Origin of the sequence: Lysobacter sp. CA196 (assembly GCF_052078695.1) — a bacterium.
Classification (GTDB): Bacteria; Pseudomonadota; Gammaproteobacteria; order Xanthomonadales; family Xanthomonadaceae; genus Lysobacter.
In genome coordinates this window covers 170950-220316 of the sequence record NZ_JBQJIN010000007.1, presented here as the reverse complement: position 1 = coordinate 220316, position 49367 = coordinate 170950, and the positions used below count along the sequence as shown (strand labels likewise).

Below are 49367 nucleotides of genomic sequence, written 5' to 3'. Positions count from 1 at the left end.
CAGCTACCGGCGGTGTAACCGGCCACGGTCGCTTCGGTCAGGGTGTAGACGCCGGCGCTGACCGGTGCACTGGTCACCGTCGCCGTGCCGCTCACACCGGTGATCGTGGTCGGGCCGGTCGCGGTCAGCGGGAAGTCGCTGATCGTCGCGGTGCCGCCGTTGTCGTTGGTCACCGTCTTGACCAGGGTCAGCGTCGCCGCCTGGTCGTTATTGTTGATGGTGCAGGTCGCGGTATCGCCGAAAGCAAGCGTCAGGCTGTTGGATACGACCGGTGCGCCGCCGTTGACGACACAGCTATAGGTGCTAGCGGTATAACCGCTCGGGCCGCCCGTCTCGGAGAGGGTGTAGCTGCCCGGGCTGACCGGGGCACTGGTGACGGCCGTGGCGCCGGTGGCGCCGCTGATGTTGGTCGGGCCGGCCGCTTGCAGCGTCCAAGCCGTCGCCACCGCGGTGCCGCCGTTGTCGTTGGTGACCGTCTTGACCAGGGTCAGGGAGGCCAGGATCGAGTCGCTGTCGGTCGCGCTGTTGCACGGGGGATTGGCGACGTTGCAGGTCGGATCGGTCACCCCGGTCGGGGGTGTCACGGTCGCGGTGTTGACCGCCTGGGCATGCGCCGGATCCGCGGACAGCAAGAGGGAGGCCGCGAACGCGACCGGCATGATCATGCGACGGCTGAACGCTGTCGCGATGGCTTGGAATTTGGCGATCACGCTGTTTGCTCCCCGATTGCCGCCGTGCCGAGCTCGTTGGCACGCGACGTGTTGCTAGCTAAGTGCTGGATTGCTTCCCCGACCCCGACCCTTCGTCGCCCGATCTGGCGCGACTGCCGTCTGCGTACGTCACAGGCGGCTAACTGGGCTCACCCTTCATATTCGTGAATGGGTCAGCCCTGGTAGGAAGGAAAAACGGACACGGACATGCTCAGTGCGGCTGCAAAAACTGTGCCAGCCGTCTCACTTTTATGAAATCTGAAGATTTCTAAAAGTGGCCTGGTCTGGATGTGCCCCAAAGCGTCACTTTGTTTACGAGCGGCGCCAGTTGGCGCCAGCAGAGGCAAAGTCGGCAGGACAACTGCCTCTCGCCCACGGATGCAGCAGAGCGGCCGGCCGCGGTTGGGCCGGCCTGCGCCGTAATTTGTTTCAGATGAAACTTTTACCCCGGTGCCGCGTCGAGCCATATCCCCTCTCCCCTCTGAGAGTCGTATCGCTGCAACTCGTTAAGAACCCACCAAAGCCCCTGCGCGAAGACGACGCGGTGTCGCCGAAATCGGCAATCGACAGTTAGTGTGCTTCGTAGCTTGCGTTTAACGATCTACTAACCCCAACACCCATTTATGTGACCATAAACACAGATTGCTCTGGAGTCACTGAGTTTCGGAGACCGTCTGTCGGTTACAGCCCCAATTGGCTGAACAGTTGTCAATAACTGAATGAGACGTCTGAATGGTTCAGCTGAGCGACCGGAAGCACCAACAGGTTCCGGGATTCGGTTGGCGCCTCTCCACCGGCGGCATTGGCGGCTGGGGGCTTGGCCCGCTCGGAGATCCGGGCAGTCCCTGATAAAGAGTTCCGTCCGGCTGCCCGGTCCCAGGTCGGCGGCCTCCCTCCCGACCGCTGCGGTCGCGCCTCAGCAGCCGGCCGTGGGTGCCCGCAAGCAGGCAGGCAGACCGGCCGGCCGAGCCCACGGCCAGGAATCGCCCCCATAAAAGCCGCGCTCACAAAAAAGGGCGGCCCAAGGGCCGCCCTTTCACACAACGCAGGAGATCCTGCACCCCGATAGGCGGTATCAGCCGCCGTTCTTGCCGCCGCCGTTGGATTGGACCTTGGCGACATAGGCCTTGTATTCGTCCGGCGTCAGCGCGCCGTTGGCATCGGAATCGGCCTGTTCGAAGACCTGGCCGAGCGCGGGTACGGCCGCGGCCTCGGTCTTGCTCAGGTTGCCGTCCTTGTTGCCGTCGACGTCGGCCCAGCTCTTCTTCTGCGGAGCCGCGGCGGTCGGCTGGGCAGCCGAAGTCGCTGCCGTGTCCTGCGCACCGGTCGCCGCTGCGGCGGCGTCCTCGGTCGGCGGCGTCTGTGCGGCGGTCGCCGATTGTGCGAACGCGAGCGGCGCGGACAGCGAGGCGACCAGGGCCAAGGTACCGATCAGCGACTTGCGGGAAATCTGGTTCATGAGTGTCTCCTGGAATGAGTTTGCTGTACTGCGCGGTCTCGATTGCCGGTGGGGGCTTACCGCACGAGTCCACCTTGCCGCCGCGCTTCTGAACCGATCGACGTGCGCAAGCGTTAAAGCTACGTTGGCTTAACCACATCCGCGGCCGATGCCGTTAGGCCCTCGGCGAAGTGAGCTGCCGGAACGCGGCAAAACGTGACTCGCAGCGCCAATCGCCGGCCCTGCATCGGCCCGCATTCGCTGAACACAACACAACCTTTACGAACGCGGCGGTCAACGCGATCGATGCGCATGTCGTGCAGCCGCACATTCATCGTCCAGCGTCGGTGTCATCCGCGACGCCAGCGCCAGCCGCGGCGGCGTTATGCGCTCGTGGCGAGGAAACGCAGCTCGCGCCGCGCCTGGCCCGGCGCCGCCACGCTCAAACATTGCTCGGCCTCGCGCTCGAGGGCCTCGCGGTCGGCGGCCTTGAGCCGCTTGAAGGGAACGATGGTCAAGCTCGCGCAGCGGGCGTCGCGCTGCAGCTTCCAGGTCCCGGCGACGAAACCGTCGACCAGGATCGTCGCCGCGACCAGGCCGTTACGAGTGAAGATCGAACCCCGCAAGGATTCATCGAAGATGCGCGAACGCTCGGCATGCGACAACAGGACGTTGTCGAACTCGGGCAGCAATCGCGGCGGCGCCGGGATATCCGCGTCGGGGCGCGGCGCATCGGGCAGGTCGAACAACTCGGTGCCGGCTTCGTCGCGAAACACCCGCAACCCGGGGCGCAGGCGCTCGAGGCGTTCGCGCATCGCGGTCAGGCCGGACCAGGTCGTCGCGTCGCGGGCGCTGGCCGGGCCGAAAGCGCCGAGATAACGCAACGCCATCGCGTCGCTCGCATCCTCGTCGGCGCTGTCGTCTATCGATGCGTCCAGCCAATCGATCGCGGTGGCGAAACAGGCCGGCTTGTGCGAGTCCCACAAGCCCGCGGGCGGCACGTGCACCAGGGGCTCGGCGCCGCGCACCAGCAAGGCGAGCTGGTTGGCGTCGTGGTCGGGCCAGTGCGCACTCAGCGCTTCGCCGAGCGCACTCGCGCTGAGCGGTTGCGCGCGCAAGGCCTCGAAACCGGCACGGCGCACCGCCGCCAGTTCCAAACCCTTCAGCGCACGCGCGTGACCGCTCTGCAGCGACAACCGCTGCAACACCGGCTGCAGCACCGGACGCAGTCTTCGGTAATCCTGTGCGCTGACCAGATGCAAGGTGCCGCGCATCATCGTTGCGCGCACCACCTCGCGGGCCTGCATCGCCCGGGTCAAATCGTCGAGGGCGAAATCGCGCAGCCGCGTCCACAACCCGAGATACGGCGGATTGGGCGCCTGCGCCTGCAAGCCGAGCAGGCGCTCGACCATCGCCGGCACGGATTCGCCGTTGCGTTCGAGCAAGGATTGCCGTGCCAGCAGCGCGCGATTGAGCGCACGCACGCTCAATACCTCGGCAGCGGCCTGCCTGGATAGGCCCGAACTCGCCGCGGCCACGCGTTTCGCGCTCGGCACCGTCGTCAAACCGCGCTCGAACGATGAAGCGAGACGATCGCCCGACGCAACGTCAGCGCCATCACGCCTCGTCTTCCGCGTACACCGCCACGTGCGGCTGGCCGTCCTCGTCGAGACTGACCGCGACCACGATCGGCCGGCAGCAGACCTGGCAGTCCTCGATATAGCGCTGGTCGCCGGCGGAATCGTCGATGACCAGATCGATCGGCTCGCCGCAGTAAGGACATTGGACTTCGACGCTCGGCAACATGGCGATGCCCCGGTGACGGACTGCGCATAGCATGGTGCCGGGGCGATTCCTGCGTCCAGTGATTCCTCGTTCCTGACTGCGACAGCGCATCGCGAGCGACCGTTCGTCGCCTGCGCCCGCGCGCTCACTCTGGACTAACCCGCCGCGGCGGAAGCTGATGACGATACGGCCCGGGCTGGCAGCGGCCGCTTGCCGGGCCGATGCGATCGGCGCCCTCAGGCGCCCCATGACGGCATGCGTCCCATCAAGGCGAACCGTCCGCATCCGGAGATGCGCCATGAAGACCCGCCACGTGTTCAGCACGCCCGACCTCGCCACCGCGCAAGCGGCTATGGATGCCGCGCGCGAAGCCGGCGTGCACGACGACGACATCCTGCTGATCGCGCGTTCCGACATCGAACTCAAGTCGATTCCGAACGATCGCAAGGAAGCCGATACCGACCTGATGTCGGCGGCGCTGCGCGGCGCCGGCTACGGCGGTGCCACCGGTTTGCTGGCCGGCTTGCTCGCGGTCGTGATCAGCCCGATCGGCCTGACCATCGCCGGCGCGGCGGCGGCTACCGTGGCCGGCGCCATGGTCGGCTGCTGGGCCTCAGCACTGATGGGCTCGGCCCTGCCCGACCCGATCCGGCGCAAGTTCGACGCGCATATCCAGCAAGGCCGCATCCTGGTGGTGATCGACGGCGACCGCGACCTGCTGCTGCAAGCCGAGGCGCGCGTGCTGCGCAACGCCGTCGGCGCCGAACTGCTGCCGTTCGATTCGCTCAAGGCGTTCGCCTGAGCCTTGCGCGCCGCCGCGACGGCGGCGCGCTCACGACTTCGTAGCGTCCAGGCCTCATTGCCTGCGTGATCGCGTTTGCGAATCGCGGCGGCGACCGCGCGTGCGCCGCGAACTGCCGATCCGGTCGCAAGACCGGCGCTTCTTCGATGGCACTCTCGGCCGGCCTCAAACCCCACGCCTGCCGGACATCGGAGACCCACCATGAACCGCTCGATGCTCTCCCTCGTTTGCTCCACCGCGCTGCTCGGCGCCTTCGCCGCACCGGCCGCCAGCGCCTACGACCACACCAGCGCGGACCACACCAGCGCGAACAGCGCGCCCGAATCGAACAAGGCGCTGCCGTTCACCGCGACCGAAGTCGCGCGCTTCAACGAACCCTGGGCGATGACCTTCCTGCCCGATGGCCGCCTGCTGGTCACCGAGAAGCGCGGCGTGCTCAAACTGCAAACCATCGGCGGCAGCGCGCGCACGGTCAGCGGCGTGCCCGCGGTGGCCTATGGCGGCCAGGGCGGCTTCGGCGACGTGATCCTGCATCCGCAGTACGCGACCAACAAATACATCTACATCAGCTACGCCGAACGCGGCAGCACCAGCGGTACCGCCGGTGCCACGGTCGCGCGCGCCAAGCTCAACATCAGCTCGACCAGCGCTTCGCTGAGCGAGCTGCGGGTGATCTGGCGCCAGCCGAAAGTCAGCGGCAGCAATCACTACGGCCACCGCCTCGCCTTCGGCCCCGACCGCAAGCTGTGGATCACCTCGAGCGAGCGGCAGAAATTCGATCCGGCCCAGGACCTCAACTCCCCGCTCGGCAAGGTCATCCGCCTCAACGACGACGGCACCGTGCCCACCGACAATCCCTTCTACGGCCGCGGCGGCGTCGCCGCGACGGTGTGGTCGTACGGCCATCGCAACCTGCTCGGCATCGCCTTCGATGCGCAGAGCAAGCTGTGGATCCACGAAATGGGGCCGAAGGGCGGCGACGAACTCAACCTGATCGAACGCGGCTCCAATTACGGTTGGCCGCTGGTGTCGCAAGGCGATCACTACGACGGCACGCCGATCCCGCGCCACAGCACGCGCCCGGACCTCAACGCGCCGGAAGCCTGGTGGACGCCGGTGATCGCACCGGCCGGCTTCATCATCTACTCCGGCACTCGCTTTCCGGCCTGGGCCGGTAACGGCCTGATCGGCGGCCTGGCCTCGCAGGCGCTGATCCGCGTGCGCTTCAGCGGCAACACCGCCGCCGAGGCCGAACGCTATCCGATGGGCAAGCGCATCCGCGAAGTCGAGCAAGGCCCGAACGGCGATGTCTGGCTGCTCGAAGACGGCACCAACGCGCGCTTGCTGCGGTTGACCCCGCTGTAAGCATCGGCGAGGCGCCTGCCACGCTCTCTCCCGACCACGGGAGAGGGCGATGGCCTCACTGCGCGGCTCTCAACACCGGTTTGCGGGTGCCCAGGGCGAGTTGATAGCGCTGGTGCAAGGCCTGCACCTTGGCGATGTATTCCTGGGTTTCTCGGTACGGCGGCACGCCGCCATAGCGGGTCACCGTACCGATGCCGGCGTTGTAGGCCGCCGCGACCAGCATCAGGTCGCCCTTGTAGCGCCGCATCAAAGCCTTGAGATGGCGTGCGCCGGCATTGATGGATTCGCTCGACGAGAACGGGTCGAGCACGCCGTATTCCTTGGCCGTCTCCGGCATCAGCTGCATCACGCCCTGCGCGCCCTTGGACGAAACCGCCTTGGCGTCGAAGCCGCTCTCGGCATGGGCGATCGCGCGCAACCAGGCATCGTCGACGCCGCTGGCCTTGGCCGCGGAACGGAACTGCGCCGGGAATTTGTCGAGCTGGGCCTTGCCGACCTTGCCCAGCCCCGGATGCGCGGGCTCGCCGGGCGGCGTTTCCACGGTGAAGCCCATCACCCTCACCGAACCGGGCAGCTTGCGCGTGCTGTAGACAGTCTTGCCGTCCTGCTGGCGCTCGTAGAGGTTGCCGTTGATCACGCCCATCTCGCCCCACAGATTGGGCAGCTTGGCGACGTTGTCGTCGAACTCTTTGGCGACGCAGCGCGAGCCGGGTTCGGGCGCGGTGGCGAGGCTGACGGTGCCGTCGCGCACGCAACGGTACACGGTGCGCGCCTGCGCGCCCGCGGCCAGCGCCAACAGGACGACGGCAGCGACGACACGCAGGGCGGCGGGTGGACGGGCGTTCATTCGCCGCGATTCTAGGCCCGCCGGCGACCCGCGCCAGCGCCGAAGGTCAGGTCGGCGGCGCTGGGTTCACGATTGCCAAGATCGCGTTCAGCCAAGAACCCCGGCTCACTCGCGCGATCACCCGAGCGACCCAAGCCGGCGCAACAGAAAGGGCGGCCTCGCGGCCGCCCTTCTGCGTTGGCGGGGGACGGCCATCGTTCGCGATGGTCGTCGTCCCGGAATCAGGTGCCCGAACCGTCTCCGCTCGCCGGCGGAGCGGCCGCATCGGCCGGGGCGGCTTCGGCCGCCGGTGCGCTCGATGCCGCCGGCGCGTCGGTGGTCTCGCCCTTGCTGGCGCAAGCGGCCAGGCCGAGCACGCTGATGGCGGCCAGGCCGTACAGTGCGGTGCGAATGGTGGTCTTCATGGATGCGGTTACCTCCGGTGTCGTGTGAATCGAATCGATCGGATCGGTTGAATCGTCGTTGCTGCAACGCGTGCCGTGTTTCGTAGGCACGGACTGCACACTGCCGTCATCGGCATGAACGAAAACGCGGCCCGAAATCCCGCCGCTACGTTTCTTTAACCAGCCCGCCGGCGATACGCGTTAGGCGCGGCCCGATGAACCGGCGAAAACGTGCGTTAGGCCTCATTCGCGGCCTCGGCGATGGCGCGACGGTGACTGAACGCAACAAAACGTTTACGAACACGGCGCGCGTTGGGCACGATCCGGCGCAACTCGACGCATCTCCATCGCAAGGTCGGGCTTGCGCACATCGGCCGGACACCGGCGCGGCCCTGCCCAGCCTGCTTATGCGCTGCGCGCCGGCCGACATGCCGCAGTGCGGATTGAAAGCGGCAGGCCGCAGGCACTAAGGTGCGACGACATCGGCGCCGCATGCGGTCCGCCGCACCGCCACCGAGCGAGGGGAACCACCGTTTGAGCCAGCCGACGCCGCACGCGCCCGTTTCGTCCTCGCCCGCCGCCGCTGCGGCCCTTGCTCCGGACGACGGGCGCCCCGGCACCGTCCGCGCCGTCAGCCGCTGGCAGATCGTCGGCCTGTCCATCAACGACGTGATCGGCAGCGGCATCTATCTGTTGCCGGCCACCGCCGCCGCCCTGCTCGGCCCAGCCAGTCTGTGGGCGGTGTTGCTGGCCGGATTCGCGGTGGCCCTGTTGGTGCTGTGCTACGCCCAGGCGGCGAGCTATTTCGACCAACCCGGCGGCGGCTATCTCTACGCCCGCGAGGCCTTCGGCCCCTTCGCCGGTTTCGAGGTCGGCTGGATGCTGCTGGTCACGCGCATCTCGACCGCGGCCTCGCTGAGCAACGGCCTGGCCGAGGCGGTCGGGCTGTTCTGGCCGGCCGCCAAGGGCGGCGTCGCCCGCGTGGCGGTGGTCGCCGGCTCGCTCGCCCTGCTGGTACTGATCAACGTCATCGGCGTGCGTACCGCGGCGCGGGCCGGCGTCGCCCTGGCGATCGGCAAGCTGCTGCCGCTGCTGTTGTTCGTCGCCATCGGCGCGTTCTACTTCGATGCCTCGCTGTTGTCCTCAGACACGCCGATGCCGATGGACCACCTGGGCGAGGCCGCGTTGTTGCTGCTGTTCGCCTATGCCGGCTTCGAGAACCTGCCCGCGGCCGCCGGCGAGTACCGCAATCCGCGCCGCGACGTGCCGTTCGCGCTGCTGACCATGATCGTTCTGGTCACCATCATCTACTTCACCGTGCAACTGGTCGCTCTGGGCACCTTGCCGGGCATCGCCCAGTCGTCGAGCCCGCTCGCCGAAGCCGCCGCGCATTTCAGCGGCACCGGGCTGGCTCTGGTGCTGACGGTCGGCGCGGCCATCTCGATCCTCGGCACCAACAGCAATACGGTGATGATGGGCCCGCGCTATCTGCTGGCCTTGTCGAAGGACGGCTACGGCCCGCGCGCCCTGTCGGCGATCCATCCGCGCTTCCACACGCCGGCGCGAGCGGTGGTGCTGCTCGGCGTGGTCGCGCTGGCACTGGCCCTGACCGGTTCGTTCCAGCAACTCGCCCTGCTCTCGGTGGTGGCGCGCCTGTGCACCTATATCGGCACCGCGGTGTCGGTGCTGGTGCTGCAGAAGCGCCACGGCAAGAGCGAAGGCGCCTTGCAACTGCCGGGCGGCCCGATCATCCCGATCGCGGCGATCGTGCTGTCGCTCGGCCTGCTCGCCAGCGCCAGCACCGCGAACCTGATCGCCGCGGCGATCGCGCTCGCGGTCGGCGCGGTGATCTACAAGTTCCGGCGCAAGCCGGAGGCCTGAAACACAGGCATTGGCGCAGACGCAAGCACGCCGGCGGTTCGCCGCCGGCGCAGCGAAACAGCCCGGGTGCGAAGCAAGAACCCCGCCGCGACATCGGAAGGGGACAGCGAAAGCAGCGCTTGACCTCGATATTACTTGAGGTTTTAAGCTGCCCGGCATGTTCCCCAACCACCGACCTGCATGTACCCCACCATCAAACTCGCGTTGATCTACGGCAGCGCGCGCGAGGGCCGTTTCTGCGACGTCGTCGCCGAATGGACCCAACGCCATGTCGACCGCCACGGCGGCTTCGAAACCGTCCGCATCGATCCTGCCGATTGGCCGCTGTCCGGCCGCGTGCTGCGCCAGGACGAAGCGCAGCTGCAGCAACTGCGCCAACGCCTGCACGCTGCGGATGCCTTCGTGATCGTTACGCCCGAATACAACCACGGCTACCCGGCGCCGTTGAAGGCGCTCATCGACGCCTGCTACGAACCCTGGCAGGCCAAGCCGGTCGCCTTCGTCAGTTATGGCGCGAGCTCCGGCGGCCTGCGCGCGATCGAGCAACTGCGCCAGGTCTTCGCCGAGCTGCACGCGGTGACCCTGCGCGACAGCGTCAACCTGGTCAGCGCCTGGCGTCAGTTCGGACCCGACGGCGAGCTGCACGAACCGCAAGCCGCGGGCCAGGCGATGACGACCATGCTGTCGCGGCTGAGCTGGTGGTCGCGGGCGCTGCGCGACGCGCGTTCGGCCACGCCGTACGAGGCGGCGGCCTGAGCCCGCTCAACGCAACGGCGGCGCCGGCGGTGGCATGGGCGCGCCGTCCGGCAACTGCATGAGCTGGCGTTGCAGATCGAACAGAATCGCGGCATCGCCCGCTTGCCATTCGCGCGCTTCGTTGGCGCGGAAACGGCGATGGAACGCCGCAAGCGCCGCCCCCGGGTCGCGCAGGTCGTAGCCGACCAGGCGCAGCGCCGCCCAGGCATCGAAGCTCGGCGGCGGTTCGACCAGCGTGGCGCGCGGCCACAGGCCGAAACCGGCCTCGGCCAGGCGCTGCCACGGAAACAACACGCTCGGGTCGGTCTTGCGCGTCGGCGCGAGGTCGCCGTGGGCGACGATGGCATGGCGCGGAATGTTCAAGCGCCGGGTCAGATCGTCGAGCAAGCGCAGCAGACTGTCGATCTGGGCCTGCTCGAACGGCTCGCTGCCGTCGTTGTCGAGTTCGATGCCGATCGAGGCCGAATTGAGGTCGCTGGTTTCGCCCCAACTGCCGGCGCCGGCATGCCAGGCGCGCATGCTGTCCGCGACCAGTTGGTAAATGCGCCCGTCGGCGCCGATCAGGTAATGGGCGCTGACCCGCCCCTGCGAATTACGCGTCTGCAGGGTCACCAAGGCGCGCTCGGCGCTTTCCATCTGGGTGTGATGCAGCACGATCAGCTGCGCACCGCGTTCGTTGTAGTTCGGCGAGCCCTGCCACTGCGCGAGCGGGTTGTGCGGCGGCGTGGTCGCGCAGGCGCTCAAGGCGAGGATCAGCGCTACGGCGCACGAATGCAGCGGACGGCGATAGGGCAAGGGCACGCGGTGGCGCTCGTGAAGCGATCGATGCGTCGATGATCGCGCGAGCCGGCGACCGCGGGCAAATGCGCAGGCCTGTAATCGATGCGATCCATCTCGAGGCGGTCGCCTGTTCATCCGCTGCGGTCCGCGCTTTGGTGACCGGTTCGCCAGAACGCCGGCAGCGCCGCGCCTACAGTGGCCGCCGGCACGGGCACTCGCCCGCGCCACGGGGCGCCGGCCCAGCACGCCGCGCGGCCCGGGAAGATTCGCCACGATAGTTCGCCACAGCAGGAGGATCATGCATGAAGCGCAAAGGTTTCAGACTCGTCGCCGCCTTCGCCCTGGCCGCATTCGGCTTCGGTTTCGGCATCGCCCAGGCGTCCTCGTCGGCGCCTGCCGACCAGGCCCTGTGCAGCTACAAGATTTGCCAGGACCGTTGCGGCGGCATGCCCGGGTGGTACCCAGGCAACGGCCAGCCTTGCCGCTGCTGCGATTGAGCCCGGCATAGCGACTGACGTAAGCGATTGACGCAAGCGCCTGCCGCGCGGGTCGATCCGCGCGGCAGGCGGCCGGTTACATCGTCGGCCGGCCCTGCTGGCGCAACATCTCCACATTCTGGTTACGCGCTTCTTGTTCCGCGCGGCGTTGCGCCGCGGTCTTGCACACACGCTCGACCCGGTTGCTGCCGATCGGCCGTATACGCTCGCAGACCAGCTTCTCCTCACCGCTGCGCGCCGCTTGCGCGATCCAGGCCAGGTCGCCGTGCGCGCCCTCGCGCTCACTCTCGCTGAGGTCCTCGTAACGGCGGCCTTCGAGCAGCTTGAACAAGCGCTCCTGGCGCGTCGCCAGTTCGCGGCGGGCGTTGGCATCGAGCCCGCCATAGGCGCCCTTGCCGGTCTCGACTTCGGTACGGATCTGCTTCTGCTGCTCCAGCACGCCCTGTACTTCGAACGGTGCCCGGTCGGGCGATGCCGTGGCCGCCGCGCAAGCCGCGGCCAGAATCAAGGTCGATAGAATCTTTCGCATGGTCCCTTATGCCTCGTCGATAGCGGCACGAACGCCGCATGGCGGCGAACCGTCCGGTTCGCTCGCCCGTCATGGATGGTCGATGCCGGCGCCGTCGCAGTTCCGACGACCGGCGTCCCGATCCTAATCGGGACGCCGGGCACACTCCATAGACTTTCGACCTAGGCGATTGTCCTAATCGGGCGATTCAATCGGCAATCCGGACCGGCTCAGGGTTTCAGCCAGTTGTTCGACACCGCCAGCATCGACAGCAGCTTGACGCTGTCGCCGTAGTAGTCGCTGGGGCCGCTGGCGACGGTATAGCTCCACAGCTTGTCGAGCCAGGCCTGGCCATCCGGGTCGACGGTCGCGGCGACCGCGAACGGCGCGGTGAAGAACATGCTGTTGTAGTTCTCGACCACCTGGCCGTCGAGGCGATAGCCGCTGCGCACGCGGTTGGGGTCGTTGCCGGCCTTGACCCGGATCCATTGGCTCAGCTTGCGCGCGGCGGTGCGCGAGCGGCTGTCGCCGCTGACCGCCGCGTCGATACCGATCCGCCACGGCACCCGCCCGGCGTTCCAGGAGTAATACCCATCGGTGTCGGCTTCGAGGAAGTTCGCCGGCGCCGGCTTCGCGGTGGTATTGGTGTTGACGATGAAATCCGGCACCAGGCCGGTGTTCGGCGCGTAGCTGCTCTGCATCTTCGACAGCAGGGTCTGGTGCGCGCCGAGCACGCCGGTCCAGTAGCTGTCGCCGAGCTTGCTGGCGAACGAGCGGAAATGGCCGAGCATCCAGTCGGAACTGCGGGTGGCGTAGTAATGCTTCGGCGTATCGGTGCTGACCCAGTCGCCGAGGTTGACCAACTTGGTGGTGGGGTTGACGTTGCTGCGGCGGATCGCGGCGATCACCTTGCGCGCTTCGGCGGCGTAGTTGATCGCGCCGCTCGAACCCCATTGCAGGTCGGCCAGCAGCAAGGCGTAGGCGATATCGAGATCGCCGTCGGTGGCCGAGTCCGGGTCGAGGATGTTGTGGCAACTGGCGTTCTGCGCCCAGGCCAGCAAGTCGCCGTCGTTGGCGCTGGGATGGCCGCGGTTGTAACGGTGCAGGCCGTCGAACAAGGCCTGCGCCTGCGGGTCTTCGCCGGCCATCATCACCGTGATCAGCATGCCGTAACCCTGGCCTTCCGAGACCACGTAGGCGTCGTCGGTATCGGCCTTGACCCGGTACTCGCCGGCCTTGCAGGCCGGGATGAGGTAACGCTGCTTCCAGGTGCGATAGAACGAGGCGGTGGACTGATCCGCGGCGGCGCGGCCGACGCTCGGGCTCAGGGTGCCGCCGACATAAGCCTGGCGATGACTGGCGAAAGGAAAGTTGGGTGCGGCCGCGGCCGAGAGCGCAGTGGTGGTGGCGACGGCGAGGGCGAGCGATTGCAGGCAGCGTCGCAGCGAGGGGCGGCGCGTCGTCTTCGTGTGCACGGACATGGGTGTCTCCGAAGGTGGGGAACGATGGCCTTGCGGGAACCGCGCGCGCTTCGCCATTCGCCGCCCCGATGCGCCGGTGCGGCGTGGTTTTTGTTCGACAAGCGGATCGAATGCGGGCGCGGCGGCGTTGCGCGTCCGCCGATGCGCGATGCACCGCGCCGGACGCAGAACGAGGCTAGCGCGCGGTGCAGCGCAGCATTCGTTCAGACGTGACCGCACGCGTGAATGCGGCGGGCCGGCTTCGCAGATCGACGATGGTCGTAGGCCTACAGATAACTCAGCCAGCGATCGCGACGCCGCGCCTTGACTCCGGCGAACCAGCGCGACAGCGGATACAGCGCCGCCAGCACGCCGAGCCAAAGCCCGAACACCACCGGCAGGCTTACCCCCCAGCCCGATTCGGCGATGCGCCCGGCATTGCCGAGGATGCCGACGAACACCGTCGCGGGAATGCCGCTGGCGACGCCGATCAGCAAGGCCAGGCCGTGCACGAGATAGATATGCAGCAGATAGGTGAACAAGGGCGTGCGGCCGAACGCGAGCAGCACGCGCCGTAGCCAGCCCGAGCCATGCTCCAGCGCCACCATCAGCAACAGCGACAGACCTAGCGTGACCAAGGCATACAACAGCGAAGGCGGATATTTGGAGACATTGACGAAGGCCATCGCATCGAAGAGCGGGTCGGCCTGACGCTGCCACGGCGAGGGATCGCCGAAGCCGGTGCCGGCGCGCAGGATCGCGAACGCCGCCAGCATCGCCAGCGCAACCACGGCAATGACGCGGCGGCGGCGCGGCGCATCGAGCAGGAACAGCGGGCCGAGACCATAGCCCAGGCAGAGGATGCCGACCCAGGGCAGCGCCGGATAGGCGACGAAGCCCTCGATGCCGGGCACCGCGCCGGGCCGCATCGCCAAGGTCCACAACGGCGCCAGCGCGCCCCACCGGCCGGCATCGAAACCCGCGAGCAGCCCGTGCCCGGCGACGACGGCGATGCCGAGCGCGAGCACCGCCGTGCGCGGCAGCCAGATCAAGGCCGCCATCGCCACCATGCCGATGCCGATCGCCCAGATCACCTGCAGGAACAGGAACGGCCAGACGAAGTTGAAGCCGAACACGATCACGGTCAATTCCAGCGCGATCAGCCACAGGCCGCGAGTGAGCAGAAACCACGATTGCGCCGGACGCGGATAAGCGCCGCCGGCCTGTTGCAGGAAGATCGACACGCCGGCAAGCAGGACGAAACTCGGCGCGCACAGATGGGTGACCCAGCGGGTCGCGAACAGCAGCGGCGTGGTCTTGGCGAGGTCGGTTGGGCTGAACACGAACGCCTGCCAATGAAAGTAGTCGCGCACGTGGTCGAGCACCATCAACGCGATCACCAGTCCGCGCAGCGCATCGACCATGTCCAGGCGCGGCATGCCGAGGCGGGTCAGGCCGAGAGCGGACGCGGACGCATCGGCGGCGGGCCGATCCGGTGCGGCGACTGCGGGCAGCGTGCTCGGCATGACGGCGGCTTCCGATGGCCTGGCCGCGAGCATAACGCTTGCGCGGGCTCGCAAGCGGTGCCGCCCAGACCGCTGCCGCCGCCGTGCACGGCGCCATGATGGCGCCGGGACGGCCCAGCTCGCCCCGGGTCGGGCTTATTCCTTGCGGATGGCGTGGCCGCCGAATTCGTTGCGCATCGCCGCCAGCAGTTTGTCGGCGAAGGAGTCCTTGTCGCGCGAGCGCAGGCGTTCGAGCAACGAAGCGGTGATCACCGGCGCCGAAACGTTGAGGTCGATCGCTTCGGCCACGGTCCAGCGGCCTTCGCCGGAGTCCTCGACATAGGGCGCGATGCCGTCGAGCGAGGGGTTCTTGGCCAGTGCGTCCGAACTCAGGTCGAGCAGCCACGAACGCACCACGCTGCCGTGCCGCCAGATCTCGGCGACCTGGTGCAGGTCGAGGCCGAAATCGTCCTTGCGGCCCATGATCGCGAAGCCTTCGGCATAGGCCTGCATCAGGCCGTACTCGATGCCGTTGTGGACCATCTTGGTGAAGTGCCCAGCGCCGCTCGGCCCGACCCGGCCCCAGCCGCGATCCGCCGCGGGCGCCAACGTCTCGAAAATGGGGCGCAGGCGTTCGACCGCGGCCTCGTCGCCGCCGATCATCAGGCTATAGCCTTCCTTGAGGCCCCACACGCCGCCGCTGGTGCCGGAGTCGAGGTAATGCAGACCGTGCTCGGCGAGCTGGGCGGCGCGCCGCATTGTGTCCTTGTAGTTGGAGTTGCCGCCGTCGACGACGCTGTCGCCCGGAGCGAGCAGCGGCAGCAGTTCGGCCAGGGTCGCATCGACCACCGCGCCGGCCGGCACCATCAGCCAGACCGTGCGCGGCGCCGGCAAGGCGGCGATCAGCGCGCGCAAGGATGCGGCCGCTTCGATGCCGCGTGCCGCGGCCTGTTCGCGCGCCGCCGGACCGGGGTCGAAACCGACCACGCGATGTCCGCCGCGTACGAGTCGTTCGGCCATGTTGGCGCCCATGCGCCCCAGACCGACCATGCCCAGATCCATGATGTCTCCTTTGTCTTGTGCGAACCGCCGACGAATACGGCGACCGAGTGGGGGCCGACGCGCGACCGAGGTCGCGCACGGATCGACGCTATTGTCCCCTCTCCGGTGGAGTCGGGTGTGATCGTCCACAAGATGGTCGCAAACCCGCATGCCGCAATCGCAGCCCACGCAACGGATCGATCCAATGCCGGCACCTACGCCGACACCTAAGCCGACACGGACCTATCGCATCGGACCGGCCCGCCTGCTCGGCCGCTAGTCCTTGGTCTTCGCCCGTTCGCGCATCTGCATCGCCTCGAACACCGCGATCGCCGGCGCGGTCGGCTGGTCGATGGGGATATCGTGCGAGCTGTTTTCGATGATGACCCGCTTGCCCAGGCGGGTGGTGCCGATCAGCGCGGTGTGGGTCTGTTCGCGGGCCGCAACCAGCGACTGCTGATCTTTCGGCGAGGCGCCCGGATAGGGCCGGTCGGCGCTCAGCACCAGCACCGGCTTACCGTCGTGGCGCTCGCTCTTCGGCACCGGCCCGTCGTACAGCGCCCCGCGCCGTTCCGAGGCCGAAATCAGCCCGTCCCAGAACGCCTGCTTGGAGCGCCAACCCAGGATCGCCGCGTTCAAGCGCTCGCTGTAGTTCGGATTCGGCCCGCGCAGACAGGACTTGAGTTCGGCCGGCGGCGTCGCGGTCAAACGGCCGTCGCGTGCGCCTTGTTCGCAGACCCGGTACATCGCCAGCATCTTCGGCGCGATCTCGGCCTCGCGCTGGGCATAGCCGGGAGAAAATTCGGCGACGTTCTGCACCGGCGGGTCCACCAGCACCAGCGCCGCTACCTGTTTGGGATAGCGCTCGTCGAAACGGCGCACCACCTGGCTGCCGTAGGAATGGCCGATCAGGATCAGCGGCGTGTCGAGGTCGGCGGCCTCGATCAGGGCATGCAGATCGGCGACGTCGGCGTCGAGGTCGCGCGGCAGCGGTCCAGCATCGCTGTAACCGACACCGGCGCGGTCGTAGGCGCAGACGCGGTTGCGCTCGGCGATCAGCGGCTGCGCCTTGGCCCAGGTCATCGAATCGGCGGCGAAACCGGCTTCCAGCAAGACCGTCGGCTCGCCCTGGCCACTGCAGCGCAGGTTGAGATGGCGGCCCTTGCCGATCTCCACCCGTTGCGCCGGCTCGGCATAAACGTCCAGAGCCGGATCGGGAACCGCTTTCGATGTCGCAACCGGCGGCGGCGCATCGGCCGCGCCGGCCGTGCAGGCCATCGTCAACAACAGTGCCGTCGCCAGCTTGCCGCAGATCTTGTTCGGACTGCTCATTACCGCCCTCGCCTTCGGTCAATGAAGCGGCGATGGTAAGCAGGAGTGCGCTGCAGCGAGAGGGAGGCCGGCGCGACCGAGACAGATGCGATTCAGTTCCGCAGCCCTGCCCGGACCCGCCGACGGCAGCTGCAGAAAATATTTTCGCGAACGTGTCGATCCCGCCGTCGCCGGTTCGTCGTCATTACAAGAGCGCGGTCTTGCGACACACGGTACGGCACCGGACGGCCGCCGCTTTCCCATAACGACATCCCCAGGAGATACCGCCATGCGCTTCATGATGCTGATGATTCCGAAAGGTTACGAAACCGCCGCGGCCGGCACCATGCCGAGCGCCGAAGCGGTCGAGGCGATGATGGCCTACAACCGCGAACTGCAGCAGGCCGGCGTGTTGATCGCGCTCGACGGCCTGCACCCGCCGTCGATGGGCGCGCGGGTCAGCTTCGCCGGCGGCAAGCCCAAGGTCACCGACGGCCCGTTCCCGGAAGCCAAGGAAGTGCTGGGCGGCTACTGGATCATCGACGTCGCCTCGCGCGAGGACGCGATTGCCTGGGCCACCCGCTGTCCCGGCGCGGACCACGAAACCATCGAGGTGCGCCAGGTCATGACGATGGAAGACTTCCCCGCCGACGTGCAGCAAGCCGCCGCAGGCTTCGAGCAACTGCAGAGCGCACTTCCTGAGAGCCGCGCTTCCTGAGAGCCCGCCCTTTCACTCTATCCAGGCCACCTTCATGTTCAAGATCATCCTGCTCGTCATCGCCGCCGTCCTCGTCGTGTTTGCGATCGTGGTCGCCCTGCAACCGTCGAACTTCCGCATCACCCGCAGCATCGTGATCAACGCGCCGCCGGCGGCGGCCTTTACCCAGGTCGAGGATTTCCGCCGCTGGACGGCGTGGTCGCCATACGAGAAGCTCGACCCCAACCTGCAACGCAGCTACCTGGGCCCGGCCGTCGAAGGCGCGATCTACGATTGGGTCGGCGACAACAATGCCGGCGAAGGCTGCGCGACGATTCTGGAAAGCCGGCCCGGCGAACGCGTGCGCATCGAGCTCGCCTTCCGCAAACCGTTCCAGGCCATCAACCTCGCCGAGTTCGCCTTCCGGCCGGTCGGCGACCAGACCGAGGTCACCTGGTCGATGAGCGGCGAGCGCAACTTCCTGTTCAAGGCGTTCGGCTTGTTCATGAACATGGACAAGATCGTCGGCGCTCAGTTCGAGGACGGCCTCAGGCAACTCAAGGCCGTCGCCGAAAGCCAACCGCGCGGGTGAATCGCAACGACCGGGTTGATCAACCGAAAACTTCAGCGAAGGCCGCAGCGATGCGGCCTTCGTCGTTGTGCGAGAGGATCGGATCGAGCCCGGATATCGAGCCCGAACACCGAGTCCAGATCAGGCGACCTCGCGGCCCGCGCCGGCTTGCCAGATCAGATACCAGTCTTCGGCATCGAGTTCGATCGACAGCGCCGCCACCGCATCGCGCAGCCCCTGCACGCGGCCGCTGCCGGTGATCGGCCACGGCCGCGACGGATGCCGCAGCAACCAGGCATAGGCCATCGTCGCCACCGAGACGCCATAGCGCTCGCCGAGCGCGGCCAACACCTCGTGCACGCGCATGGCCTGGGCGTCGCCCTGGCCGAACAAGCGTCCGCCGCCGAGCGGCGACCAGATCATCGGCCGTATCCCGAGGGTCTGGCATTGGTCGAGCGTGCCGTCGTCCAGCGCCGCCAGATGCAGCGGCGAGAGTTCGATCTGGTGGGTCGCCAGCGAATGCCGCGAGTGCAGCAGCGCCAGTTGCGACGGCGAATGGTTGGACACGCCGACCTGCAACACCTTGCCGGCCGCCTTGAGCTCGTCGAAGCAGCGGCCGAGCGCATCGGCGTCCATCAGCAGGTCGGGGCGGTGGATCAACAACAGGTCGAGGTAATCGGTGCGCAGTGCGCGCAATGAATTCTCGACCGAAGCCACCACATGCGCAGGCGAGGTGTCGTAGGACTTGACCCGGTGCGACGGGCGCTGCGCCGAAGTCAGCTTGATCCCGCACTTGCTGACGATCTGGATACGCTCGCGCAATCCGGGACTCGCCGCCAGGGCTTCGCCGAACAAGGCCTCGACGCCGTAGTCGCCGTAGATGTCGGCGTGGTCGAAGCTGGTGATGCCGAGATCCAGGGCCGCGCCGATCCAATGCAGGCGTTGCTGGACATCGAAGTTCCACTCGGCCATGCGCCAGGCGCCGGCGACGATCGGAGACAGGAACGGATCCGGATGGGACATGGGCGGGGGCCGAAGTCGAAAGACCCCAGTCTAGGGTGTCGCCCGCGGCGGCAGAAGCCCGCGTCGCAGCGGCGATCAGGCCGGCTGGCGTTCGCTCAACTCGCCCGCGCGCGCATGGACCGCGTCGAACACCGCCTCCAGGCCCGGATGGACGCCGCGCACACCGGCGACGACCTGCGCCGACCAATCGAAATACGCCTGCTTGCGCTGCGCCGGCCAGTCCGCCGGCGGTTGCGCAAGCAGATCGCGCAGGTTGCAGATCTTGTCGGCCAGCTTGATCAGCCGGGCCTCGCGCGACAAGTGCGGCGCGTGTTCGATCTGCAGGCGCTTGCGCTCGGCCTTGGGCAGGGATTTGTCGTCGCTGACTTCCAGCACGATGGCGGCGACGCGTGCGCCGAACAGCGCTTCGATCTCGGCCGCACTGGTCTCGGTGTCCTCGACCGTGTCGTGCAGCAAGGCCGCGCACAAAACCGTCGTATCGTCGATGCCGCCTTCGTTGGCCAGCACGTCGGCCAGGGCGATGGGATGATTGATGTAAGGCGAAGCCTCGGCATCGCGGCGGCGCTGATGGCGGTGGCGCTCGGCCGCGAAAGCGGCGGCGCGGATCAGTAATCCATGGGTCGTGTGCATGAGCTGCTCCTTGCAAGTCTCCGTGCAGCGCTCCGCGCCACGCAGCATCGGCTGCACGGCAACAAGCGGCGAGAATTGGAGAGGGGGGCGACGGGTCGTTCGCGGGCTGCGAACCGGCACGGCCGCCGCGGCCATTATAGACCGCTGCGGCCGCACCGTTCCCGGTGTCTTTCGCGACGGGGACCTCGGTGCCTCTGCTACGCTTACACCGCGACTGCGGCGAGCGCCTCGATCTCGAACAGCATGCCGTCCAGCGCCAGCCTCGGCACCGGGATCAGGGTGCAGGTCGGGCGATGCTCGCTGCCGAAGGCCGCGGCCAGCTCGGCGCCGAATACGTGCAGCCGGGCCTCGCTGTGATCGACGATCAACACGGTCAGCTTGACCACGTCCGACGACGATGCGCCGGCCGACGCCAGGGCGGTGACCAGGTTGCTCATGGCCTGACGCACTTGTGCCCGGAAATCGTCGGCAAGAGCGCCGTCGGCGGTCTCGCCGCCCTGCCCGGCGACGAACACCCAGCGCACCGCACCGGCGACTTCGGCCACGTGCGAGTAACCGTTGGGAGCGGGATCATAGAGACCGGCCGGGTTGCTGAGTACGAGGGCCGGCTTCGGGTTTGCAGCGTTCATTGCGATTCCTTCGATGTGGGGTTATCGAGCTGAGGCCGGTCGCCGCCATATTCAATGCAACGGCCGATGCGTCGGTTCGACGCGCTCTATATCCATGACGATCCACTGCATCGGGCCTGTGACATCGCAGGCGGGTCGCCACTCGGCTTATCTCGGCAGCGTGATCATCGGCTTGCACCGGCGGTTGACATCAGCGAAGCACGCGCGTTATCCGCCCCCTTTGACAAAGGGGGCTCACGCCCGAGATGCACGAAGCCCGATGAACTGGTGCGATGAGGATTTGCTTTGCACGATGAGATGAAAGCAAGAGCAAGAGCGAATCCCCCTGCCGCCCTTTTTTCAAAGGGGGAGGGAGTGGGGGACGTGGGACTGCGGTCTGCCTCAGCAAGAAGCGTCGCCAACGCAAGCCTGTATCCCGACCGGCAGGCTCAAGGCCTGTCGCCGACAGCTAAGGCGAAGCCTTCGTCGACCCAGCCAGTGACGCCGCCGCTCATCAGCTTCACCGCCAGCCCGAGCTCGGCGAGCCGGACCGCTGCGCGCGCCGCGCCGTTGCAATGCGGGCCGGCGCAATAAACCACGAACAGGGTCGAAGACGGGTACGCGCTCATCTTCGAGGCGATGATCTTGCGGTGCGGCAGGCTGATCGCACCGGGCAGATGGCCCTTGGCGTAAAGCTCGGGGCTGCGCGCGTCGATCAGGACGAAACCCGGCGCGCCCGATTGCAAGGCTTCGTGGGTGTCCCAGCAATCGGTCTCGAAGGCGAACTGTGATTGGAAGTGCTGCAAGGCCAGCTCGGACGCGGCGGCGGGGATCTCGGTGACGGCGTTGCGCATGGCGGGTTCCAGGAAACGAGGGGGGGGGGGAGGTGCAGCCATTGTCGGCGCGGCCGGTGCCGGCCACTATTGGCAGGAATGCCAAGCATCGATCAGATCATGCCGAAGTCGAAACCCCGCTCCGGACCGGCCGATCCGCGCGTCGCTGTGCTCGCCTACGACGGACTGTGCGCGTTCGAATTCTCTTGCGCCGCGGAGGTGTTCGGCTTGGCGCGGCCCGAGCTCGGCGCGGGCTGGTACCGCTTCGAGACCTGCGCCGCGCAACGTCGTCCTTTGCGCGGCCAATACGGGCTGAAGATTTCCGCCGATGCCGGGCTGGATCGACTGGTCCGCGCCGGCACCGTCGTCATTCCCGGCTGGAGTTCGATCGATGCACCGGTGCCGGCGCCGATTGTCGCAGCCCTGCGCGAAGCGCATGCACGCGGCGCGCGCCTGTTGTCGATCTGCTCGGGCGCGTTCGCGCTCGCCGCGACCGGGCTGCTCGACGACCGCCGCGCGACCACGCACTGGCGCTACGTCGACGCGCTGCGCGCACGCTATCCGCGCATCCGTGTCGACCCCAATGCCTTGTACGTCGACGAAGGCACGCTGCTGACCTCGGCCGGCAGCGCCGCCGGCCTGGACCTGTGCCTGCACCTGGTGCGTCGCGACTGGGGGACGAAGATCGCCAATCACGTCGCCCGGCGCCTGGTGATCCCGCCGCATCGCGAGGGCGGCCAGGCGCAGTACATCGACCGCCCGATCGAGCGCGAGGCCGGCAACGCGCTCTCGCCCTTGCTCGAACGCATGCGCAAGCAGCTCGCCGAGCCGCTGCCGGTGGCGGTGCTCGCCGGCATGGCCGCGATGAGCGAGCGCAACTTCATGCGCCGCTTCAAACAGAGCACCGGCATGACCCCAGCCGACTGGCTGATCCAGGCGCGCGTCGACCGCGCGCGCGAACTGCTCGAAACCACCCGCCTGGCGATCGACCGCATCGCCGGCCGCACCGGCTTCGGCAGCGCCATCACCATGCGCCATCACTTCCGCCGCAAACTCGGGCTGAGCCCGCGCGATTACCGCGAACGTTTCGCCCGCGACGCTGCATCGGCGTCGAATCGGTAAGTCGCCCTCGCCCGCCGCGCTAGTCGCGCAAGGCGTCGGCCGCCTCGAGCCAAGAGCGCAAGCCCGCACAGTCGCGGTAGCGCAGGCCGTGGGCGCCGAGCTCCACCGCGGCGGCGACGTTGTCCGCGTCGTCGTCGACGAACAAAGCCTGCCGCGCCTCGACGCCGGCGCGGGCGAAGGCGGCGCGAAAGATCTCCGGCTCCGGCTTGATCATGCCGAGCTCGCTGGAATTGACCACGGCGTCGAAGCGTTCGCTCAGGCCGAGGGTCTGCAGATCGCGCGCCAGTCGCGTGGTCGCATTGCTGACCAGCACCAGACGCAGATCGGGGCGGCAGGCGTCGAGCAAGGCCATGACCTCGGTGTCGAGCTGTCCGCAGGGCTGCGACCACTGCCCGACCGCGGCCTCGGCCGCGCTGCCGGGATAGGTCGCGCGCAAGCGCTCGGCCACCTGTTCGCGCCATTGCTCGTCGGTGATGCGCCCGGCCAAGGCCTGGTCCAACAAGGCAGGGACGAAGGCGATGCGGCGCAGGCTGCCGACCGGCAGGCCGTGGGCGATCTCGATCGCGTCGTCGCAGTCCGGCCACTGCCGCAGCACACCGTCGAAATCGAGCAACAACACCCGATAGCGCGGATTGGGGAGCGTAGCCAGCTCGTCGTGACTCATGCCGCGATCTTGCCCAAGCCCACAACGAAAGTCAGCCACGCCGAAAGTCAGCCGCAACCGAACACAGCCGCGCCGATCAATGGCCCGCCTTGTGCGCCTGGATCTGCCGCGACAATGCCTGCTCGAAGGCGCGCCCCTCGTCCAGGCGGCGGTCGATCTCGGCCATCGGCCACCAACGCCCCTGGGTGAACACGCCGGCGATCTTGGCGACATTGTGGATGTCGGCGAGCGGATCGGCGTCGAGCAAGACGAGGTTGGCGCGTTCGCCCTCGCGCACGGCGCCGCTGCCGGCCTTGGGGTCGAACAGACGGTGCGCGTTGATCGAGGCCGCGCGCAGCACGTCGATCGGGCGCAGGCCGACCTCGCGCAGCTCGATCATCTCCTGCTGCACCGACACGCCGAAGGCCAAGCCCGGCAGGGACGCATCGGTGCCGACCGTCAGCGGCACGCCACGCTTCCACAACTGGCGAGTCAGCACGCGGGCGAAATCGTAGCCGGCCGAGAACGTATCGGCGCCGTCCTGGTCGCGGAAGGCCTGGCTCAGATAACGATTGGCCGGCGGCGCCCAGTCGAGGCGGGTGACCGGATCGACGCGCGTCGCCCAATCGCCCGGCACCGGCGGCACCGCACGCTGCACGTACATGCCGACGATGGTCTTGAGCGTCACCAGGGTCGGTGTGACCGCGATCTTGCGCTCGGCGACCGCATCGGCAAGCGCGTCGAGATCCTGCGGCGACAGATCGCTGCCGATGCGCGCGAAACGGGTCAGCTCTTCGCTGTGAGCGATGTTGTCCATCGGATGGGCGAAAGCGAAGGCGCGGTCGGCGCAGCTCGCGCAGCCCAGCTCGGGCAGATGGCCGGTAGTGACCATGCCCTGGCGCCGGGCTTCGTCGACGACCGCGCGATAGGTCTCGCGATTGAGGAATTGATAGGGCTTGATGAAGTCGTAGCCGCGCTCGCGCGCCTGGCGCACCGCCGCAGCACCGTCGGCCGCGGTGGTCGGCGCCTCCGGCTTCGACGCCGGTACCGTGGAGGCCGGCTGCAGCGCGACCGCGACGCGCGGGCCATTGATGCGCTTGCCGACATACAGCTGCGGGCCGGCGATGCGGCCGGCGGCGATCTCCCCGCGCAGCCACAGCAGGTCTTCGTCGCTGCGCGCGCTGCCGCCGAGGTTGGCCGCACCGGTCACGCCGGCCTTGAGGAAGCCGAGCATCACCTGGCGGTCGTAACCGTGTGCCTGGCCCAGCTCGAGCGTGGAGATCACCGGGTCCTTGCTGTCGCGGATCGCGCCCTCGGTGGCGATGTGCACGTGCGCATCGACGAAGCCGGGCACCAAGTACTTGCCGCGTCCGTCGATGATCGTCGCATCGGCATCGCTCACTGGCGCCTTCGCGCCCGGCGCCAGAATCCGCACGATGCGGCCATCGCGGATCAGCACGTTGCGGTGCCTCAGTACTTCGTCGGTATCGGCCGGGATCACGCTGACGTCGGCGACCAGCCAAGCGCCGGCCGCAGACGCCGCATCCGCGGCCGGACTTTGCGCGCCCAGGGTCAACGCCAACAGGTAAGCGATCATTCCCGACTCCTGACTCGATCTCGTGCCGATGGCCCTCGACGATGGTTATGGCTCGCATGCGGACCGGCCCCGTCCACGCCCAGCCACAGATGCGCGAACCGGCGCCAGGGTTGAAAGCGCGCGGTGCCGATTTGTCCGACCGCATCCGCAAGGCTTCGCCCCGGCCGCGGCGGCCATCCCGGCCGGCGGCCTCGGCTATCCTCGTATCCGCTTACCTCATTTCCGGCAACAGGTTCCAGCCATGCAGCACGCTCTCTCCCCGCTTCGCCGCAGCGGACACGCCGCCCCGACCGTGCGGGCCGCATCGTGAAAGACAAGATCGTCGTATTTACCGGTGCCGGCGTCAGCGCCGAGAGCGGGCTCAAGACCTTCCGCGACATGGGCGGGCTCTGGCACGAGTACCGCCTCGAAGACGTCGCCTCGCCGCAGGCCTGGCAGCGCGACCCGGCCACCGTGCTGCGCTTCTACAACGAGCGCCGCAAGGGCGTGCTCGCGGCGCGACCGAACGCCGCCCATCTCGCCATCGCCCGGCTCGAAGAGAAGTACGAGGTCGTGGTGATCACTCAGAACATCGACGACCTGCACGAACGCGCCGGCTCGTCCACGGTGGTCCACGTGCACGGCGAAATCCTCAAGGCGCGCAACACCATCGCGCCGGAGCGGATTTACCCGCTGAAGCGTCCGCTGATCGAACTCGGCGACCTGTGCGAACGCGGCAGCCAGCTGCGCCCCGACGTGGTCTGGTTCGGCGAAGCCGTGCGTCATATGGACGAGGCCGAGGCGCATTTTTCCACCGCGGCCAAGGTACTGGCGATCGGCACCTCGCTGAGCGTCTACCCGGCCGCCGGCCTGGTCGCCTACGCCCCGTTCTCGGCCGAACGCTGCTTCGTTTCGCCCGATCTGCAGGAGGTGCCGCGCGGTTATCGCTTTCTGCAGGGCACCGCGACCGCAGTGGTGCCGCCGCTGGTGGAGAAGTGGCTGCGCTGAGCGCGAGCCGATAACCGGCCGCCGGGCCCTCACCGCCCCGCCCGGCAGGGAATCGCGACCGCTCACGCAGAACCTGCGCCAGCGTATGGATTCGTCGCGCGCGACCTTCTAGACTCGCTGAATGCGCGTCTCCCTACTCGCCGAACGCAGCATCTCCGCCACGCCCGAGGCGGTGTTCGCGCTGGCCCTCGACCCCGAACGCTTTCCGGCGTTGTTCGAAGGCTACGGCCCGATTCCGGGCCTGCGACGCATCACTCCCTTGGCGCCGTCCGCGGTCGGCAGCATGCGCACCCTGGAGAACCAGGACGGCTCCCGCCTGATGGAGCGCATCACCGTTTTCGATCCGCCACGCCGGCATGCCTATACCTTGAGCGGGTTCCGCGGGCCGCTGGCCTGGCTCGCACGCGAGGCCCACGCCGACTGGACCTTCGCCGCCGAATCGATCGAGCGCTCGGCCGGCACGCCGACCTCTACGTGCGTGCTTTGGCGTTACGACTTCGAGCTGACCAACGCCCTGGCCTGGCCGTTCGCCTGGCCCTTGCTGCACGGCTTCATGCAGGTCGCGATGCGGCAATGCCTGGAGCGCATGGCCGAATCCCTGGAAGCCGCCTGGCGGCAGGAGCGCGATTGATGCAGGAGTGGATACTGCTGGCGATGGCGCCGGTCTTCCTGTCGCTGATCGGCCTCGAAGCCTGGTACTGGCGCAAGCGCCGGCCCGAGCAGTACAGCCTGCGCGACACTTTCTCGAACGCGGCCCTGGCCTTGATGCACCAGGCCAGCGATGCGGTCGCCTGGTTGCTGGTGATCGGCCTGTACTACGCGGTCTACGCCCATCGTCTGTTCGAATTGCCGCCGGCGTCGTGGTGGACCATCGCCGCGCTTTTCGTCGCCCAGGATTTCTTCTACTACTGGTTCCACCGCAGCAGCCACCGCGTGCGTTGGCTGTGGGCCTCGCACGTCACTCACCATTCCTCGGAGCGACTGAATCTGTCGACCGCGTTCCGGCAGAGCCTGACCTACCCGATTTCCGGCATGTGGCTGTTCTGGTTGCCGCTGGCCTGGATCGGCTTCGAACCGCGCCTCATCGTCGCGGTGGTCGCGATCAACCTGGGCTTCCAGTTCTTCGTGCACACCCAGGCGGTCGGCAAGCTCGGCTGGTTCGAAAAGATCTTCAACACGCCTTCGCATCACCGCGTCCACCACGCGCGCAACCCGCAGTACATCGACCGCAACTACGCCGGCGTACTGATCGTCTGGGACAAACTGTTCGGCACCTACACCGAGGAAGACGCGGACGTGCCCTGCGAGTACGGCATCGTCGGCCAGGTGCGCGGGCACAACCCGATCCGGCTGACCTTCCACGAATGGGTCGCGATGTTCGGCGACGCCTGGCGCGCACGCGGCCTGCGCGGCGTGGTCGGGCAACTATTCGGGCCGCCGGAGCGGTCGCTGTCGCATACCCAGCCGCGCGACTGAGGGGCGCTCTAGCGCGCGCCGCTCAACGACCGCCGGGCGACAGTCCGAAATAGGCGTAGGCCGCCGATACCGCCAGGCCGAGCCAGGCCTGGCCGTGGTTGGTCAGCACCGGCAACGCCTTGGGGTGATACAGCCCGACCATGAAGGCGGTCAGCCCCGCGCCGATCCAGACCAGCACGAACAGCACCGACACGATGGTCAAGGTGCGCACCGCACCGACCGAGGCACCGGTATCCAGCACCCGCGCACCCGGCGCTTCGCCCGGCTTGGCGATCGCCAGTTCGGCGATGACCAGCGCCGATACCAGGCCGCCGATCACCGACAAGGCCTGGGCCATGCCGTCGTTGAATACCGTGCAGTTGGCCGCGGTGCCGCAGTTCACCACTTCCACCGCCACGGTGATGAGGTGCACGTAGACGCCAAGCAGGATCACCGAGATCAGGCCGCCGAAGATCTTCTGCATGGTTTCGCTCCTGGTCGCACGCCGCGATGGCGCGGCCGGGTCGACAGGAAAGAACGGTTCGCAGCACGAAACCGGCCGATGCATCCAGCCGCCGGCATCCGCGCTCCCCTGTCCGGCGCGACGACCGCCGCGCCTACCTGAGCGAACGCGGTCGCGGCGCGGCGCAGGCCACGCAGCCTGGGCAACAGGGCTCGCACTCAATCGTGGGTGTCGCCGGACAGAGGCGTGGCGCGCATCGAGGGGCGCTGTTCGAAAGCGTCGAACCAGGCCACCAGACGCGGGCGCCCTTCGCGGAAGTCCGGTAACTCGCGGAATTCCAGCCAGCTCAAGGCGGTCGCGACGGCGATATGGCCGACGTGCAGCGGCGCATCGGCGTCCAGCTGCTGTTCCAGCCAGTCGTAGCTCTCGATCAGTTTCTCGGTGTAACCCTCGCGCAAGGCCGGATAACGCAAGGCTTCCGGGCGGCGCACGGTTTCCCAGCGCACCTTGATGCCGGCATCGGCCAGGCCCTGGGCGACCGCCTGCAAACGCAGCGCATGCCAGCGCGCCTCGCCCTGCGCCGGGATCAGCGGCCGGCCGTGGTGCAAGGTATCGAGGTAGGCGCAGATGATGTCGGAATCGAAGATCGCCGGTTCGCCGATGCGGATCAGCACCGGCACCTTGCCGAGCGGGTTTTGCGCATACACCGCTTCGTTGCGCAGGGTCGGGCTGGTCTCGTGATGCACGACCTCAATGCGCTCGGCCAGTCCGGCTTCGTGAGCGAACACCAGGGCCTTGCGCGCATACGGCGAATGAGTCTGATAGAGCAGTTGCATGGCGGGACCTTTGCGGGAATACGGAAGAGAAGACATTGGCGGCGCGGACGATCGATGCCTAGCGCGGCCCAGCGGCATCGTGCAGTAAACACGCGACCACCGCGGTGATCCGGCGCGCAGTCGGCAGGTGCAGGAATTCGTTCGGGCCGTGCGCGTTGGACTGCGGGCCGAGCACCCCGGTGACGACGAACTGCACCTGCGGGTAGCGCTCGCCGAGCATGGCCAGGAACGGAATCCCGCCGCCTCCGCCGATCAAGGCGCTGCCGCGGCCGAAGGCCTGCAGCGAGGCGCGTTCCAGGCTGGCTTCGAGCCACGGCGCGACCGCCGGCGCATGCCAGCCCGGGCTGGCGAAATCGATCGCGAACGAGACCTCACTGCGGTACGGCGGGTCGGCTTCGAGCAGCGCCTTCAAACGCTGCCCCGCGACCGCGGGGTCGAGCGTCGGCGGCAAACGCAGGCTGAGCTTGAGCGCGGTGTACGGCTGCATCACCGCCGCAGCCCGGGCCACGTCCGGCAGACCGTCGAGCCCGGTGACCGCCAGTTGCGCACGCCAGGCACGGTTGAGGGCCAGCTCGGCCGGCACTTCGCTGACCGCCCGGGTGTCGCGATGGAACGGAAAACTGTCGACCAGCCCCTGCCCCAAGGCCGTCGCGGCGAGCTCGGCCTGGGCGCGGCGCGCAGGCGGAATCTCGGTCTGGAAATCGGCGACGACCTCGCCGCTGCCGGCGTCTTCGAGTCGCGACAACAAGCGCCGCGCGATGCGGAAACTCGACGGCACGATCCCGGAGGCGTCGCCGGAATGCACGCCTTCGTCGAGCACGCGCACACTCAATGTGCCGGCGACCTGTCCGCGCAGCGACGTCGTCGTCCACAACTGCTCGTAGTTGCCGCAACCGGCATCGAGCGCGACGATCAGGCCCGGCTCGCCCAGGCGCGGGGCGAGATGATCGATGTAGGCCGGCAGGTCGATGCTGCTGGATTCCTCGCTGGCTTCGATCAGCAGGCTGCAGCGCGGATACGCCAGGCCTTGCTCGCGCAGCCCCAGCACCGCGGCGATCGCTGCGAACATGGCATAGCCGTCGTCGGCGCCGCCGCGCCCGTACAGGCGTTCGCCCTCGATGCTCGGCGCCCAGGCGCTGCGGCCGGCGGCCCAACCGGCCATCGGCGGCTGTTTGTCGAGGTGGCCGTAGATCAACACCGGCGTGCCGGCGCCGGTCGCCGGGAGATCGATGAAGATCGTCGGCGTGCGCCCGGGCAGGCGCAGCGCCTCGACGCTGGCGCCCGGCACCGCGGCGAGGCGCTCGCGCGCCCAGCCCGTCATCAGCTCGACCGCGCGCTGCATATGGCCGTGCGCGTCCCAGTCCGGGTCGAAGGCGGGCGACTCGCAGGGGATGGCGATGTCCTCGCACAACGCCGGCAGGATGTCGGCCTGCCAGATACGATCGACGAATTGCTGCAGCTTCGGAAAATCCATGACGTCGCCTCGGGATGAGGCGAAAATGCTAGCCGCGCGGCCCTGCGCTTTCGCCGCGATCGGTCCGCGCCGCTTGCGGTTTTTCCGCGCACTCGCCCACTAAGATGCCGGGACCATGAAACTCGACCGATTCGACCGCCAATTGCTCAACCTGGTCCAGGAAGACGCCGGCCAGACCGCCGAGCACCTCGCCGAACAGGTCGCGCTGTCGCCGTCGGCGATCCAGCGGCGCCTGCGGCGCATGCGCGAGCAGGGCGTGATCGTGCGCCAGGCGGCGGTGGTCGACCCCAGGCAGGTCGGCAAACCGACCTTCTTCATCGTCGCCCTGCAGGTCGAACGCGAGCGCCCCGAATTGCTGGCGCAATTGCGTAAGTGGCTGGCCGGGCAGGAACAGGTGCAGCAAGTCTTCTACGTCACCGGCGAAGCCGACTTCGTGCTGGTGGTGACCGCGCCGGACACCGAAAGCTACGACGCGCTGATGATCCGCATGGTCGGCGACAACCCGAACATCAAGCGCTTCACCACCAACGTCGCGCTGAGCCTGGTCAAGCGCGGCCTGACGATTCCGGTCGCGCTCGACGACGAGTAACGACTGCGTACCGGGTTCGCAGGCCGGGCCCGTCGTGCCGCGATCGCCGGCGCCGATGCGCGGCTTGGCCGCATCCGTCGCGCCGATTCGCGGCGCAACGACGCGCGGCCGACGCCACACTGGCGCCATGACCTCCCCCTGGCTGATCGACCCGGCGCAACTGTGGCCGGACTACCGCCCGACCCGCTTGCTGGAACTGCCGGCGTTGGCGCGCCGCTGCGGCGTCGCCCGCGTCTACGCCAAGGCCGAGAACGAACGGCCGCTCGGCAATTTCAAATCGCTCGGCGGCATGACCGCCGGTCTGCGCGCCCTCGCCCGCGTCACTGGCGCCGATTCGCTCGACGCCCTGCAACGACACTGCCGTCAGAGCCCGGCGCCGATGCGACTGCTCTGCGCCAGCGACGGCAACCACGGCCTCGCCGTTGCCGCGGCGGCGCAACGCGTGGGCGCCCATGCCACGGTGTATCTGCCGGCGGCGGTGGACGAACCGCGCGCCGCGCGCATCGCCGCACTCGGCGGCAAGGTCGTGCGCATCGACGGCAGTTACGACGATGCCGTCCTCGCCGCGTCGGCGATGGCGGCTCGCGGCGACGGCGTGTTGATCGCCGACACCGCCAGCGATCCCGGCGACGCCGTGGTCGCCGACGTCATGCACGGCTATGGCCTGCTCACGCGCGAACTCGCCGGGCAATGGCCCGACCACGCCGGCGGTCCGCCGAGCCATGCGTTTATCCAGGCCGGTGTCGGCGGGCTGGCCGCGGCGATGGCCGAAGGTCTGCGCACGCAGTTGCGCGCATCGGCCTGTATCGTGGTCGTCGAGCCCGACTCGGCCGCCTGCGTGACCCGCGCCCTGCAGGCCGGCGCACCGGTGGCGATCGACGGCGACCTGGATACCGCCGCCGGGATGTTGTCCTGCGGGCTGGCTTCGGCGCCGGCCTTGGCGGTGTTGTTGCGCCACGATGCGCGCGGCATCGGTGTCGACGAGGCGATGCTCGATCTCGCCGTGACCGCACTGCGCGAAGCCGGCGGCCCGCACAGCACCGCCTCCGGCGCTGCGGGGCTCGCCGGGCTGTTGCGCGCATCGGCCGATCCCGAGCTGCGCGCGGCGCATGCGCTCGGCGGCGACAGCCGCGTGCTGTTGGTGATCAGCGAAGGCGACGCCGCGCTGCGCGACTGACGCTGCACTGCAGGAGCGATCAGGCCTTCAGGCAATCGATCAGGAACTCGACCGTTGCCCGCACCCCGGGCAGTTGACCGCGCCGATGCGGCATCACCAGGCTCGTGGTGACGCGGCCGGCGATCCATTCCGGCAACACCCGCACCAGCCGGCCACTGTCGAGTTCGTCGCGGCACATGCGTTCCGGCAGACAGGCGATGCCGAGCCCGGCCACCGCCGCGGTCGACAACACCCGGCTCTCGTTCACGGTCATGCGCGCGATCGGCGCGACCTCGACGCGGGCGCCGGCACCATCGGACAAGGTCCACGTCGTCGCCGACGACTGCCCGGTCAGCAACCCATCGTGGACGGCCAACGCCTGCGGCGTCGCAGGCCAGCCACGCTCGCCGAGATAAGACGGCGCGGCGACCAACACGATCGATTCGACCAGGGCCTGGCGTTGGATCAGACCCGAGTCCGGCAAGGGCGCGAAGTGGCTGCGCACGGCGATGTCGTAGCCCTCCTGCACTAGGTCGACGAAACGGTCGGTGACGTCGAGCTGCACGTGCAGGCGCGAATAGGCGCGCGCGAGCGCCGGCAGATGCGGCGCGAGGTAGTCCTGCGCGGTCGGCACGCCGGCGGTGATGCGCACCTTGCCGCTCGGTTCGGCGACACGGCTGCGCACCACCGCTTCGGCCGCTTCGGTCTCGATCAAGGCGGCATGCGCATGCTCGTGGAAGGCGCGGCCGGCGTCGGTGAGGGTGAAGCTGCGCGAGGTGCGATGGATCAGGCGCACGCCGAGTTCGTCTTCGAGCGCGGCGACGCGCTTGCTGACCGTCGACTTGGGCACACCGAGCCGGCGCGAGGCTGCGGCGAAACCGCCGTGTTCGACCGCGGCGGCGAACAGGACCAGGTCGTTGAGATTAAGCATGACCGCAAAGTACACATAGGGAGACTTTGCGTCCACTTTCGGCCGACTACACAGCCAAAGTCCACACCAATACAGTGAACTCACCCCGCAAGACGGGCCCACCCCTCACTGGAGAAACTCATGTCCCCGATTCTTTACTACGGCGTCCCGTCCGGTTGTTCGTTCGGCTCCATCGTCGCCCTCGAATGGTCCGGCCTGCCGTATCGCCTGGTACGGGTCGAAATGCCCGAGATGATCCACACCGACGCCTACCGCGCGATCAACCCGGTCGGCGAGACGCCGTCGTTGACGACCGCGAACGGCGACGTGGTGGTCGAGAGCATGGCGATCCTCAACCACATCGGCGCCCGCGCCGTCGCCAGCGGCATCGCCTCCGAGCAGGGCAGCCGCGAGTTCGACGACCTCAACCGCATGCTGGCCTTCCTCAACACCACTTTCTTCAATGCCTTCAGCTCGCTGTGGCATGTGATCGAACACGAAGTGGATGCGGCGACCAAGGCCGCGCTGACCGAATACGGCCGGGGGAAGGTCGAGCGTGCGCATGCGGAGCTGGAACGGATGCTCGGCGACAAGCCGTGGCTGCTCGGCGAACAGCGCACCCTGGCCGATGCCTACTTCATCGGTATCGCGCGCTGGACCAAGTACCACGCCGTCGTCGACCGCCGCGACTACCCGAACCTGCAGCGCCTGTACGACAAGCTCGAAGCCGACCCGGCGGTGATCTTCGCCCATGCCATCGAAGATCAGCGCCCGGCGACGAGCAGCGGCGGCTTCCAGGGCGAGATCGGCCTGGAAGCAGCGGGCGAGTCGAAGCGCGCGGCTTGATGGGATCGATTGGCGGCAACGTCGTCGCCGCTGTTTCGGAATGCAGAGCAAATCCCCCCTTCCCCCCTTTTTCAAAGGGGGGAATCGACCTCGGTGGGTCGCATGGTCGTGGGGAACCGACCTCGATGGGTCGCATGGTCGTGGGGAACCGACCTCGGTGGGTCGCATGGTCGTGGGAATCGACTTTGGTAATGGCTGGCCGTGAACTGCACGCTGGCCAGGCCGGAGAATAAGCGCATCGCCCACTCACCGCGCCCATGCTATTGCCCCCTTTGGAAAAGGGGGCGGCGACCGCGAAGCGGGCGCGGGGGATTTGCTGTTGCTGTTGCTGTTCCTACCGCCGCAACCAACACGCGACGCTCGAAACTCGCAGCGTCAAGCCTGCGCTTCAGCCCGCACCAGCGGCCGGCGGCCGCGCGGGCGGCTCGGCCAGGCGTGACGCACGATGCGCCAGGCCACTTCGCCGAATTGGCGCGGCAAGGAGCCGGTGTCGTAATGCTGGCCGTAACGGCCGCAGATATCGCGCACGTCCACCGCGATGGCGGCATAGCGCCAGGCCGGGATATCGGGATAGAAATGGTGCTCGATCTGATGGCTCAGGTTGCCGGTCATCAGGTCCATCCACTTGCCGCCGCTGAGGTTCGAGGAACCGCGCAGCTGACGCAGATACCAATGCCCGCGCGACTCGTTGCGCACCGATTCCTTCGGAAACACTTCCGCGTCGTGGGTGAAGTGGCCGCAGAAGATCACCGTATACGTCCACAGGTTGCGCATCACGTTGGCGACCACGTTGCCGAGCAACACCGGCAGGAAGAACGGGCCGGCCAACAGCGGAAACAACAGGTAGTCCTTGAGCATCTGCTTGCCCATCTTGCGGCCGACCGGCACGAACTTGCGCCACATCGCCTTGTGCTTGGTCTTGCCGGTCAGCCAACGGCCCAGGCGCAGATCCTGTATCGCCACGCCCCACTCGAACAGCAACGCGAACACCACGGCGATGAACGGCTGCACGAGATAGAACGGCCGCCAGCGTTGCTCGGGGAACAGACGCAGCAGGCCGTAGCCGATGTCGTCGTCCATGCCGCGCACGTTGGTCCAGGTGTGGTGCTGGTAGTTGTGGGTCCTGCGCCAGTTGTCGCCGGTGGCGACGATGTCCCACTCGTAGGTCTTGCCGTCCAGATGCGGGTCGCGCATCCAGTCGTACTGGCCGTGCATGACGTTGTGGCCGACTTCCATGTTCTCGAGGATCTTCGACAGGCCCAGCAGCAAGGTGCCGAGAATCCACGCCGGCACCATCATCCACGGCACGAATGCGCCGCCGAGCGCCAGGCCCAGCGCACCGACATACAGCAACAAGCGGCCGAGCAGACCGGTGTAGCGCACCGCGGCGACGACGCGACGGATGTAGGCGGCGTCGATGCCGCCGATCTGGGCGACGGTGCGTGCGCGCAGCGCGTCGAGCTCTTCGCCGAAGCGGTCGAGTTCCTGCGGGGTCAGCACGCGATTGCGGAAGGTACGGGTCATGGACGGATCACAGATCGAGGACGAGATCGCTGCCGGCGCTGTTCACGCACAGGCGCAACGCGGAAACCGGCTCGTCCTGGACGTCGCCGGTATGCAAATGGCGGGTGCTGCCGGAACTCTTGCCGCAGGAGCAGGTGTTGCACAGGCCCATGCGGCAGCCGGACGCGAGCTTGAGGCCTTCGGCTTCCAGCGCGGTCAACAGCGATTGCCCGCGCGGCAGTTGCAGGGTGCGGCCGCTGCGCGCCAGGGTGACTTCGACGGTGCCGCTTTCGTCGAGCGTGCGCGGCGGCGGAGTGAAGGCTTCGGCCGCGAACGAACGCGCCTGGGCCTGCGTCTGCGCACGCGCGACATCGACGAAACCGCCGGGGCCGCAGACATAGACCTGGCGCGAAGCCAGGTCGGGAACGAGTTCGGACAGTTGCGCCGCATCGATGCGGCCGGCCGCTTCGTCGGCATGCTCGGCCGCTTGCCGCGTCAGCACGAAGCGCACGCGGAAGCCGGGATGCGCCGTGGCGATCGCGCGCAGCTCATCGACGAAACACAGCTCTTCGCGACGACGCGCCCAATACAGCAAGCTCAGTTCGGCTGGCATGCCCTTCGCCGCCAGCTCGCGCACCATCGACATCAACGGGGTGATGCCGCTGCCGGCGGCCAGGAACAACCACGCGCCGTCGGCCCGCTCGGGCAGGGTCATCTCGCCGAACGCGGCGCCGATTTCGAGGACGTCGCCGACCTGCGCGTGGTCGTACAGGTGGCGGCTGAGCTTGCCGCCTTCGATCGCCTTGACCGTGATCGCGATGCGGCCATCGGCGCGATGCGCCTGCGCCGCGCTGTAGCTGCGCGAGACCAGGGTGCCGTCGACACGCGCGCCGATCATCAAATGTTGCCCGGGACGGCAGCCGGCCCAGTGCCGGTTCGGCGCCAGCAGCAGGGTCACCGCGTCGGCCGAAGCCGGCTCGCGGGCGACGATGCGCGCCAGCGGGCGCTCCCAAGTCCAGGTCGGATGGAAGCGCGAGGCCCAGAAATCAAAGACTTGCGGCGCAACCAGCGGTGCGATCAGCCGCTTGAGGCGGCTGTGCGGGCGGGCGCGGGAGGGACGAAGAGCAGCGTTCATGGCGGCACTATACACATATGAGCACAGCTGTGTGCACACCCGTATATTAATTCCGTGCCGGGAGTATCATGTTCGCCATCGTCCTGGTGCCAGCCCCGTGAGCCAACGCCTCCATTCAGACATAGATGTCGATTCGCACCCGGGCCGCAAGGCGACGATCTCGCGCGAGGACCTGATCGCCGCCGCGCTCAAACTCATCGGGCCGCACCGCAGCGTGTCCAGCCTGAGCCTGCGCGAGGTCGCCCGCGAGGCCGGCATCGCGCCGAACAGCTTCTACCGCCAGTTCCGCGACACCGACGAACTCGCCGTGGCCCTGATCGACCTGGCCGGCCAGTCGCTGCGCAAGATCGTCGGCGAGGCGCGCCACCGCGCCGCGACCCGGCGCAGCATCGTGCGCAGTTCCATCGAGGCTTTCATGGAACAGTTACGCGCCGACGACAAATTGCTGCACGTGTTGTTGCGCGAGGGCACGGTCGGCTCGGACGCCTTCAAGCGCGCGGTCGACCGCGAGCTGTCGTTCTTCGAGGAGGAGCTGCGCGTCGACCTGATCCGCCTGGCCGCGATCGACAAGATCACCCTGCACGAACCGGCCCTGGTCGCGCGTTCGATCACCCGCCTGGTATTCGCCATGGGCGCCACCGCGATGGACATGCCGCGCGAGAAGGACCACGAACTCATCGAACAGATGAGCACGATGGTGCGGATCATCCTGGCGGGGTCGCGGGCGATGGCGGCCGCGGGCAAAGCCGCAAACGCCGGAAATTAAGCGCTCGGCGCAACGGTTTCGATCCGGCGCATCGCTAAGTGAACCCTGTCGGCAGCCAGGCCCCGGCAGGTTGCGAATACATCCGCGAAGTTGACGACGGCTCTATCGCTGAGCAACCGCATTCTTCGGATCGCACACACCCGGGATGCCTACCGACTCGAACGCGGGCAACTTCAGTCTGGCCGCAAGCGCTTCGTATTGGGCAACCGACAACGGCCCGGTCACACTCGGCGTCGGATGGACGCCGCTCGCGAACTCCTGTTTGCGCACGACGAAATAGCGCTCGTCCGCATGTTGCGCACTTGGCCGCTGTCTCGCTCCGATGAATTACGTATTGTCGGCGATCGCCGATACACAGGCGTCGACGACCGGAACCGACGTGTCGGAGTGAATGCGATACGACAGCTTGCTGTTCGATGGCTCGTCGATCCACACGACCGCATACGAACCGGACTCCCACTCCACGCGTGAATCGCACAGGCCGCAGCCGGCAACAACGAGTGCCGCTGCGCAGAGCGTCGCGGTACGACCCATTGCGATCACGCGGACCTTCGGGGGTCTGGAGATGCCGTCGGCCATGAGATCCACCGGTGGGTCCTTCCGTTAGCTGACCGGCAATTGTCGGCCGCTCCCAAGGTGTCTTCGTGAAGTCAAAGTGGCCCAACACTAAGCTGGCCGGGAAACTGTTCTTGCCAAGGCCGAGCATTCCCGCTAGTACTTAGCCAATAGAGAAACTTTATCTCACCAGCCCCGCTTCAGCTCCCTCTCCCGCTTGCCGGAGAGGGCAAACACCAAGCCGGCCGCCACAACCAACCGCGCTCAAGCCCAAGCGGCACCCAGGAAACCGCCATGTCCCTGACCCTGTACCAGCACCCCCTCGCCTCGTTCTGCCACAAGGTGCTGATCGCCTTGTACGAAAACGGCACCGCCTTCGAGACCCATCTGGTCGACCTCGGCAACCCCGACGCCAGGGCCGAGTTCTGCGATGTGTGGCCGCTCGGCAAGATGCCGGTGCTGCGCGACCACGCGCGCGACCGCACCGTGCCCGAAACCACGGTCATCATCGAATACCTCGAACAGCACTACCCCGGCGCGCGGCCGCTGCTGCCGCCCGGCCAGGACGAAGCTCTCGATGCGCGCCTGTGGGACCGTTTCTTCGATCTGTATGTGCAGGTGCCGGTGCAGAAAATCGTCATCGACCGCATCCGTCCGCCAGCGTCGCGCGACCCTTCCGGCGTCGCCGAAGCCCGGGCCACACTCGCGACCGCCTACGACATGCTCGAACAACGCCTGCGCGAACGCCGCTGGGCCTGCGGCGAAGACTTCAGCCTGGCCGATTGCGCCGCGGCGCCGGCTTTGTTCTATGCCGGCATCGTCGCGCCGTTTCCGCCCGGTCATGCGCACCTCGCCGCTTACTTCGAACGCCTGATGGCGCGTCCTTCGGTCCAGCGCAGCATCGCCGAGGCCCGCCCCTACTTCCATATGTTTCCGTTCGTGGATGCGATGCCTGCACGCTTCCTGCAAGGCGGCACCCCATGAATCCCAAGCCTGCCGTCGACCCGGCGCGACTCGACCGCATGTTCCATGCGCTCGCCGACGCCAGCCGGCGCGGCATGGTCGATCGCCTCAGCGAAGGCCCGGCCTCGGTGTCGGAACTCGCGCGCCCGCTGGCGATGGCGCTGCCGTCGGTGGTCAAGCACTTGGCGGTGCTCGAATCCGGCGGCATCGTGATGTCGGAAAAAGTCGGGCGCGTGCGCACCTACCGCATCGCACCCGACGCCCTGGCCGATGTCGAGGCCTGGGTCGCCGCACGCAAGGCGCAGTTGAATCGCCAGTTCGACGCCCTCGCCCGCTATTTGCTCGAAGACGAATCCGGCTCAGGAGATTTTCGATGAACCCACGCTCGACCGCCCACACCCAGTTCGTCATCGAACGCGAATTCCCGGCGTCGCCGGCGCGCACGTTCCGCGCCTGGTCGACTCCGGAGGCCAAACGCCGCTGGTTCGTCTGCAACGACGACATGGTCAACACCGGCTACGAACTCGACTTCCGCCCGGGCGGCAACGAACGCAACCGCGTCGTCACGCCAGCCGGCACCGTGCACCTGTTCCAGGCGAGGTTCTTCGATGTCGTGCCCGACCAGCGCATCGTCTATGCCTACGACATGTACGTCGACGAACGCCACCTGTCGATCTCGCTGGCGACGGTCGAGTTCGAGGCCGGCGGCGTCGGCACGCGCATGCGCTTCACCGAACAAGTCGTGTTCCTCGACGGCTACCAGGACCGCGAGGGCCGCATCCGCGGCACCGAACTCGGCCTCGACCGGCTCGCGCTGTTGCTGCACGAGCCGGCCGCCGCCCACTGAGCGCCCTCAGCGCACCGGCAAAGCAATCGGCCGCAACGGCGCGGCATCGCCGCCGCGGATCTTCAGCGGCCCGCCGATGAAGGCGAATTCGTAGACCTTATCGCGCGACAGCTCCTCCAGCGCGACCAGTTCCATGATCGGCACGCCGTGCTGGGCCAACATATAGGTATGCACCGGGATGTAGTCGCCGGCGACCTCCGAGGGAAAGGTCTCCAGGCTGAGGTTGTCGGCGCCGACGATCATCGCCCCGCCGTCCTCGACCAGGAACCTGGCCGCATCCAGGCCCAGTCCGGGCGGGTTGGCCATGTAGCCGCTCGCGTCGCCGAAGCGCTGCATGCGCCCGGTGCGGATCAACACGATGTCGCCGCGCTGCAAGCGGACCTTCTGCCTGGCCAGCGTGTTCTGCAGGTCCTGGCGGGTGATGCGGTAGTTATCCGGCAGCATCGGCAGCCCCTGCGCCGCGGCCACGTCGAGCAGCACGCCGCGCGCGATCAGGGGCGGGAATTTTTCGATGCCGGTCTTGGTCCAGCCGCGGTCGCCGAGGTGCTCGTCGGCGCGGAAGCCGTTCCAGACCTTGCCGTCCAGGCCGAAGTGGTTGAGCGCGTCGATGTGGGTGCCGCTGTGGCTGTACATCGAGAACGCCGCGCCGGTGTAGCTGACCTTGTGGTTCATCTCGCGGCCCACGGCCATCGGGTCGTCGACCACCGTGCCGCGCGGGGTGTGGGTCATCCAGAACTGGTAGTGCGGGTCGCCCGCGGCCTGCCAGCTCGGCATGCCGATGTAGTAGTCGGTGGCCAGGTCATAGGCCTTGCCGCCGTCGACACGCGACAGGATCGCCGCTCGCGACTCCGGGGTAATCAGGTTGAGCCGGCCGATCTCGTCGGCCGGCCCCCACGGGCTGGCGCCGACGCCTTCGGCGGCGTGGGTGGACAGCGAGGCGATCGCGCCGAGGGCCAACAGGCCCAGACGCGGCAACAAGCTATGCAGTTTCATTTCGACTCCTGAGGCGCGCCGGCAGCATGGCCGACGCATGAAGGGATGCGCCGAAGGCCCGCGCTCGGCGAGCGCGGCAGGCTTCGATGCGATTCGGTTCAAAGCAGGCCCCAGGATGCGCAGGCCGCCGCGGCGGAAACAGCGCTGCGGCGTTGCGACAGTTTTCGCTGCGGGTCAGGAATGCGCGGCGAGCGCAGCCGGCAGGCGTTCGGCGAGAAAGTCGACGAAGGCCCGCACCTTCGGTTGCAGATGACGCGAGGTCGGGTACACAGCGAACACCTGACGCGGCGCGAACCGGTACTCCGACAAGACCTCGACCAAGGCGCCGCTCGCCAACGCCGGCGCCGCCAGGAACGACGGCAAGGCACCGATGCCGAGGCCTGCGACCAGCAGGTCGCGCAATACCAGGCTGTTGCCGACCGTGGCCCGCGCAGGCCCTTGTACCGACACCGGCCCCTGCGGCCCGTGCAAGGGCCACAGCCCGGGCGGCTCGGCCAGGCTGTAGTGCAGCAGCGAATGCCGCTGCAGGTCGTCGGGCGACGACAACGGCGGATGCTGGGCAAGATAGGACGGCGCCGCGCACAGTATCTGGCACACCGAGGCGAGCTGACGCGCGATCAAGGACGAGTCTTCCAACCGCGCACGCAAGCGGATCGACACGTCGAAGCCTTCGCCGACCGCATCCAGCAACCGGTCCTCCAGAGTCAGGTCCAGGCCCAACGCCGGATAGCGCTGCAGGAACTCCGCCAGCAAGGGCGACAAGGTGCTCAAGGCGAACGACATCGGCGCGTTGACCCGCAAACGCCCGCCGACCTGCTGCGACTGCTGGCGCACCGAGGCCTCCAGCGCATCGAGTTCGTCGAGCAGGCGCACGCATTCGCGAAAGTAAGCCTGGCCGGTCTCGGTCAGGCTCATGCGCCGGGTGGTGCGCTGGATCAACACCGCGCCCAGATGCGCCTCCAGCGAGCGCAATTGCTTGCTCAGCCCGGCCGGCGAAACGCCGAGATCCTCCGCCGCCTTGGCCAGACCGCCGAGTTCGACGATGCGGCGGAATGAACGCATGAGGGTGAAGGCATCCATGGGCGGCGCTGAGAACGGAAGAGCCGCCATTGTCCGCCGGGTTCGCGCATAAACAACCCGCATCCCTGCAACGATCGAACCTGCAGATCGAGTTCTTCGGTTCGACCAGCAAAACCGCACCGCAACCGCCGCCGGTCTACAGGGAAACCGGCGACGGCCGCGATGCGGCCGGAACTCACTCGACCTTGACCAGACCGCGCCAGGTGTTGCGGCCGCCGTTCATGACGTCGTCGCCGCCGCCGAACCACCAGCCGTTCCAGTTGAGGATGTCCTCGTCGTCCTGGTGGACCCAGCCGCGCGCCAGCGCGTACTTGCTCGGCATCGATTGCGGGCCGAACACGCCATAGGCGAAGCCGAGTTTCGGGAAGCTCGACATGTGGCCGAGCCAGGACGAGGCACCGCCATCGAAGTGGCAATAGCTGGTGAACCAGGTGTTGTAGACGCGGAAATTCGGGAAGATCACGCCCGAGGAACTGTTGGCGTTGCGCCAGATCTCGTTCTCCTGCACGCGGGTGTAGCGGCGCGCGCCCGAGGGGCAGAACACGCCCATGTTGAGCACGGCGTAGTCGTGCTGGTTGCCCGTGCTCGGCAAGGGCCGGAACGACAATGCGCGCACGGTGTCGACCTTGCAGAAGCGCCAGGTGGTGTTGCCGCCCGAGGAGGTCGCGCCGATCCAACCGCCGCGGCCATTGGCGTTACGGCGGTCTTCGTCGTCCATGTGGATCTGCGACCAGGAATAGCCGTTCGGGCAGTAGTTGCTCTGCGGGATCACGCCGACGCTGAACAAACGCGGCTCCAGCCAGCCCCACCAGCGCAGCAGGCCCTTGGCGGCGGCTTTGGCCGGGACGTAGGGCACGAAGAATTCTTCGCCCTCTTTCTCTTCGATCACGCAGGCACCGTCGAAGCCGAGCACCGCGCAATAGCTCAATGCCACGCCTTCGCCTTCGGCCTCCATGAATTTCTCGACATCGACCTGGCCGCTGTCGGGATAGCGCCGATCCAGGTCTTCGAGGAGCGAGGCGAACTTCTTCACCTGCGGCGGCGTCGGATCGGTGGCCGCGGCCAGCTCCCACTCTTCCTTGGGGCTTTCCTGCTCGGACTCTTCCGCCCAGGACGACAGCGGCAGCCCCACGACCAGGGCGCACAGCGCGGTGACCAGCACTTTCTTGTTCATGACATTCCTTTGAGTTGATGGAGCATGGCGAGCCAAGCCGGCGACGGCGCCCGATCGAACGCAAAGGGACGACACGCCCGAATCGGCGGCCCGACGGCCGGCTTGCGCCGACACCGGCGCGCGATGCACGCCCGTTCGAACCCGAGACCACCGAATCGGCGCGACCGCGCCGGCCGAACCACGCTAGGCAGTCGGCGACGGCGTTTCGAGGAAGAATGTGGGAACGATTCGGGCGCCGGCGGGAACGCTTCCGGGACAACGTGCGCTACGACGAATCTGAAGCGCGATGCAGGTCGCGCTCGTTCATCGACGGCGACGCGAAACGGATCGAGGCAGCTACTACACCTTCATCGACGGCGAACGCTGAGGCTCGGCCTGCTGCTGCGCCAGGCTCGGATCTTCGCCGCGCTGGGCCTGCAAGGCATCGAGCTTCGAGAGCGAGTCCTGTACCGGCGTCATCGCCGCCTGCTGTCCGACGACCTGCGCCCGCAGATGCGCCGGGTCGTTCAGCGCGCCCGCGACCGCGAACACGTGCCGGCCCGAGCCATCCGGCGCGGGATGCCCGACGACGACGTGATCCGGCTTGCCGATCCCGCTCTGCCGGCACTCGACCGCAAGGCAGGCTGCGATGCGGTCGAGGTCTTGCGCCGGCGGCACTGGGCCATGCTGGGCGAATGCCGCGGGGAGCCCGTCGCGGATCGTCTGCACCAAAGGCAGGTCCACCGGGCTCGGCGAGCCCACTTCGGGCGCGCTGGAAAAGAAGGGCTCCAACGACCGTCGACGTTGCCCGGCTTCATCGATCTGCGTGCCTGTTGGCGGCGAACACGCCCCGCTCGCCGGACCGGGCGAGGATGGCGACGGCTCGCCGTCGAACGGCCCACGCCCCCTCAAGCCGTCGATCGCCTCGTCCATCGGCGGCGGCGCCAAGGCCGGCACCAGCTTCAGCAATGCCGGATCGATGTCGCCGGTCTGCGGCAGACATTGATCGCGCTGGAAATCCAGCACCGCGCGCTGCATCGTCAACCGGTACACACCGTCGGCCACCAGAGGCCCGTCGTCGGCGCCGATATAGCCTTGATCGTTGAGGTGCCGTTGCAAGTCGCGGATGCGGACGCTGGATTCGCCGAGGCGGAGCGTGCCATCGTCGGTGATGGGACAGGGCTGTACGTCCACCCGCCCCTCGGGCTCGATGGGCAAGCGGCCGTCGACCAAATCGGCTACGTAACTCTCGAACTGGCGGTAGTAGCGTGTGTCCATTTCGACATGGAGATGGACCTTATCCGTCTGTCTATTGCTCTGCACCCCGAGGGAATACCCATACGGAACTATCTGCTCTTCCTGGACATTGATATCGCTCATGTGACGAATACGAGCAATGACATCTCCGCCTTTTCTGTCGTAGATATCGACCAAGCCTTCCGCCGCACTGACCCTGCCGATGTATCCGGCGACAGGCGACGGAACCATCACTTCGCGTGCCGCGGCGGAGCCTTGCTGAAGGCCTGGGTGCTCCAGCATGAAATCCTTCTTCAGCAGCACCTGATCAGGTTTGAGACCGAAGTAGGTATTGCCGTTCCTGGCAATTTCTATCTCCTGAATTTCCCCATCGATCAAAGCATGAGCACGACGCGGCTGGCCGTTAATCACCAATCCGTCCTGCATCCTCGCATTGCGATTATCGCCCGGATGATGAGTCACCAGGCCGTCGAAATCAGAAACCGGCTCATTTCTCTGCGATTGACTGGCGCCGCGCGGCGGTCCCAGTTGAATGACACGGTATGCAGTGTAGTTATCCATAACCAACTCCTCCGGCCATCACCTATCTCATCGGATTCGGCTCGGCTTCATACTCGCGACGCCGTCTGCATTCATCGGGCCACTTGCAATCGACGATCGGCTCCAGAGCCCAATGTTGGACGTAGTACCAACAGTCGGATCGAAGCTCGTAAGTGTCGACTGCATTGCCGTTGTACTTAACGTCGTAGTGCGTCGGTGAGACTTGCTCTACCTGGAACCCATCGACGACCGGGAACCAGCCCTCTTTTCCATCCGACCCTATTCCCGTCCAGACCTGACCCGGCTTGAGATCTCGCTCGTCCCGCACGAACTTCTTTTGCTTTTCGTCGTACCGATACTTCGAGGTTGCGGCTCCGCGGCCATCTTCCGTGACCCACTTTGGATAACGCGGATCTCCTGGTTCGGTGTTGTTCTTCCAGTAGTACGGGTACTTGCTCTTGACCGGCTGCGCGGTAAAGGCGACTCGCAGATCGCCGCTGTTCGAGAACGCCTGCAAGAACGGCTCAAAGCTCTTGGATGGACAGGCCGGAGCTTTGCTGGCCTGTTCAACCGCATTCGACACGCGGCCCACTCCAGCCGATTTCTCCACGCGTCCTGACTGAGCATGGCCGGCTTCGTTCGCCGCGTTCCCGTCACAGGCAATCAAGAGCAACGATGCAGCCAGCCCCAGAGATCGCCGCGAACCTCGCCGCAGATAAGGCGGAAGCGATGTCGAATATCGGCCTTGACTGTTCATTGAACTCTCCGTAAGGCATCCATGGCGATTCCGACTCTCGCGCAGCCGGCATCTTTCGTATCCGCAGACAGCCCGAAACATCACACTATCGAACTCAAACCTTCATCGCCATGCTCACCGGAAATCGTGTCTCGCACAAGAGCACACGAAAGTTGCGGTAATCGCGTAGAACAGGCCACTTCAAATAAAAAACGGCCGCGTGGAGTTTCACCTCCACCGCGGCCGTTTCGTTATCGGCACTGCGCGAGCAGTGCCGACTATCGCTTCGTTTTACTTCGCCGGACGCTGATCCGCCGTCTCGTCGCGCTGACCGCGGAACTCGGAATCCTCGCTCCAGTTCGGCCAGCGCCTGGAGTTGGCGAGGTCGTTGCCGAGGGTGTAGAGGATCTGCAGGTCGCGGGCGATGCCGCCGAAGGTCCAGCTGGCTTCCCACTCGTCGGCCGGCTGGTGGTAGCGGTCGCGGGTGTAGGCCTCTTCGGCGGCCTTGCCGGCGGCGGTGCCGCCTTCGATCTTGTCTTCGCCCGAGCCGAACGAAATCGCCGGGACGCCGCGCTTGGCGAAGGGGAAATGATCGGAGCGGAAGAAGTGGCCGGCCTCGGGCTTCGGGTCGGTGACGTAGTTGAGGTTCCAACGCTGGCCGGTGGCGATCAGTTCGTCGAGCAGTTCCTGCTTGGCGCTGCCGGAGGTGGTGAAGTCGCGCGCGACGCCGCCCGGATCGAAGGCGTCCATGTTGATGACGGCGACGGTCTTGGCCAGCGGGTACAGCGGCTTGGACGAGTAGTACTCCGAGCCGAGCAAGCCCTTTTCCTCGGCGGTCACGGCGAGGAACACCACCGAGCGCTGCGGACGCTTGCCCTTGGCGAAGGCGCGGCCGAGCTCGATCAGCGCGGCGGTGCCGGTGGCGTTGTCGACGGCGCCGTTGTAGATGGTGTCGCCCTTGGCATCGGGCGCGCCGACGCCGAGGTGATCCCAGTGCGCGCTGTAGATGACGGTCTCGTCGGGCTTCTTGCTGCCGTCGACGCGGCCGACGATGTTCTGCGAGGTGATGACTTCGCTGTTGACCGCGTAGTTGGCCGACAGGGTCACGCCCTTCAGCACGATCGGCTTGAACTCGCGCGTTTGCGCCTGCTTCTTGAGCTTGTCGAAGTCGAGGCCGGCGCTCTTGAACAGGCTGACGGCGAGGTCGCGCTGGATCCAGCCTTCCATGGTCGGATGAGCGCTGCCGGGATCGTCGCGGACCACATCGAACATGGTGTTGGTGTTGGAGTTCTTGACCGTGGCCCAGCCGTAGGACGCGGGCGCGGTCTCGTGCACGATCAACAGGCCGACGGCGCCGCGACGTGCGGCCTCTTCGAACTTGTAGGTCCAGCGGCCGTAGTACGTCATGGCCTTGCCGCCGAATGCATTCTGATCAGAGCTGCCGTCGCCGGTCTCGAAGTCCGGGTCGTTGATCAGCACGACCGCGATCTTGCCCTTCAGATCGACGTTCTTGAAATCGTCCCAGTTGCGCTCGGGCGCGGTGACGCCGTAGCCGGCGAACACCAGCGGCGCGTTCTTGATCGCCACGGCCTTGGAACCGTCGAGCGCGGCGCGCACGGCGATCTCGTTGCCCTGGGTCAGGGCGCGGGCCTTCTTCTTCACCGTCACCGACAGCTTCGGCGTGCCCTCGATGTCCGAGCGCAGCAGCGGCACGGCCTGGGTCCACAAACGCTTGTTGCCCTGCAGGTCGCCGCCGGGCTGCACGCCGGCTGCCTTGAGCTGGGCGACGACGTAGTCGATGGTCTTGGTCTCGCCGGCGGTGGCCGGGCCGCGACCTTCGAACTCGTCCGAGGACAGCGTCTTGACCTGTTCGGACAGGCGCTTGGCATCGAAGGTCGGCGCTTTCGGCGGCTTGGCGGGTTTCGCGGCGATCGCCGGCAGGGACAGGGCGGCCGCGCAGAGCACGGCCAGGGGAGTGGCGGTCAACAGTTTCATAGGGGGCCCCTTGGTAGGTCGCCCGATACTAGCCATCCCCCCGGGGCGGGTCCATCGGCCATAGGGCATCTTGCGGCTGGCCCGGAGCCGGCCGGGCTGCAGCCCAATGGGGATATCCACCGGGGACAGGTCGTCGCGGCGTAGGCGCGGTGTCGCGGTCGCGGCTCGCGCCGCTCCTACAGGGGCCGCGCCGGCTTTCAAGCGATCACGATCTCGCCTACGGCAGCGCCAACACCAACTTTCCGAACTCCGCCACCGCCGGGGTGCAGGCGCCCGGGCGGCGCAGCAGGATGAATTCGGCCGGCGGCAGCGACGGCAGGCCGTATTCGCCGTCGACGATGCGCATGCCGGGCAAAACATCGTCTTCCACCATCACGGTGATGCCCAGGCCCGCCGAGATCGCGGCGTTCAAACCTTGCTGGCTCGGCGAGGTGAACATGACATGCCACTCGACCTCGGTGCCGTCGAGCGCGGAAACGCCGACCTGGCGATTGATGCACGGCGAGGGGAAGAACGCGAACGGCAATGAGCGGCCGGCGGCGATGTCGAAGCTGTCGGATGCGACCCAGACGAAACGCGTACGCCGCAGCACCGTCTCGGCAGCGTCGCCGGGCAAGGCGATGACCACGGCGAGATCGAGTTCGTCGGCATCGACCATCTGTCGCAGGTCCATGCTCATGCTCACGCTGACGTCCATGCGCACGTTCGGAAACGCGCGGGTGAACTGACACAGCAGGTTGGGCAAACGGTCGCCGATGAAATTCTCCGGCACGCCGAAACGCACCGCGCCGGTGATCGGCGACGGCTGGAAGCGCCGCGACAGGGCATCGAGCGATTGCAGGATCTGTTCGGCGTGACGCAGGAAGTCTTCGCCGTCTTCGGTCAGGGTCAGGCGGCGGGTGGTGCGATGGAGCAGCGCGCGGCCGACGTGTTCCTCCAGGCGCCGGATCTGGTGGCTGACCGCGGACTGGGTCAGATGCAGGCGCTCGGCCGCGCGGGTGAAACCGCCGGCGTCGTTGACCGCGACGAAGGTACGCAGCAAGGTCGGATCGAAGTCCATGGGCGCCTGGGCTCGGCCGATTAATGACGGCCTTTAATGAATTCTACAAAATTAAATCATTTCCCTCATGAGTCCGGCTTGACCAGAATGGTCGCCATCGCATCCGGCGAGGCGGCCGCGGGTATCAGGCCGCTGTAACGCTTTCTATTCCCGCTGACGCGTTGGATCGCCGCGAAATCGTCACTCGCCGCACCGCTGCACCCCATCGACCCGATCACGCGATGCCGCGCGGCATGGCGGCGCGTCCGCTCGCGCCGAAGTTTCGACCCCGCGCTACGCGTTCGATCCGCCCCCACCCGTCCACCTTCGAGTGCGCCGCAATGAGTCTGCTGTCATGAGTCTGTCCCGATCCGCCAAGAACCGCCTCGCCCTCGCCGCGGTCAGCCTGGCCGCGCTGATGTTCGGCCTGGAAATCTCCAGCGTGCCGGTGATCCTGCCGACGCTCGAACGCCAACTGCACGGCGATCTGCGCGACATGCAGTGGGTGATGAACGCCTACACCCTCGCCTGCACCACCGTGTTGATGGCAGCGGGCACTTTGGCCGATCGCTACGGGCGGCGGCGCGTGTTCGTGATCAGCGTGATCGCGTTCGGCCTGACCTCGCTGCTGTGCGGCCTCGCCGAGAGCATGCCGGTGCTGATCGGCGGACGCTTTCTGCAAGGCCTGGCCGGCGGCGCGATGCTGACCAGCCAGTTCGCGATTCTTTCGCACCAATTCCGCGATGGCCGCGAACGCAGCCGCGCGTTCGCGCTGTTCGGCATCGTGTTCGGCTTCGGCCTGGGGTTCGGCCCGATCATCGGCGGTGCGATCATCGCACTGTCGAACTGGCACTGGGTGTTCCTGGTGCACGCGCCGCTGGCGCTGCTGACCTGGTGGATGATCGCCTTGGGCGCGGAGGAATCGCGCGAGGCGCAGTCGCATCGACTGGATGTCGCCGGCATGTCGACCTTGTCGCTGGCCGTGCTGGGATTGACCTATTACATCACCCAGGCGCCGGAGTCGGGCTACGCCGATCCGGTCTTGCTGGGCGTGCTCGCGCTTGCCGCATCGAGCCTGATCGCATTCGTGTGGGTGGAAAAACGTCACGCGCACCCGATGTTCGATTTCGGTGTATTCCGCATCCGCGAGTTTTCCGGGGCGATCATGGGCTCGATCGGCATGAACTTCAGCTTCTGGCCGTTCATGATTTATCTGCCGATCTACTTCCAGAGCGCGCTGGGCTACGACACGGTAACCACCGGCCTGGCCCTGCTGGCGTACACGCTGCCGACCTT

Annotated in this window: 50 protein-coding genes and 1 pseudogene (1 of these 51 running past the window's edge); 19 read left to right on the top strand and 32 right to left on the bottom strand. The window is 67.3% G+C overall.

Annotation, left to right across the window (positions count from 1 at the left end):
- From ACTOWK_RS09520 to ACTOWK_RS09505, 4 genes and pseudogenes are all read right to left on the bottom strand, one after another.
- A pseudogene (locus tag ACTOWK_RS09520) lies at nt 1–710 on the bottom strand (hypothetical protein); the annotation flags it as partial.
- Between the two features lie 1075 nt (nt 711–1785).
- On the bottom strand, nt 1786–2169 hold the full coding sequence (locus tag ACTOWK_RS09515) for an EF-hand domain-containing protein (RefSeq protein ID WP_441329927.1): 384 nt from the start codon (nt 2167–2169) through the stop codon (nt 1786–1788).
- 362 nt (nt 2170–2531) lie between these two features.
- Nucleotides 2532–3704: a winged helix DNA-binding domain-containing protein gene (locus ACTOWK_RS09510; protein ID WP_441329930.1), complete on the bottom strand. Its 1173-nt coding sequence runs from the start codon at nt 3702–3704 to the stop codon at nt 2532–2534.
- 61 nt (nt 3705–3765) lie between these two features.
- Nucleotides 3766–3954 carry a CPXCG motif-containing cysteine-rich protein gene (locus ACTOWK_RS09505; protein ID WP_031371973.1) on the bottom strand — a complete coding sequence of 63 codons (189 nt, stop codon included), beginning with the start codon at nt 3952–3954 and terminating at the stop codon, nt 3766–3768.
- Nucleotides 3955–4231: 277 nt separating this feature from the next.
- Between ACTOWK_RS09505 and ACTOWK_RS09500 the strand changes: the two genes are divergently transcribed.
- Both ACTOWK_RS09500 and ACTOWK_RS09495 read left to right on the top strand, forming a co-directional pair.
- Nucleotides 4232–4735 (top strand): hypothetical protein, encoded by a 504-nt coding sequence (locus ACTOWK_RS09500; RefSeq protein WP_031371974.1) that lies wholly within the window; start codon nt 4232–4234, stop codon nt 4733–4735.
- Between the two features lie 201 nt (nt 4736–4936).
- Nucleotides 4937–6100, top strand: coding sequence for a PQQ-dependent sugar dehydrogenase (locus ACTOWK_RS09495; protein ID WP_441329926.1), 1164 nt, complete (start codon nt 4937–4939; stop codon nt 6098–6100).
- Nucleotides 6101–6155: 55 nt separating this feature from the next.
- Here ACTOWK_RS09495 and ACTOWK_RS09490 read toward each other — a convergent pair whose 3' ends face one another.
- A complete protein-coding gene (locus tag ACTOWK_RS09490; RefSeq protein WP_441329925.1) occupies nt 6156–6947 on the bottom strand; it encodes a lytic transglycosylase domain-containing protein in 792 nt (263 codons plus the stop codon).
- Between the two features lie 221 nt (nt 6948–7168).
- Complete coding sequence (locus ACTOWK_RS09485; RefSeq protein ID WP_057916776.1) at nt 7169–7351, bottom strand: hypothetical protein; 183 nt, start codon at nt 7349–7351, stop codon at nt 7169–7171.
- A 624-nt stretch (nt 7352–7975) separates the two neighbouring features.
- On the opposite strand from ACTOWK_RS09485, the gene ACTOWK_RS09480 reads away from it, so the two are divergent.
- Both ACTOWK_RS09480 and ACTOWK_RS09475 read left to right on the top strand, forming a co-directional pair.
- The gene (locus tag ACTOWK_RS09480) at nt 7976–9211 is read left to right on the top strand and encodes an APC family permease (RefSeq protein WP_237051788.1); all 1236 of its coding nucleotides are present in this window, start codon (nt 7976–7978) and stop codon (nt 9209–9211) included.
- 180 nt (nt 9212–9391) lie between these two features.
- A complete protein-coding gene (locus ACTOWK_RS09475; protein WP_441329924.1) occupies nt 9392–9967 on the top strand; it encodes an NADPH-dependent FMN reductase in 576 nt (191 codons plus the stop codon).
- A gap of 6 nt (nt 9968–9973) precedes the next feature.
- Here ACTOWK_RS09475 and ACTOWK_RS09470 read toward each other — a convergent pair whose 3' ends face one another.
- The gene (locus ACTOWK_RS09470; protein WP_441329923.1) at nt 9974–10768 is read right to left on the bottom strand and encodes an N-acetylmuramoyl-L-alanine amidase; all 795 of its coding nucleotides are present in this window, start codon (nt 10766–10768) and stop codon (nt 9974–9976) included.
- Between the two features lie 281 nt (nt 10769–11049).
- On the opposite strand from ACTOWK_RS09470, the gene ACTOWK_RS09465 reads away from it, so the two are divergent.
- On the top strand, nt 11050–11244 hold the full coding sequence (locus ACTOWK_RS09465) for a hypothetical protein (RefSeq protein WP_441329922.1): 195 nt from the start codon (nt 11050–11052) through the stop codon (nt 11242–11244).
- Nucleotides 11245–11320: 76 nt separating this feature from the next.
- Here the strand turns inward: ACTOWK_RS09465 and ACTOWK_RS09460 are convergent, their stop codons facing one another.
- From ACTOWK_RS09460 to ACTOWK_RS09440, 5 genes are all read right to left on the bottom strand, one after another.
- On the bottom strand, nt 11321–11773 hold the full coding sequence (locus tag ACTOWK_RS09460; protein ID WP_441329921.1) for a hypothetical protein: 453 nt from the start codon (nt 11771–11773) through the stop codon (nt 11321–11323).
- Between the two features lie 209 nt (nt 11774–11982).
- Nucleotides 11983–13233: a glycosyl hydrolase family 8 gene (locus ACTOWK_RS09455; RefSeq protein WP_441329920.1), complete on the bottom strand. Its 1251-nt coding sequence runs from the start codon at nt 13231–13233 to the stop codon at nt 11983–11985.
- Nucleotides 13234–13499: 266 nt separating this feature from the next.
- Nucleotides 13500–14738: a DUF1624 domain-containing protein gene (locus ACTOWK_RS09450; RefSeq protein WP_441329919.1), complete on the bottom strand. Its 1239-nt coding sequence runs from the start codon at nt 14736–14738 to the stop codon at nt 13500–13502.
- Nucleotides 14739–14873: 135 nt separating this feature from the next.
- Nucleotides 14874–15779 (bottom strand): phosphogluconate dehydrogenase (NAD(+)-dependent, decarboxylating), encoded by a 906-nt coding sequence (gnd, locus tag ACTOWK_RS09445; protein ID WP_441329918.1) that lies wholly within the window; start codon nt 15777–15779, stop codon nt 14874–14876.
- A gap of 255 nt (nt 15780–16034) precedes the next feature.
- Nucleotides 16035–17090, bottom strand: a complete 1056-nt coding sequence (locus ACTOWK_RS09440; protein WP_441329917.1) for an alpha/beta fold hydrolase — start codon at nt 17088–17090, stop codon at nt 16035–16037.
- Nucleotides 17091–17358: 268 nt separating this feature from the next.
- Between ACTOWK_RS09440 and ACTOWK_RS09435 the strand changes: the two genes are divergently transcribed.
- Entirely contained in the window at nt 17359–17787 is a 429-nt protein-coding gene (locus tag ACTOWK_RS09435) for a YciI family protein (protein WP_441329916.1), read from the top strand.
- A gap of 34 nt (nt 17788–17821) precedes the next feature.
- Nucleotides 17822–18358: an SRPBCC family protein gene (locus ACTOWK_RS09430; protein ID WP_441329915.1), complete on the top strand. Its 537-nt coding sequence runs from the start codon at nt 17822–17824 to the stop codon at nt 18356–18358.
- 120 nt (nt 18359–18478) lie between these two features.
- Here ACTOWK_RS09430 and ACTOWK_RS09425 read toward each other — a convergent pair whose 3' ends face one another.
- The 4 genes from ACTOWK_RS09425 to ACTOWK_RS09410 form a co-directional block, all read right to left on the bottom strand.
- Complete coding sequence (locus ACTOWK_RS09425; protein ID WP_441329914.1) at nt 18479–19360, bottom strand: aldo/keto reductase; 882 nt, start codon at nt 19358–19360, stop codon at nt 18479–18481.
- Between the two features lie 75 nt (nt 19361–19435).
- A complete protein-coding gene (locus ACTOWK_RS09420) occupies nt 19436–19990 on the bottom strand; it encodes an HD domain-containing protein (RefSeq protein ID WP_441329913.1) in 555 nt (184 codons plus the stop codon).
- Between the two features lie 203 nt (nt 19991–20193).
- The gene (locus ACTOWK_RS09415; protein ID WP_441329912.1) at nt 20194–20619 is read right to left on the bottom strand and encodes a RidA family protein; all 426 of its coding nucleotides are present in this window, start codon (nt 20617–20619) and stop codon (nt 20194–20196) included.
- A gap of 428 nt (nt 20620–21047) precedes the next feature.
- Entirely contained in the window at nt 21048–21452 is a 405-nt protein-coding gene (locus tag ACTOWK_RS09410) for a rhodanese-like domain-containing protein (RefSeq protein ID WP_441329911.1), read from the bottom strand.
- A gap of 99 nt (nt 21453–21551) precedes the next feature.
- Between ACTOWK_RS09410 and ftrA the strand changes: the two genes are divergently transcribed.
- Nucleotides 21552–22553, top strand: a complete 1002-nt coding sequence (gene ftrA / locus ACTOWK_RS09405; RefSeq protein WP_441329910.1) for a transcriptional regulator FtrA — start codon at nt 21552–21554, stop codon at nt 22551–22553.
- A gap of 19 nt (nt 22554–22572) precedes the next feature.
- Here ftrA and ACTOWK_RS09400 read toward each other — a convergent pair whose 3' ends face one another.
- Together ACTOWK_RS09400 and ACTOWK_RS09395 are read right to left on the bottom strand one after the other, a co-directional pair.
- The gene (locus ACTOWK_RS09400; RefSeq protein ID WP_441329909.1) at nt 22573–23217 is read right to left on the bottom strand and encodes an HAD family hydrolase; all 645 of its coding nucleotides are present in this window, start codon (nt 23215–23217) and stop codon (nt 22573–22575) included.
- Nucleotides 23218–23293: 76 nt separating this feature from the next.
- Nucleotides 23294–24793 (bottom strand): amidohydrolase family protein, encoded by a 1500-nt coding sequence (locus tag ACTOWK_RS09395; RefSeq protein WP_441329908.1) that lies wholly within the window; start codon nt 24791–24793, stop codon nt 23294–23296.
- Nucleotides 24794–25099: 306 nt separating this feature from the next.
- Between ACTOWK_RS09395 and ACTOWK_RS09390 the strand changes: the two genes are divergently transcribed.
- The 3 genes from ACTOWK_RS09390 to ACTOWK_RS09380 all read left to right on the top strand — a co-directional run bounded on the left by ACTOWK_RS09390 (nt 25100) and on the right by ACTOWK_RS09380 (nt 27256).
- Nucleotides 25100–25780, top strand: coding sequence for an SIR2 family NAD-dependent protein deacylase (locus ACTOWK_RS09390; protein WP_441329907.1), 681 nt, complete (start codon nt 25100–25102; stop codon nt 25778–25780).
- A 121-nt stretch (nt 25781–25901) separates the two neighbouring features.
- Nucleotides 25902–26411, top strand: a complete 510-nt coding sequence (locus ACTOWK_RS09385) for an SRPBCC family protein (protein ID WP_441329906.1) — start codon at nt 25902–25904, stop codon at nt 26409–26411.
- Nucleotides 26411–27256 (top strand): sterol desaturase family protein, encoded by an 846-nt coding sequence (locus ACTOWK_RS09380; RefSeq protein WP_441329905.1) that lies wholly within the window; start codon nt 26411–26413, stop codon nt 27254–27256. Before ACTOWK_RS09385 ends, ACTOWK_RS09380 begins: the two co-directional genes overlap by 1 nt.
- 22 nt (nt 27257–27278) lie before the next feature.
- On the opposite strand, the gene ACTOWK_RS09375 is transcribed toward ACTOWK_RS09380, so the two are convergent.
- The 3 genes from ACTOWK_RS09375 to ACTOWK_RS09365 all read right to left on the bottom strand — a co-directional run bounded on the left by ACTOWK_RS09375 (nt 27279) and on the right by ACTOWK_RS09365 (nt 30008).
- Nucleotides 27279–27719 carry a hypothetical protein gene (locus ACTOWK_RS09375; RefSeq protein WP_441329904.1) on the bottom strand — a complete coding sequence of 147 codons (441 nt, stop codon included), beginning with the start codon at nt 27717–27719 and terminating at the stop codon, nt 27279–27281.
- 197 nt (nt 27720–27916) lie between these two features.
- Nucleotides 27917–28534 (bottom strand): glutathione S-transferase family protein, encoded by a 618-nt coding sequence (locus ACTOWK_RS09370; RefSeq protein ID WP_441329903.1) that lies wholly within the window; start codon nt 28532–28534, stop codon nt 27917–27919.
- A gap of 58 nt (nt 28535–28592) precedes the next feature.
- The gene (locus tag ACTOWK_RS09365) at nt 28593–30008 is read right to left on the bottom strand and encodes a M20/M25/M40 family metallo-hydrolase (RefSeq protein ID WP_441329902.1); all 1416 of its coding nucleotides are present in this window, start codon (nt 30006–30008) and stop codon (nt 28593–28595) included.
- Between the two features lie 115 nt (nt 30009–30123).
- Between ACTOWK_RS09365 and ACTOWK_RS09360 the strand changes: the two genes are divergently transcribed.
- Nucleotides 30124–30597: an Lrp/AsnC family transcriptional regulator gene (locus tag ACTOWK_RS09360; protein ID WP_441329901.1), complete on the top strand. Its 474-nt coding sequence runs from the start codon at nt 30124–30126 to the stop codon at nt 30595–30597.
- 127 nt (nt 30598–30724) lie between these two features.
- Nucleotides 30725–31774 (top strand): pyridoxal-phosphate dependent enzyme, encoded by a 1050-nt coding sequence (locus ACTOWK_RS09355; protein ID WP_441329900.1) that lies wholly within the window; start codon nt 30725–30727, stop codon nt 31772–31774.
- A 19-nt stretch (nt 31775–31793) separates the two neighbouring features.
- Here ACTOWK_RS09355 and ACTOWK_RS09350 read toward each other — a convergent pair whose 3' ends face one another.
- Nucleotides 31794–32684 carry a LysR substrate-binding domain-containing protein gene (locus tag ACTOWK_RS09350; RefSeq protein ID WP_441329899.1) on the bottom strand — a complete coding sequence of 297 codons (891 nt, stop codon included), beginning with the start codon at nt 32682–32684 and terminating at the stop codon, nt 31794–31796.
- 120 nt (nt 32685–32804) lie between these two features.
- Here ACTOWK_RS09350 and ACTOWK_RS09345 point away from each other — a divergent pair, with 120 nt between their 5' ends.
- A complete protein-coding gene (locus ACTOWK_RS09345) occupies nt 32805–33509 on the top strand; it encodes a glutathione S-transferase family protein (protein WP_441329898.1) in 705 nt (234 codons plus the stop codon).
- Nucleotides 33510–33884: 375 nt separating this feature from the next.
- Here ACTOWK_RS09345 and ACTOWK_RS09340 read toward each other — a convergent pair whose 3' ends face one another.
- Both ACTOWK_RS09340 and ACTOWK_RS09335 read right to left on the bottom strand, forming a co-directional pair.
- Nucleotides 33885–35033, bottom strand: coding sequence for a fatty acid desaturase family protein (locus tag ACTOWK_RS09340; RefSeq protein WP_441329897.1), 1149 nt, complete (start codon nt 35031–35033; stop codon nt 33885–33887).
- 7 nt (nt 35034–35040) lie between these two features.
- Nucleotides 35041–36147 (bottom strand): ferredoxin reductase, encoded by a 1107-nt coding sequence (locus ACTOWK_RS09335; protein WP_441329896.1) that lies wholly within the window; start codon nt 36145–36147, stop codon nt 35041–35043.
- A gap of 97 nt (nt 36148–36244) precedes the next feature.
- On the opposite strand from ACTOWK_RS09335, the gene fabR reads away from it, so the two are divergent.
- On the top strand, nt 36245–36913 hold the full coding sequence (fabR, locus tag ACTOWK_RS09330) for an HTH-type transcriptional repressor FabR (RefSeq protein ID WP_441329895.1): 669 nt from the start codon (nt 36245–36247) through the stop codon (nt 36911–36913).
- A 327-nt stretch (nt 36914–37240) separates the two neighbouring features.
- Here the strand turns inward: fabR and ACTOWK_RS09325 are convergent, their stop codons facing one another.
- A complete protein-coding gene (locus ACTOWK_RS09325; protein ID WP_441329894.1) occupies nt 37241–37492 on the bottom strand; it encodes a hypothetical protein in 252 nt (83 codons plus the stop codon).
- Between the two features lie 270 nt (nt 37493–37762).
- Between ACTOWK_RS09325 and ACTOWK_RS09320 the strand changes: the two genes are divergently transcribed.
- Genes ACTOWK_RS09320 through ACTOWK_RS09310 form a run of 3 tightly spaced genes read left to right on the top strand, consistent with a single transcriptional unit; the run spans nt 37763 to nt 39278 of the window.
- On the top strand, nt 37763–38452 hold the full coding sequence (locus ACTOWK_RS09320) for a glutathione S-transferase family protein (RefSeq protein WP_441329893.1): 690 nt from the start codon (nt 37763–37765) through the stop codon (nt 38450–38452).
- Nucleotides 38449–38808: an ArsR/SmtB family transcription factor gene (locus ACTOWK_RS09315; protein ID WP_441329892.1), complete on the top strand. Its 360-nt coding sequence runs from the start codon at nt 38449–38451 to the stop codon at nt 38806–38808. Before ACTOWK_RS09320 ends, ACTOWK_RS09315 begins: the two co-directional genes overlap by 4 nt.
- The gene (locus ACTOWK_RS09310) at nt 38805–39278 is read left to right on the top strand and encodes an SRPBCC family protein (protein WP_441329891.1); all 474 of its coding nucleotides are present in this window, start codon (nt 38805–38807) and stop codon (nt 39276–39278) included. Before ACTOWK_RS09315 ends, ACTOWK_RS09310 begins: the two co-directional genes overlap by 4 nt.
- Before the next feature lie 6 nt (nt 39279–39284).
- Here the strand turns inward: ACTOWK_RS09310 and ACTOWK_RS09305 are convergent, their stop codons facing one another.
- The 7 genes from ACTOWK_RS09305 to ACTOWK_RS09275 form a co-directional block, all read right to left on the bottom strand.
- The gene (locus ACTOWK_RS09305; RefSeq protein ID WP_441329890.1) at nt 39285–40271 is read right to left on the bottom strand and encodes a cyclase family protein; all 987 of its coding nucleotides are present in this window, start codon (nt 40269–40271) and stop codon (nt 39285–39287) included.
- Nucleotides 40272–40445: 174 nt separating this feature from the next.
- The gene (locus ACTOWK_RS09300; protein WP_441329889.1) at nt 40446–41351 is read right to left on the bottom strand and encodes a LysR family transcriptional regulator; all 906 of its coding nucleotides are present in this window, start codon (nt 41349–41351) and stop codon (nt 40446–40448) included.
- 175 nt (nt 41352–41526) lie between these two features.
- Nucleotides 41527–42525 carry a hypothetical protein gene (locus ACTOWK_RS09295; protein WP_441329888.1) on the bottom strand — a complete coding sequence of 333 codons (999 nt, stop codon included), beginning with the start codon at nt 42523–42525 and terminating at the stop codon, nt 41527–41529.
- Between the two features lie 339 nt (nt 42526–42864).
- The gene (locus tag ACTOWK_RS09290) at nt 42865–44322 is read right to left on the bottom strand and encodes an XVIPCD domain-containing protein (protein ID WP_441329887.1); all 1458 of its coding nucleotides are present in this window, start codon (nt 44320–44322) and stop codon (nt 42865–42867) included.
- A 22-nt stretch (nt 44323–44344) separates the two neighbouring features.
- Nucleotides 44345–45058 carry a hypothetical protein gene (locus ACTOWK_RS09285; protein WP_441329886.1) on the bottom strand — a complete coding sequence of 238 codons (714 nt, stop codon included), beginning with the start codon at nt 45056–45058 and terminating at the stop codon, nt 44345–44347.
- Nucleotides 45059–45328: 270 nt separating this feature from the next.
- Nucleotides 45329–47032 carry a M28 family metallopeptidase gene (locus ACTOWK_RS09280; protein ID WP_441329885.1) on the bottom strand — a complete coding sequence of 568 codons (1704 nt, stop codon included), beginning with the start codon at nt 47030–47032 and terminating at the stop codon, nt 45329–45331.
- A 217-nt stretch (nt 47033–47249) separates the two neighbouring features.
- On the bottom strand, nt 47250–48092 hold the full coding sequence (locus ACTOWK_RS09275) for a LysR family transcriptional regulator (RefSeq protein WP_441329884.1): 843 nt from the start codon (nt 48090–48092) through the stop codon (nt 47250–47252).
- Nucleotides 48093–48426: 334 nt separating this feature from the next.
- Here ACTOWK_RS09275 and ACTOWK_RS09270 point away from each other — a divergent pair, with 334 nt between their 5' ends.
- A protein-coding gene (locus tag ACTOWK_RS09270; protein ID WP_441329883.1) for an MFS transporter crosses the window boundary here: on the top strand, nt 48427–49367 show its 5' portion. The gene runs 607 nt beyond the window's last position; the window shows 941 of its 1548 coding nt (coding positions 1–941); the start codon lies at nt 48427–48429; the stop codon falls past the right edge of the window.

What these genes read in the sequence shown, in the direction of transcription:
- ACTOWK_RS09515 (WP_441329927.1), bottom strand. Translation starts at nt 2,169, where the DNA reads ATGAACCAGATTTCCCGCAAGTCGCTGATCGGTACCTTGGCCCTGGTC.
- ACTOWK_RS09505 (WP_031371973.1), bottom strand. Translation starts at nt 3,954, where the DNA reads ATGTTGCCGAGCGTCGAAGTCCAATGTCCTTACTGCGGCGAGCCGATC.
- ACTOWK_RS09500 (WP_031371974.1), top strand. Translation starts at nt 4,232, where the DNA reads ATGAAGACCCGCCACGTGTTCAGCACGCCCGACCTCGCCACCGCGCAA.
- ACTOWK_RS09495 (WP_441329926.1), top strand. Translation starts at nt 4,937, where the DNA reads ATGAACCGCTCGATGCTCTCCCTCGTTTGCTCCACCGCGCTGCTCGGC.
- ACTOWK_RS09490 (WP_441329925.1), bottom strand. Translation starts at nt 6,947, where the DNA reads ATGAACGCCCGTCCACCCGCCGCCCTGCGTGTCGTCGCTGCCGTCGTC.
- ACTOWK_RS09485 (WP_057916776.1), bottom strand. Translation starts at nt 7,351, where the DNA reads ATGAAGACCACCATTCGCACCGCACTGTACGGCCTGGCCGCCATCAGC.
- ACTOWK_RS09475 (WP_441329924.1), top strand. Translation starts at nt 9,392, where the DNA reads ATGTACCCCACCATCAAACTCGCGTTGATCTACGGCAGCGCGCGCGAG.
- ACTOWK_RS09465 (WP_441329922.1), top strand. Translation starts at nt 11,050, where the DNA reads ATGAAGCGCAAAGGTTTCAGACTCGTCGCCGCCTTCGCCCTGGCCGCA.
- ACTOWK_RS09460 (WP_441329921.1), bottom strand. Translation starts at nt 11,773, where the DNA reads ATGCGAAAGATTCTATCGACCTTGATTCTGGCCGCGGCTTGCGCGGCG.
- ACTOWK_RS09455 (WP_441329920.1), bottom strand. Translation starts at nt 13,233, where the DNA reads ATGTCCGTGCACACGAAGACGACGCGCCGCCCCTCGCTGCGACGCTGC.
- ACTOWK_RS09450 (WP_441329919.1), bottom strand. Translation starts at nt 14,738, where the DNA reads ATGCCGAGCACGCTGCCCGCAGTCGCCGCACCGGATCGGCCCGCCGCC.
- gnd (WP_441329918.1), bottom strand. Translation starts at nt 15,779, where the DNA reads ATGGATCTGGGCATGGTCGGTCTGGGGCGCATGGGCGCCAACATGGCC.
- ACTOWK_RS09440 (WP_441329917.1), bottom strand. Translation starts at nt 17,090, where the DNA reads ATGAGCAGTCCGAACAAGATCTGCGGCAAGCTGGCGACGGCACTGTTG.
- ACTOWK_RS09435 (WP_441329916.1), top strand. Translation starts at nt 17,359, where the DNA reads ATGCGCTTCATGATGCTGATGATTCCGAAAGGTTACGAAACCGCCGCG.
- ACTOWK_RS09430 (WP_441329915.1), top strand. Translation starts at nt 17,822, where the DNA reads ATGTTCAAGATCATCCTGCTCGTCATCGCCGCCGTCCTCGTCGTGTTT.
- ACTOWK_RS09425 (WP_441329914.1), bottom strand. Translation starts at nt 19,360, where the DNA reads ATGTCCCATCCGGATCCGTTCCTGTCTCCGATCGTCGCCGGCGCCTGG.
- ACTOWK_RS09420 (WP_441329913.1), bottom strand. Translation starts at nt 19,990, where the DNA reads ATGCACACGACCCATGGATTACTGATCCGCGCCGCCGCTTTCGCGGCC.
- ACTOWK_RS09415 (WP_441329912.1), bottom strand. Translation starts at nt 20,619, where the DNA reads ATGAACGCTGCAAACCCGAAGCCGGCCCTCGTACTCAGCAACCCGGCC.
- ACTOWK_RS09410 (WP_441329911.1), bottom strand. Translation starts at nt 21,452, where the DNA reads ATGCGCAACGCCGTCACCGAGATCCCCGCCGCCGCGTCCGAGCTGGCC.
- ftrA (WP_441329910.1), top strand. Translation starts at nt 21,552, where the DNA reads ATGCCGAAGTCGAAACCCCGCTCCGGACCGGCCGATCCGCGCGTCGCT.
- ACTOWK_RS09400 (WP_441329909.1), bottom strand. Translation starts at nt 23,217, where the DNA reads ATGAGTCACGACGAGCTGGCTACGCTCCCCAATCCGCGCTATCGGGTG.
- ACTOWK_RS09395 (WP_441329908.1), bottom strand. Translation starts at nt 24,793, where the DNA reads ATGATCGCTTACCTGTTGGCGTTGACCCTGGGCGCGCAAAGTCCGGCC.
- ACTOWK_RS09385 (WP_441329906.1), top strand. Translation starts at nt 25,902, where the DNA reads ATGCGCGTCTCCCTACTCGCCGAACGCAGCATCTCCGCCACGCCCGAG.
- ACTOWK_RS09380 (WP_441329905.1), top strand. Translation starts at nt 26,411, where the DNA reads ATGCAGGAGTGGATACTGCTGGCGATGGCGCCGGTCTTCCTGTCGCTG.
- ACTOWK_RS09375 (WP_441329904.1), bottom strand. Translation starts at nt 27,719, where the DNA reads ATGCAGAAGATCTTCGGCGGCCTGATCTCGGTGATCCTGCTTGGCGTC.
- ACTOWK_RS09370 (WP_441329903.1), bottom strand. Translation starts at nt 28,534, where the DNA reads ATGCAACTGCTCTATCAGACTCATTCGCCGTATGCGCGCAAGGCCCTG.
- ACTOWK_RS09365 (WP_441329902.1), bottom strand. Translation starts at nt 30,008, where the DNA reads ATGGATTTTCCGAAGCTGCAGCAATTCGTCGATCGTATCTGGCAGGCC.
- ACTOWK_RS09360 (WP_441329901.1), top strand. Translation starts at nt 30,124, where the DNA reads ATGAAACTCGACCGATTCGACCGCCAATTGCTCAACCTGGTCCAGGAA.
- ACTOWK_RS09355 (WP_441329900.1), top strand. Translation starts at nt 30,725, where the DNA reads ATGACCTCCCCCTGGCTGATCGACCCGGCGCAACTGTGGCCGGACTAC.
- ACTOWK_RS09350 (WP_441329899.1), bottom strand. Translation starts at nt 32,684, where the DNA reads ATGCTTAATCTCAACGACCTGGTCCTGTTCGCCGCCGCGGTCGAACAC.
- ACTOWK_RS09345 (WP_441329898.1), top strand. Translation starts at nt 32,805, where the DNA reads ATGTCCCCGATTCTTTACTACGGCGTCCCGTCCGGTTGTTCGTTCGGC.
- ACTOWK_RS09340 (WP_441329897.1), bottom strand. Translation starts at nt 35,033, where the DNA reads ATGACCCGTACCTTCCGCAATCGCGTGCTGACCCCGCAGGAACTCGAC.
- ACTOWK_RS09335 (WP_441329896.1), bottom strand. Translation starts at nt 36,147, where the DNA reads ATGAACGCTGCTCTTCGTCCCTCCCGCGCCCGCCCGCACAGCCGCCTC.
- ACTOWK_RS09325 (WP_441329894.1), bottom strand. Translation starts at nt 37,492, where the DNA reads ATGGCCGACGGCATCTCCAGACCCCCGAAGGTCCGCGTGATCGCAATG.
- ACTOWK_RS09320 (WP_441329893.1), top strand. Translation starts at nt 37,763, where the DNA reads ATGTCCCTGACCCTGTACCAGCACCCCCTCGCCTCGTTCTGCCACAAG.
- ACTOWK_RS09315 (WP_441329892.1), top strand. Translation starts at nt 38,449, where the DNA reads ATGAATCCCAAGCCTGCCGTCGACCCGGCGCGACTCGACCGCATGTTC.
- ACTOWK_RS09310 (WP_441329891.1), top strand. Translation starts at nt 38,805, where the DNA reads ATGAACCCACGCTCGACCGCCCACACCCAGTTCGTCATCGAACGCGAA.
- ACTOWK_RS09305 (WP_441329890.1), bottom strand. Translation starts at nt 40,271, where the DNA reads ATGAAACTGCATAGCTTGTTGCCGCGTCTGGGCCTGTTGGCCCTCGGC.
- ACTOWK_RS09300 (WP_441329889.1), bottom strand. Translation starts at nt 41,351, where the DNA reads ATGGATGCCTTCACCCTCATGCGTTCATTCCGCCGCATCGTCGAACTC.
- ACTOWK_RS09295 (WP_441329888.1), bottom strand. Translation starts at nt 42,525, where the DNA reads ATGAACAAGAAAGTGCTGGTCACCGCGCTGTGCGCCCTGGTCGTGGGG.
- ACTOWK_RS09290 (WP_441329887.1), bottom strand. Translation starts at nt 44,322, where the DNA reads ATGGATAACTACACTGCATACCGTGTCATTCAACTGGGACCGCCGCGC.
- ACTOWK_RS09285 (WP_441329886.1), bottom strand. Translation starts at nt 45,058, where the DNA reads ATGAACAGTCAAGGCCGATATTCGACATCGCTTCCGCCTTATCTGCGG.
- ACTOWK_RS09280 (WP_441329885.1), bottom strand. Translation starts at nt 47,032, where the DNA reads ATGAAACTGTTGACCGCCACTCCCCTGGCCGTGCTCTGCGCGGCCGCC.
- ACTOWK_RS09275 (WP_441329884.1), bottom strand. Translation starts at nt 48,092, where the DNA reads ATGGACTTCGATCCGACCTTGCTGCGTACCTTCGTCGCGGTCAACGAC.